Origin of the sequence: Novipirellula artificiosorum (assembly GCF_007860135.1) — a bacterium.
Classification (GTDB): Bacteria; Planctomycetota; Planctomycetia; order Pirellulales; family Pirellulaceae; genus Novipirellula_A; species Novipirellula_A artificiosorum.
The window spans coordinates 230,685-288,355 of the sequence record NZ_SJPV01000001.1; the positions used below are offsets into that span (position 1 = coordinate 230,685).

Here is a 57,671-nt window from a genome sequence, read left to right on the forward strand (position 1 = left end):
CAGTTGAATCCCAAAGACGTTGGCGCGTTTGAAAGATACTTGAGTGACAACCGAATCAAACTTGAGAAGTTTCGCCCCATTCTCGAGTCCCCCTTTAACACGATCTGGGATCTGTTGCGGCCATCCGTCCTGGCGGCCCTACCCAATCTCCACCCCACCCGTTCGCTGGGCCAAGAATTGCAGCGGTATTTTTCGGATCCGCGGCTGGTGATCGCTTTTGGGTTCCAAGCAAAGTATCTCGGCATGTCGCCGTTTAAGTGTCCAAGCCTGTTCAGCATCTTGTCCTTTTTGGAATACGAGTATGGTGTTTGGCACCCGATTGGCGGTTGTAGCCGTGTCAGTGAGAAGATGGCTGACTTGGCTCAGTCACTCGGCGTCCGACTTCGACTCGCTGAACCCGTTCACTCCGTTGACATTGTTGAGGGACGATTGGTCGCTGTCGAATCGGATCAACGACGCTACGAAGCGGACGCCTTCGTCGTCAACGCCGACTTTGCCGACTGGATCACGCGCACCGTGCCGGACCATCTTCGAACCCGATGGAAGAACGATCGGATCGAGAACAAAAAGTTCTCCTGCAGCACCTTCATGTTGTACCTTGGCATCGAGGGGCTCTATCAAGATCTGCCTCATCACAATATCCATATCAGTCGGGACTACGAGAAAAACCTTACGGAAATTGAAAAGACGCACGTGCTTGGTGACGCCCCTTCGTTTTATGTCCAAAACGCGGGTGTCACCGATCCCTCGCTTGCCCCGCCCGGATGCAGCACACTGTATGTCTTGGTGCCCGTCACCCACCAGCATGAAAATGTTGACTGGAAGATCGAATCGGACCGCTATCGCGAGTTGGTCCTCGATCGAATGTCACAAATCGGACTTAGCGACGTTCGTCAACGGATTCGTTTCGAACATCGGATTACGCCAGCCGATTGGCAACGCGACTACTGCATCTATCGTGGAGCGACGTTCAATTTGGCGCATCACTTGTCGCAAATGCTGCACCTGAGGCCCAAGAATCGCTTTGATGAACTCGACGGGTTGTACTTGGTCGGTGGCGGAACGCACCCCGGCAGCGGCTTGCCGGTGATCTATGAATCGAGCCGGATCACGACCCGACTGTTGCTAGAGGATTTAGGCATGCGTTCATGAAACATGGCCACGAACGGTTCCGTTCGTGGCCATGATGAAAGTTCGGTCGAAAAGATGTAGAGCGACGGCTACAACACGCCGCCACCCGTTGCGCCACCGCCGATGCCACCCGTTGCGCCACCGCCGATGCCACCCGTTGCGCCACCGCCACCTTCGTCACCGGTCACGAAGTTAAACGTCGTGACGTCGCCGATCTGCGAGAACAAGGGACTCGGAGTGATCCGCACGTAACGACGGTCGGCCGAAATGATCGCTAAGCCGAACAGCGATGCCCCTTCGGGAAGCGTCGTGATTTCGGGGCGGAAGCCGACAGCACCTCGACGGGCAAAACCGTTGGCACCAAGAATCGGGTTGAATCCACCGGTCGTTGAACCGCCGGTCAGCGATTGAACGTCGCGATACAAATCGCTCAAGACTTCGCCTGCTTCGCGGTCATCCCCCGCGCCAGCGACTTGTCCAAGCATTTCATGATTCATATCTCGCTGAGCGTTACGCAAGTTTTCTAACTGTGCCACAGCCACTTCTTCTTTCCGTTGTCCATCTTTGACCTCAAACTTCACCAACGCATCCTTTTCACCAACCGGAATCTCTTCACGGATGTAGCGTTGGCTCTTTCGTCCGACGTCGGTAACAATTTCGACCGTCGCGTGGCCAGTGGAAACGTTGCCCCAAACTCGTCGGATCAACAATCGGTACTGCCCCGTAAAGCCCTGAGGGCAGAGGTACGTTTCAGACACCATCCCAAGTTCATCGTCGCCGCGACCGGGGAACGAATCGCCCAACAAGGTCCCACCACCAGCCGAGGAGGGGCTGTCGAGCGAGCAGACGGTGCCTGACGGTTCTTCCACCGCAAGGTCAAGGTCCGCGTCGCCGGTCCACGAGACACGAACGAGGACGTCGTGCGATGCGGCCAAACGCAACGCATCACTGAATTTCTCCGCATCTTCGGTTCGGCCCGATGCAAGCAATTCTGCGTGTGTTGCGCGAGCGACCAAGCGAGCCTCTTCGACGATCGGTTGGAACTTTTCGGGCCAAGCTTGGCTGAGTACCCCGCTGCAAGCCCATGACAACGCATCGACATCGTTTAGTTTTTGAGCAATGCGAAGCCCCATCGTGTAAGGTTCACGTCGATACGGATCCATCATCGACACCTTCTTGCACAAATCGATCGCAGTGGCTTCTGCGCCGACCTCTTCGAGTCGTGCCGCGACATGCAAAACCTCTTCGTGGGTTTCCGCAAAATCGACTGCCGACAAGAGCGTTCGTTCGATGTCTTCGCGTGGCGCGCCGGTCGCTTGAAGCGTGATCGCGTACGCTTGGTACATCCAGGGCTGAACTTGTCCGGCCCGCATGGCTGCCGCCAAGCAATCACGCGAATCGGCAAAGAAAGCAACCGCTTGATCGGCATCGCCCGCGGCTTGAGCATTGGCCGCTTTGATCGAGAACTGTTGGAGGGTGGTACGAATTCGTTGGTCGAGCACCGTCAGATCCTCGGCCGATTCGATCTCCACCGAATCAAAGAACCGGTCCCAGGCTTCGTCTTTCGACTCGCTGCCCGTGACTTCGATTCGGATCGGTTGGATATCGAACCGCGAAAGGGTCTTCTTCGCAGCGGTTTTCCTCTGTTCCGGTGCCGCGGAAACGGATGCCTTATCTTGTAACGAGATTTGGTCGGGAACTTGCATCATGCCGCCCATGCCGCCGCCCATGCCGCCCATGCCGCCACCCATGCCGCCCATGCCGCCGCCCATGCCGCCGCCCATGCCGCCGCCCATGCCGCCGCCCATGCCGCCACCCATGCCGCCGCCCATGCCGCCCATGCCGCCGCCCATGTTCATGATCGGAATGACCAGGTCACCCACGGGGTAAACCTTCGAGACCAAATCGTCATTGGCCGCTTCTTCGGTTGTGATTTGCATGACCTCGTCCTTGATCACGTAAGTCAAGTCATCATTTTTCAACATCAACCGCAAAAAGGAACGCAACGAGACGTTGTCCAACGTGAGATTGATCGGGGTGTCTGCCGAAAGACCAATTTCTTCAAGCGCTCGGTTATCAATCACGATGGGAATATCGTGGTCCGTCGACAGTTTCTGCACTGCCTCGGTGAGCGGCATTTCGACAAACGTTTGGCTCGTCTCATCGCCGAGGGTCTTTTGAATCTTTCGCTCCGATTCATTGTCTCCGACCAACTCGATGGCACCATAACGCTCCAACCGGCGACGGCTTAGCCGTTGCCAAGTTTCTGCATCCGGCCATACGATCGGTGGTTCGTCTACGAACGGGACATGTGCTTTGAGAACCAACGACATTGCGTCGATAAAGTTACGTTCGCGAAGTTCAGTGTAACGTCGATCGCGTGCATAAGTTTGGAGCCACAACGGGAAGTCGGTAAAATGGCGTCCAGCGACCGAGTCACGGGTGACCGTATCCCCGGCCAAACGGGCAAAGGGAATGGACACTTCGCCGTCCGCTTCTTCATAGCGACCTTCAGCGATCAAAGCGTTCATCTGCAACGACAACGTTTTGAGCGTGTCTTCGCGGCGGAATGTCTCTTCGAGCAATCGCGATGCAGAATTCGCACCCTTTGCCAATTGCTCCAAGTTAATTTGCCGGTCCAAGTACTCCGCTTCACGACGACTCGCGATTTGAATCGCTGATCGGACTTCGGACATCAATTCTTGTCGAAGGCCTGGCTCCAAGTCTGCTTCGGCTTGCAACGATCCGAGTAAACTTTTTAGCTGCCCTGATACCGCGGTTGGATCCGATCGCAAGTTCAGACGAGCTTGACGCAGTTGCGCGTTCACTTCCGCTCGCCAACGCCCTGACAACGCCGATTGTTCGGCTTCGACTCGATCCAACAATCCACTGCCCGTTTCCAACAATTCATCGTCGCCTGGGGGCGGACCGAAGAAATCGTTTTGATAGCTCGGTGCGGCCGCGCGAGGTGCCGGTTGACGTTGCAGCGGCTGAGCTTGTGCGGGGGGCTTTGGTGCGGGCTGGGCCGCCGCCGGTGGCTCCGCGTCAAATGCCATCGCATCGGATTCGACGGTACCATCGCCAAGCGAAGGACCATCGTTGAATTGGGGTTCTGCGGCGAAGGGGTCTTCACCCATCGCGTCTTCGGTCGCTGCCGCGGGGGCTTCACCAAAAACGTCTTCCGCAGCCGTTGGATCCGATTCGCCTTCGAAAATCCCGTCAAACGGAGAATCCGATGGGTTTTGCAGGACCAAACGGTTTGCACCAAAGGTGACTTTTTCAATGGCCAACGCTTCGGGGTTGTTGGGGTCGACTTCCAAGGCCTTTTCGGCGATTGCTCTCGCTCCGCGGAGGTTGCCTTGCTTCAAAGCCAAGTTGCCCGCTCGAACCAATTCTTCGGCTTGCATCGCCAAAACGCGTGCAGCTTCGCGAAGCAGGGGGGATCCGGCTGACGGCAAGAGCAGCCCGCGATCGTTGGTCGCTTGGTTCACCATGGCCGGCAGGAACGCAAAGTCAGGATGGTTTGCTTCGATCGTTGCCTCGGTCGTGACTTCGACGACCGACGTGGTCGTTTCACCACGAAGTGTCAAGGTTCCGGCGGTGCTTTCCTGGCCCGATTCCATCCGACCGAGCAGAATCGTATCACGCTCGAGTCGCAGCGGCGGCAAGCGGTCCTGCTGGACCGTGCTCATGCCTTCGATCAATTGGGCGTCACGGAGCCAAATGGGTGAAGCGACCGACGAGGTACCGACAAATCGAGCGATCTCCGAGGGGCTGGCGTCCGCTGCGGTGCCGGCAACTCCCATCACGCCACCGGTTTGGTTTGCTAAAATCGCAGGCAATTCCACGTTCGGAGTCGGTCCAATCACGACGCTATGAACCGAAATACGATCGGCACGAAGCGCGTCGACCAACCCTTCGAACCGGCTTCGCTCGGCAACCGCTTCGATCGAGGCTCCGTCACCAATGTAGACGATCGATCGAGTACGATTTTCCGGTTCGCCGAGCAACGCGGCTCGGACCGAATCGAGAGCCGAAACCAGGTTCGTGTTCCCCAACGGCAGGCGTTTGGACAATTTGGCGATCGCATCGGCGGTCAACGATGAGTCGGCACGCTCGAAATCACCGCTCAAATCCGAGGCATGAACGTCGGCAGCATAGATTCGAACACGATCCCCTTCTCGCAACTGCTCCACCAAGGTATGAACCGCCGTGATCGAATCGCGGCGAAAATCGCCCACCTGACTGGCGGAGGTATCAATGATCACGACCACGTCCGCAGCCGCCTTGCGAGTCGCGTCAAGCAGCGTTTGGCTGGCCGACGGCTGGACCGACAAAGCAAAGTAATGATCGCCCGACGGGGTCGAATAACTGGCGACACGGACCTGGGCGTCGTCGGATTCGGCTGCCAGAGCCACCATCGGAGTCAAGCAAACGAGAACGGCGGCCACCACGAGTGATCGTGAGGCTGAAGCGTGTACGGGCTGGGCGATATGTCGCAATCCCATCTGATTTAATCTCCGCAGTGACGAAAAACGCAATTTGCGTGGCATCGGAATTTGAACCTGGGTTTCGGGGAACGGTTCGAAGGTGTCAGTCGTGATGAGCGGAAAAGCCGGCTAGGGTAGGACTCTCCGCATAAGAGTCTATTTCCGACGCATCCGTTTCGCCACGAAAAAACCGAGCTTTCCCGTCGCCTTTGGGCAGGAAGATTCCGATTGTAGGTGTTGCAATCTGCAACACCTGTTGCGATCTTGCACAGCACAACGAATCAAACTGCCGTTCTGGCGATTCCCTAGCCCTATTACGCTAGCGGCGTGCCAAACAAAAGAAGAAATCGCTCAGCTTAGTGAACGACGACCAAGACCCGACTGATCACGTCAGCCGATTCATCGCCGAACAGACTGCCCATGCCGGCCGCGAGTCCCGTCTCGGAGGCGTCCTTGGGGGTGCGAGCGAAGGGGCGGTCACTCAAATGACCCACCAAACCATCGATTCCCGCATTGCCAAGATCCAAACGCCACGAGGTTGCCGCATCACGAACCTGGGTCGGATCGACCGATTGAAACGATTCGACCATCGCCATCAGCGGCGTGTCATTGGCCATCCCCAAACCGACCGATTCGATGCCCTGTCGATCCGCGACCAAGTTCAAGAAGAACTGATCAAGTTTCTTTGCCGGAGCTTCTAAGTAAAGCACCGTGGCCGAGGAAGCATCGGACGCCGAAGTGCCCGCGGACTTTTGAGCAAACCGCACCACATCTTCGTCAATCTCTTTCCGACTCGCCAAACTAATCCCGCCTTCTTCGAGCGCCTTCTCAACCGCTCTCGAATCACGCCCCTCCATCGTCTGGCGAACATCTAAGATCAAAATCGCGGCAACCGACATCACCGGTTCCGGTTGGCGCCCGGGCAACACAAGCCGCGAATCCGCAGTCGCCGGTTGCTTCGAATCCGCCACGTTCACCGGAATCGAATCGGCCAAAAGATTGGCTGCGTCAGCATTCAAGGACGTATCGGAACGACTCGGGCTTGGATCGGTGACCGCAATCATCGGCGCTGGCGTGTCGTCTGCAACGGGATTTTCCATCTCTGGGACATCGACCCGCCTGTCTTGGCTCGGTGCGATCGCATCCACGGTCGGCGAGTTGCTGGGAACCCCATCAACACTGGCTAAATCACTGTCTGCTAAATCACGGGCACGGGGATCCGCCAATGCAACCGGGGCGGTTTGGGGGTCAGGACGCAGTGCCACAAATGCGATGGTGACCGAAGCGGCCACCGCGACAATCGATGCAGCCATTTTCCACCACGCCGGTCGAACCTGCAAAACGCTCGTCCCCGAACGAATCGGGCTGGGCTGTTCCGCCAACCGCATCACCGGGTGATCGTCCGCCAAACCTTCCGCGCGTCCCCGAGAGACCGTCGATTCGATGACCGCTTGCGCGAAATGCTTTGGCAGGCGAATGCTGCGGTCTTGGTCCCAAACATGGCGCAAGGAGGCGCGAATCTGCTGCATTTCCTTCAATTGGCGCGCAACCTCAGGCTCGCTTTCAAGCATTTGCTCGACACGCGTTGTTTCGTCGCTGCTTAGCGCGTCGTCCATATACGCGCTGAGCATGGTTTCGAGGAGGTCTTTGGGAACGGACATGTTCTTCACCAGTTTCGCCATTTCGGCAGGCGATCGTTGCGAGGCAACCCGATTTGGGCCACATTGGAGCGTTTGACAGCGAACACTTCGAACAATCGATTCGCTGCAATTTTAACGTTTCTGAAGACCCTCCTGGCCTTCCCTTTGCGGTCGGATGCTTTTGTACTCATTAAAGTTCCCTATTGCTCCCCAGAAAGACGATCAAAATGCCTTTAATGTGTACACATGAACCCATATGAGCCCTCGAAAGCCTTGCCCACCGAGACGGCACCGGTACCGTTTCCCGACCCGGGACCGATCGATGTTGCCTTCCGAGTCACCCGAAGAGACCTGCGATACGCTGAATCGCAATTTGTCCTCAAGCTTCATCTGCTGCGTCTTTCGCTCGGGTCCTTCGCGATCATCCTCGTCAGTTCGGGGATAGTGGCAGGGCTCGCCATGATGGGGCACTTCGTGGTCGGTTGGATCGCAGCCATGATCCTGTCCGCAACGGCGTACCTCGCGCTCGTGCATCGGTCCAAGATGGAAATCCGAGAGCAGTTGGTGGTTCATGGCTTGACCCCCAACGCAAGATGCAACCTGCGACTTCGTGGCGATCAGTTGGCATTGGCGACGCCAACCGGAATCTACCGATGGCCAAGAAAGGGCGTCACCGTCCACCGCACGTTCCGGGGATTGCTACTGTGCCCGGAGCCCCGGATCTATTTGTTCGTTTCGAAACGCAGCGATTTTCAAAACGAAACGTACCGGACATTTGCAACGCGCACCACCGGTACGCGAAGTAGCCCTACGTGAATCCTTCTCCCCGAGCGGTTTGCCACAGCTACGAATTGGGGTAGGACGGACCCCTAGCGACGCTGACTTTGTCGTGACGCCATCTGTTGCTTGGGTCGCAACAAGTAGACCTTTGGGTCATCCACGATAAACGTCGTGCTCCAGCGTCGACCGTCATCGGCGCTACAGATGTTGTAAAAGAAGGTGCGAAAACGTTCGGCCTTGTAACTGTAGGGGAATTGACTGGTGATGTAATCCGCCTCGGTCAACTCATCAACGCCCGGGGACGCGTAGTAGTGAACCATGCCGTCGGGCGTGACGCTCATCCCCAGCGTCCACCATCCGGTCGTCGTAATTTGTGGCCCACGGAAATCGCCGCCGCGGCGGTCTGCTCGCATCCGTAGGTAAGCGTAGTCGGCATCCCGTTTCGAGTCAGCCTTGCTCTCGAACTCGACGAACATTCCGGGCCAATAGATCTCGTTTCCCATTTCTTCCTTGGTCCGTTTAAAGATCCCGATCCCGACTTCTTTGTCTACCATCGCCGTGGTTTCCAGTGCCAAGCGGAAGCCAAAGTGCGGCCCGCTACGATGTTCCCATTCTGCCACGGGCGGTAAGAAAACACGTGTCGTGACACTGGGGCATTCGGAGATATCGATTCGCCGTTTCAAACGATATTGGACGTTACAGATGAAGTCGTCCTGATGCATCTTGCCTTCGGGGCGGCCGGGGATCCCCGTAAACTTCGATTGCATTAGCAACGCACCGCGACTACCCGCCAATCCACCGGCGGGCGTCAAAACACGCTTGACCACGTCCGGATGACCACGTTTGACCCCCTCATACCAGCGACCGTTGGTGCTCTTACCCATCGGGCTGCGTTGGTTCTCGTCGATATCCTCCGTGCTCTTCGGGTTATTTGGCACGTAGGACCAACCGGGATCCTCAAAATCGTCCGACACGCCAACGATTTCGGACCCCGATCCGGGGACAACCGCTCGCTGGGCCGCAGCCGTTTGCATGAGGGTCCCGCTCAGCAGCAGCACTGCGATCGCACTCGTAGCGCGAGAAATCGTGATACGCATGTTTCGATTCATCCTTTCATGATTGCGAGCCGTGGTTTCGATCACCGCTCGCGACCATCCGTCACTATCGGAAGGTTCTCTGCCGCACGTCAATCACGTGCGCGCCGCTCCTCCACCCGTTTAATGCGTACAATCGGCACATCCCTATCCCGTGCTGAAACAAATCCACGTTCCATTCGACGCATTCAACCTAGACACCCCCCTATTTTTCGTGGTAATTGTCCGTAGTTCCTCCTTGAAAACATGAGACTCGCCGGTTGCTAGCATGCACGATCCCACACCTCGCTTGTTATTGTTCGATGACAACATCCACTCCCTCGGCGGTCATTTTCTTGAGCTAGCCTCGCTGCTGATTCAAGGCGCGAAACAGCTCGGCTATACCACTTGTTTGGCGACACATCATTCGTTTAAGGCCTTCGATTCGGTCGATTTTGCAAACGAGGTGTTTCCGGTCTTTCGCGTCCGACGCATGGTCGAGTGGTCACTCGGAGTGGATGGAAGATCGAAGGTCCGCCGGAAGGTGGATGGATCGAGTGTGGGTGGCAGCTGGATGGAAAATCAACGACAAGCACTCCGTGGTCCGTTGTCGCGTCACGAACGCCGACCGCAAGTGATGCTTCATCGATGGTCGCAGGCCTTCTTCGATTTGCTATCGCACTGGCAAGTCGATTCACGTGACACGTTGGTGGTCAACACCGGTGACGATTTTGTCTTGTTGGCACTCGCCACGGCGCTGGCGAAGCGAGACGCAATCGATCCAGATGCGACGCCGCTGACGATCCATATCGTCTTTCATTTTGGTGTCTACGATCCAATCACGACGGAGCAGCGCAAACGGCAATTTGGTGCCCAAGTGAATGACACGCTCCGCCAAATGGCTTCTCATCATCTTCATCTGCATGCGACGACCCACTCGCTAACGAGCCAGTTGAAGCAGGTGGGTGTTTCGGTGACGCCCATTCCCTACCCGACGCGATACCGGCCACCGTCACTCGGTTCGTGTGATCCAAGTGGACGGCGCAAGATCGTGTTGGCGGGAACCCCCCGGCCAGAGAAGGGGCGTCATATGATTCCTGAATTGTTGTCGACAATTCACCATCCCTATTTGTCCAATGGGGAATATCAAATGTCGATGCAGATGCCAGCGAGACGATGGAAGCGGATGATTCCCGTGTCCATGCGACCGGAATACCGGCGGGCCAGCGCAGCGGATTCACAATCCGTCGCATCCCCCTCGAAGGGTCTCTTTGAAATCAAACCGTCCGACATGCCCGCGACCGACTACCACCGCTGGCTCGATACAGCCGACGTCGGGCTGTTTTTGTACGAACCCGAGCGTTACGTTGCCCGCTGCAGTGGGGTCTTGTTGGAAATGCTGATCCGTGGCGTCCCGGTGATCGTCCCGAACCGCTGCTGGTTGGCCGATCAAGTGCGTGAAGCGGGAGGGGAGGGTTCGGTAGGTTACATTTACAACTCATTGGATCAGATTCCTGAAATCCTTGATCGGCTTGGCAAAGACTATGAGTCGATACGACGTCAATCCATCCAATACGCATCCGAGATTGCCCGTCGCCACGCGTCGGTCAATACGCTTCGGCAGATGGGAATTGCAGACGCTCGACAAGTGCATTTGCACCGGGTGCCTCTGCGTCCGACAACGAACGAGTTTTCACGCGGCTTGCAAGGAACTCACGCATGCAACTGAAAAACGTCTTACGGTTTCCTTTTGACATTCATCGCGCCAATCGCATTTTGGCGAATCGAGCTGCGACGATAATCGATCTTGGACCGATCTATCCAAACCGACCGATCGTTCTGGATCTCTACACCTCGCAAATGTTGCTCGATTGTGGACGTCACTTCGCATCGTTGGCCCATTACAGCGGCAAAATCGGTTCGCGGTTCGCGGTCCGTTCGACGCGCCTGATGCTCGCCGGGATTGCCCACAAGCGTTACGGTGCCGAGATGCTTGCTCAGCCACACGCAACCTGGATTCCGGCTGATGGCGAAATCCCCGCTGCTGCGTTGGTGCTATCGGATGTGTCGTTGAGTCAGCAAACGCGGTCTCGTTCAACCGGTCCAACCTTTGAAATGTTGATCGGCCGAGACATTCCGCCCAACCGGCCCGTGATGCCGTACCCGATGCATCCCGCGACACTGAGTGGCTTCGAAAAACATCGATTGAATGATCTTCGCGAGCCGAGAAATCGCGAGGGAATCTTGTTCGCCGGCAGCCAAAAAGCGAGGTACAGCCGCAATCCAATGCAGCGAACCTTCGGCGTCCTCGGCCGGTTGCAATTGTTAGAGACCTTGCGTCAGATCCAAGATCCATCGATCGTGTTGCGAGATAGTGCCACGGAGCCTATTGAGGCAAACGATTGGCTTCCCTTCTTGGCCAAGCATCGTTTCTTTGTCTGTTGTCCTGGCGTTGCACAGCCGATGTGCCATAACTTGATTGAATCGATGAGTGTTGGGACAATTCCGCTGATCGAATATGGTGATCGATTGCGACCCGAACTCGTGGACGGATTCAATGCCGTTTGTTTTCGTGGCAGCAATGGGTTGCGAGAAGCGATCGCGAGAATTCGAGGCTTCTCGATCGACCAACTTGAGCAGATGTCACGAAACGTCAGCCAAACCTACGACGAATCCCTCTGCGGAAAACAATTCTTGCGTTCGCTGCGAGATGCAACCGTTGATACCGCGGCGGGGCAAGTCGTGATGCCGTTTCACAGCGAGAACTTGTTTGCCAGCGAGCGATCGGATGCCGCCTAATCGCTTGCTTCTAGGGCGAGGGTGGGATCGCAAGGCTTCGGACGCCAAGCTTGAATGGCTGACGATCCCATAGAAAAAACGGCCTAGGATTTTGCCCCCCGCACGATAAACACTCAAAACATTCATCGCTGAGTAAAAACCTAGACCGCTTTTGGGCTCGAGTCGGCCTGGCGTTCTTTGCCCCACACATTGCACGCCAAGTCTTACTCAAGCATTTCTTTTCATCGGCAGCAAAAAGGGGTAAAGTCCAATCCAATTGAGGAAAACCGATCGAGCAACCGTGGCTACTGGATCACGTGGGCCATCAACAGCTGCCATTCCGACCACTGCACCGATTCACATTCCGATTGTGATGGTTTTTCTGCATGGGGGGCCCGAGCGCAGGCGTCGACAAAGGAATCGGCATCGGGATAAAGATCACCATGCAACTCGGCGAGCGAGGTCCAAACGGGGTGCGCTCCGACACGTCGAAACCAATATTTGGCATTTCCAAAATCACCTTCGCGGCGATGCATGATTCCATGCCAGAAACTCCCCTCGGGTTCGCCGATGCCCTGGCTAAGGGTATGGCTCCGGTCCAAGTCGCCCGCCAATAGCCACAAACCGCTCAAGCAGAGCTGCTGGCCTCGTGGCTTGATCCCAACCTGAGCGAGTTTCGCCGGAAAATCCTTCGCCGAGATTAATTCCGCGACCCCAACGTTCCTCGGACCTTCGCCGAGGCTTGGCAGCATGGCATCTCGAACGGCCTCGATCAGATCGTTGGGAAAGACGGATAACGCGGATTCCAGAGCAGGGGCAAGTTGTGGCACGGCGGGTGACTCCGATCTGGGTTCACGAACAGGGGAATGGAATTCGGTAACGATCAATGATGTCCCAGAAGACAGCATGGTCAGAGCTTTTCAAGGCTACCGGGACGATCCGAGGACTGCTAGACTGGTGCGATGATTCGCGGATGATCGAAGGGTCCGCGAACGCCAACGTAACATTTTACCACTCTTCGCTTCCGCTTTTGCCAGAACGATCTGATGACTAACGGCGAACATCCTGCCACGGACGCATCCGCGCCAATCGCCCCCGCTTCGGCGACCGATCCTGCGGCTTCCCCCGACATTCAAGCCCCCCAAGACGTCAAGACGGATGACGGTCCCCCCACATCCGTAGCGGCGGAATCGGAGGCGACGGAATCGGGGACGCCAAACGATGCTGCCACGCCATCCGCCACCGATCAGCCCAGCGAAAAGTCCCCCGGTCCGCTGGCGGCAGTCGCTCGCGGTGCCGGCCCTTTAGCGGCTCGAGGACTTGGGATTGCCAAACCGGCCTCGCCCAGCGTTTCTCCCGAGTCCTTGTCCGCATCGAGTCAGCCCACGGAGAAAAAGAAGCCTGCAAAGAAGAAAAAGGGGCCGCCGCGGCCTCGGCTTCAAGGCGAAAAAGAGTCGTCGGACCAGCCCGTCGTGAAGGCTGCCCAACCGACCAAGGTGGCCGTCCCCAATCGCCGCGATTCCTTGTCCGATGATTTACAGGCGGAATTGGACGCTGAGCTGGGGGCTGCCGATGTGGACGCCATCCTAAGTGGATCGGCCGGGATGCCTGACCGCTCCGAACCGCTCGCCGAAGGGACCCGGGTACACGGTCGAGTCCTGAAAATCAATGAGGATTCAGTGTTTGTCGCCTTGGGCGGTCCCGACGAAGGGGCCGTTCCGTTTGAGCAATTCACGGGTGAAGAACCCAAACCGGGTGACGATGTCGAAGTGATTGTGCGTGGGTTCACCGGCGAAGATGGTTTGTACGTCTTGACCTTGCCCGGTTCGGCTGTCGAAGTCAGCGATTGGGATGACATTCAAGAGGGATCGGTCGTCGAAGCGGTCGTGACGGGACACAACGCAGGGGGATTGGAATGCAATGTCGGCAACATTCGCGGTTTCATGCCCATCAGCCAAGTGACGGAATACCGGGTCGAAGATCTGTCGGAGTTCGTCGACCAGCGTTTGATCTCGCTGGTCACCGAATCGAATGAGCGACGTGGCAACTTGGTGCTGAGTCGCCGAGCGATTCTCGAGCGCGAACGCGAAGAAAAACGTCGCGAGCAAATGGAGCAAATCGAAGTCGGCGACACGATGGAAGGTGTTGTTCGAAACGTAAAAGATTTTGGTGCCTTCGTGGATCTCGGTGGTGTCGAAGGGCTGATTCACATCAGCAAGCTGAGTTGGGATCGCGTCAAGCACCCCAGCGAAGTCATCGAAGAAGGCCAAAAGGTGAAGGTCAAGATCGACAAGATCGACAAGCAAAGTGGCAAGATCAGTTTGTCCTACCGCGACCTGCTCGAAAATCCTTGGGATGTTGCGGAGTCCAGTTTTGCCGTCGGGACGATCCAACAGGGGACCGTCACCCGCATTGCACCGTTCGGATGCTTCGTCCGACTCGGCGCTGGCGTCGAAGGACTCGTCCATATCAGCGAGTTGGCAAACCATCGTGTTTCCAAGGTCGATGCATTTGTGAGTGAAGGACAAGACGTTGAAGTGAAGGTGTTGAGCTTTGATCGTGATGCCCAGAAGATCGGTTTGTCGATGAAAGCCGCACAAGCGATCGCTGCCGGTGACAACGATAAACCGGAAATCGAAGAGGAGGAACCTGTTCGTGATGTCGCGGTGAAACCGATGCACCAAGGCCCGCTAAAAGGTGGGAACAACCAAGACACCGGCGGCGAACGATTTGGTTTGCGTTGGTAACGTCCTCGTTTCGCCCACAGGGTACATTCGGTGGGTGCGCTTCGGCGCCCCCCACTTGGAACGGTCAAGAACCCAACATGCTTGAAACGATTTCGATTCCTCGCTTGCCGCTGCGGGTCGACGCGCACACTCGGTTGATCGACGAAGCCAACGACCGCGTTGATCGTTTCACCAAGAACCGGCGGCCCCCCATCGATAACTTTGTGATTTCGGATTTCGCATTGGTCGGCTCCGCGATCCACTGGATCGTGAAGGAGCGATTGATGTGCGGCGATGCGTTTTGTGAATGGGGAAGCGGCTTTGGGGTGGTCGCGATGATCTCGTCGATCGAGGGATGCGATGCGTGCGGGATCGAAATCGAGCCCGATTTGATCGATCAAGCGAGGCGAATGGCGGACGACTTCAAGATCCAAGTCGAGTTTGCCGAAGGTAGCTTCCTGCCCGACGATCGATCGCAACTTCACGAGATCCTCCGAGAGGTGGACAACGTCGACTTGGATAGCGCCAGCGGCTATGAAGCGTTGGGCAAATCAATCGATCAGTTCGACCTGGTCTTCGCGTTTCCGTGGCCGGGCGAACAGGCGTTCTTTGCAAAAGTATTCGATGAATTTGCATCCAACGGCGCGTTATTGTTAACCTACAACGGCATCAATCAGCTGCAATTGCAACGTCACATTTGCTCCGCTACGGTGAATTAGCCGGTAGTTCGGTCGTTTCGATTGCCTCGTATCGGCGCCGATTTAGCAACCGTTGCCACCAATTCGCTCGCCTCAGCATCGGGTCATTTGAGCTGACTCGATGGCGCTTTCCGCGACGCGTGCACAACTGCACCTCGCCTGAATCGAGTAGCTTTTCCACAATCCAGTATTTGTCGACCGTGTAGTGATAAAGATCGCCCTTACTGGCCGGATGAACATTGGATGCTCGTTGCCCGGGTGAAGTGCTGCTTTTTTGCTTACGGTAAATCACCCAGTCACCGCAATTCCATTCCGTTTGACCCATTTTCGGTCCTCCTCTCTCTATTAAGGCAGAAGGTTGCTGGCAAAGCAATTGGCCACTGGTTGCTTCGAGACTCTGCCAAAGTAGAATCCTCGTCTGCTTCTCCAAAAAAACACTCAAATCACTCCACTATCTTCATAAAGTCGGTCCCTTGGAATTTCCTGTCCTTGTCGAGCTCATTTGTGGCCTGATCGGCGGTCTGGGTATCTTTCTACTCGGTATGAAGAACATGTCCGAGGGCATGCAAGCGGTCGCCGGCAGCAGTTTGCGCCGCATGATCGCGGCGGTCACCAAGAACCGCATTTTAGCCACCCTCGTCGGCGTCGTCGTCACCTGTCTGGTTCAATCCAGTTCGATCACGACCGTGATGGTGGTCGGGTTCGTCAACAGTGGTGTGATGGAATTGTCACAGGCGATCGGCGTGATCATGGGGGCAAACATCGGCACGACAATCACCGGTTGGATTTTGGCGTTGAAGATAGGGAAGTATGGCTTGCCACTGCTCGGCGGTTCTGCGTTTGTCTACCTGTTTTCACGTGGCGACCGATGGCGATACTGGGCAATGTCGATCATGGGGATCGGAATGGTTTTTTTCGGCCTCGAATTGATGAAAGACGCGTGCTCGATCATCAAACAGTTACCCGATTTTGAGGCCTGGTTCCACGCATTCAATGCGGACAGCTATGTGGGTGTCTTGAAGTGTGCGATGGTCGGTTGCATCATGACCACCTTGGTTCAATCGTCCTCCGCCACCCTGGGGATCACGATTTCGTTGGCCAGCCAGGGGGTGATTACATACGAAACGGCTGCGGCTCTCGTGCTGGGCGAGAATATTGGGACAACGATTACCGCGTTCTTGGCTTCATTGGGGGCGACCACCAATGCTCGCCGGGCTGCCTATTTCCACGTCATCTTCAACATGATGGGTGTCCTGTGGATCACCTCGATTTTTTGGTGGTACATCGATTTTATCCAACGTGTCGTTCCGATGGTCACCGGGGGAAGTGTGACCGAGACGGTGACCGTCGACGGCGTTGTCACCTACCCTAACATTACCGCTGGGATTGCCGCGACCCACTCGGTCTTCAATATCGCCAATACGGTTTTGTTCCTAGCCTTTGTGCCGTTGTTTGTCCGGTTCTTGAATTGGCTGGTCCCCTCGAAAGGCTACAAGGAAAAGCCGCGGTTGACCGACTTGGATATCCGAATGCTCGATACGCCCATGTTGGCAATTGAGCAATCGGGGCGTGAGGTCGAACGGATGGCCGACGGGTGTTCCAAAATGCTCGCTTGGCTCGCCGAATTGATTCAACAAGATTCGCCCGACCGAGTCATGGGCGACCGGCTCAAGAAACGCGAGCAAGTGCTTGATTCGATCCAGGACGAAATCGCGGTCTATGTCACGAATTTGTTGTCCGGGAATCTACCGCACTCGGCTGCGGATGAAGCGCGACGCCAATTGCGAATGGCTGACGAATACGAATCGATTAGCGATTACCTGACGAACCTTGACAAGTTCGATCGAAAGCTGCGCCGCGATGGATTGCGATTCACCGAATCGCAGCGATTGGACTTGGTGGAACTGAATCACCACGTTTCCGAATACATGCAGGCGGTCAATGAAGCGTTGCACAAAGGGGACGCCAACGTCGTCACCAAAACGGATCCTGCGTCCAAGCGAGTCAAGACGCAAATCAAACTGCTGCGTCGAAAGCACCTTGATGAGCTTTCGGGCGGTGAGATTGCCCCGCTGGTGAGCGTGGCCTACTTGGCCTCACTCAATGCGTTTGCCCGTGTTCGAGACCATCTGCAAAACATCGCCGAGTCGATTTCAGGCGAAAAATAAAAAAAATCTTGCTTCGAGGGCACCCTATTTGCCCTCGATCTCGCTTTGAGGTCGACTATTCGCCGGGCCCTACGGAGGTGACGAAATCGCGCTTTGCGGAGGGTTCCGCGAAACCTTAGGCTGTCGCTGTGGTTTCATCCGAATGTTTGGTGACGAAGCCAGCATCGGCCCCGACCCTTTGCGATACGAGACTGCCTTCGATGGTTTTCAATCGTTCTAGTGCTATTTTGCGTTTGGCTTGCCTGCCGCGGATAAGATTCAGTCTACCGCTGCGTCAATTCGCCTCGCTCATCCTCTGCGGCTTCCATTTCGCTGTACTTGCGAGCACAGCCCAAGCCGTGGTTCAGCCTCATCCCGATGACTCGGAGGTGGTCGATCGTGGATTCCTCTTTTTTGACGGCAAATACATCGAACGGCCGTATGTGTTTTATCAACAGGGTTCCGAGTGGTATGTCAACGAGTACTCCTTAGCGAGTCTCGATTACCAAGCTGGCAACAAAGGGCAACCGTTTCCCCCAGACAGAAACCAGCGGTTTGGTGGCCGAAACGAATTCGGCCGCAGAACGGCGAGATCGACAAATGTCGGACGGCGTCCCCCGAGCCCCGACGATCGGAGCCCCGTCGACCGGGGTGTCCGTGATGTACAGTCCATGCTCCACAGCGGCGGGTCAGCCGTTTGCTTCGCCGGTTTTCAACCGGTTACCTTTGATCGAACCAACGCCGGTGCGGAACTGATACAGCGACTAAAAGGGGGGGGCGACATCAAAGGGACTGAGATGGAAGAGAGCTACAAGATCGGCCCGGTATCGGAGCAGGCCCGCGATCACATTGAACAATGGATCGCGAGCTATGAACCTTCGCGGGCATTCCTCCAGAACGCCAACCCGGAACTCAAATACCTCTCCTGGGTCAACAACAATACCCAATCCGTCAGTGAATCGGTTTTGCGATTGCAACGCTGGAGCTATCCGCTGACCCTTTTTGCAATGGTCTTGGTGGTGCTCGGGTTTGGCCACTTGCTGTCTCACCGACCAAGCGAGAGTGATCAAGGGGATCAACGAGCAAAACGAGAATCCGATCGTCTGTTCCGTCGTTCTCTGCTGCTGATCGCCGGGTTATCGTTGCTCGATCTTGTTTGGACTATCTTGGCTTCACAATCCGGCACGATGAAGGAACTGAATCCAATTGGCAGTGGGATGATCGACGATCCGTTGCAACTGACCGCGTTCAAACTGTTCGTGACCACCATGGCAATTGGACTGTTCTATATACTGCGGCGGGCACCACTGGCTCAGCGAGCTTCGTGGTGGAGCTGCTTGGTGCTGACGCTCGTCGCGGCCCGATGGCTGGTCTTCAATTCGATGTTCTTGTCGTAACAAACAGTTCCGTCGGATGAACCAGAAAAACCGTCTGCCATCCCACAAAAAAACCCGCCTGCCGAGACCAAAAGGTGTCTCGACAGACGGGCGAGTTCTCGCGTTATCCAAATTTAGATGATCGCGAGTGGGGTGGCTGCGCCGAAGCATCAGCCCGCCGACTTTTACTACGGGTTACCACCCCGTTGGCAAGTACAGCAATATTCCACTTGATCACCTCCTTCCACTATTTGGTTAGACGACCGCCACCCAGGTGCCAACCAGAATGGGCAGCCAATCGTACGGAAAGTTGACGTCGCGACGCGTCATCGCGACCCGGCATCTCCATTATCCTCACCCGTCAACGCGCGGACAAGGGATTTTTTTGGAGATATTTAGGAAGAGGCAACGGGCAAGTCACAGGTTCGCCGGTTCGATCACCGTTTTCCTTAGATTTCCGCCAATTTCTCGGCTGCTGCGGCACACAACGATTTCGCCTCCTGCTCGGTTTCTGCCTCCGCGATCAGCCGGACAATCGGTTCGGTATTGCTGCCACGGACCAGCAACCATTTGTTTTTCCATGCTAAACGCAGCCCATCCCCCGTCGACGCTTCCGCGTCCCGATGGGAGTCGATCAGTTTGGCAAACAGTGCCGGCAGCATTTCGGCAGACACTTGGGCTTTGGTTTTATGAATGTGTAGTTTGGGCAATGCGTTGGCCAGCTCCGAGAGCGCTTTTTGAGTGGATGTCATCAAGTCAAGAACTTGAGCCATCCCGACGAAGCTGTCTCGCACGTAACCGACCCGTGGATCAATGGGCCCCCCGTTCCCTTCGCCACCGTAGGTTGCTTTCTTTGCGATCATCATGTCCGCCACGTTGGCTTCACCCACCGCGCTGCGATACGACTCGACTCCCGCCGCCGTCGCCAACCGCTCACTCATCCCACTGGTGGCGCCATTGATCACCACGGGACCGCATGTTTCCGGTTGTCCTAACGCTCGCTGAACACATAGCGCCAACGTGTACTCTTCGCCAATGTAGCGACCGTCCGCATCGACCAGCGCCAAACGATCCGCGTCGGGATCCTGGCAAAAACCGACATGACACTTGAGCCGGCAAACTTGGTCGGCAATGCCACGCAAATTCTCTGCCGTTGGCTCCGGAACGTGTTCAAATTGGCCGTCGGGAACTCCCCCCAACACCACCACGTCGCACCCGAGTTGCTTCAACAATCGCTCGCCCATCAACGCGCCTGCCCCGTGATTGCTGTCCAGCAGTACACGATGACCGGCAGCCGCGATGCTCTCAACATCAACGGTGTTCAAGACCGCTTGCAAATGCGCCGCATGAGGGTCCGCTTCGCAGCAGACCGAACCGATTCGATCAAAGCCACACCAATCGGCCTGGCCGTCAAAATAGGCATCTCGAATGGCCGCACCGCGATCCGCGTCGAGCACACGGCCCTCGGGCCCAAACAATTTGATGCCGTTGTAGGGCGGTGGATTGTGGCTTGCCGAAACCTGGATCCCGCCAGCCGCGTTCCGTTCGCGGACCAAAACACCGAGCGTCGGTGTGGCCACCACATCCGCATCAATGCAATCTCGCCCGCAGGCACGCAGTGCCGCAAGGATCGCCTGACAGAGCATCGGGCCGCTGCTACGACCGTCGCGGCCAACGATCACCGGCCCAGCAGGCAATTTCGAGGAGAATGCCGCAGCGAAACGGACCGCCACGGTCGGGGTTAGCGACTGGCCAACGATGCCACGCAAGCCACTGACGCTGATAATGAGGTCGCTCATAAGTCTTCTTGATTCGTTTGTTCTAACGCTGCCAATTCGATAGGGGGCCACGTTGCCAGTGACAGCCGCAAACCAATAGAATCGTCTCGCCTGACGTGATCAAGGTCGGGTAAGTCGAAACCTCGCTTGTCCTGAATCAGCCGTACCCAACCGACGAAGCCTCCGGAGCCCATCATGCAAGACCCCCTTTCCGCTGTCGAAACGGCCGTTCTCGATTCGAAGCTTAGCCAAAGTGCCTCGCTCAACCTTCGCTCCTGGTTGACCGAAGATCGCTACAGGGGATATCGCGACGCCGTCGTCGAGCATATCGAATCGGAACAGTGGCAGAAGTTGGACGACGTTTTTTGGACCATCATCCCGTTTGGAACCGGGGGGCGTCGGGGCCGAATGTATCCGATCGGATCCAATGCGATCAATGATCGAACGATCGGCGAAAGTGCCCAAGGTTTGGCGAACTATGTGCTCGAGTACGCCAAGGATCACCGTGATTTGTCTTGTGCGATCGCATACGACACTCGGCACAAGTCACGTCATTTTACCGAACTGTGTGCTGGCATCATGGTTGCCGCTGGTTTCAAGGTGTACTTGCTTGACGACTATCGAGCGACCCCGCAGTTGTCGTTCGCGGTGCGGTTGAAGCAATGTGATTGTGGAATCATGGTGACGGCAAGTCACAACCCGCCCAGCGACAATGCCGTGAAGGTCTACTGGTCCAGCGGAGCGCAGGTCTTGCCGCCGCATGACAAGGCGATCATTGACAAGGTCATGTCCTGTCAGGAAATCCACGGTACGCCCTTCGAGCAAGCCGTTGCCAGCGGACGGATTGAAGTGGTCACGGCCGAAGTCGACGCCGCTTACCTTGATGCAGCAGCCAAGCAAGCCTTTTCGGGGCCCCGTGACGCCAAAATCCTGTACACTCCGCTGCATGGTGTTGGCGCCGAGGCGGTGCTACCCCTGCTCAAGCGAGATGGCTTTGCAGAGGTGGAACTCTATGGTCCCCATGCCGAGAAGAGCGGTGATTTCCCGAATGTCCCAGGCCATGTTTCGAACCCCGAGAACGTCGCTGTCTTCGAGAAGCCAATTGAGCATGCCAAATCAGTTGGTGCCGATCTGGTTCTGGCCACGGATCCCGATTGCGACCGACTGGGGGTCGCCGCCCCAATCACACGGGATCCAAGTGGCGATTGGCGAACCTTCAACGGGAACCAAATCAGTTCGATGCTTGCCGAGTATGTGCTTAGCAGGCGTGCGGCGGCAGGAACCCTGTCTGCCAACCATTATGTTGTCAAAACGCTCGTCACCACGGAATTGATGAGGCGGATTGCCGAACACCACGCAGTGCGTTGTGTTGGTGATCTGCTGGTCGGCTTCAAATACATTGCCGAAGTGATCGATCGCGAAGGCCCCGACGAGTTTGTGTTTGGAGCGGAGGAATCTCACGGCTATTTGGTGGGCCAGTATTGCCGCGACAAAGATGGCGCAGTCGCTTGCATGTTGATGAGCGAGCTCGCCGCAGAACTGAAATCGAAAAACAAATCGATGCACCAGTATTTGAACGATCTGTATCGGAAACACGGCTACCACAAAGAAACCCTGATCAACTTGATGATGGAAGGCAGCGAAGGGATGGCGGCGATGCAGCGGCTGATGACCGCGTTTCGGCAATCGCCACCAAAAGCACTCGCCGGTATTTCGGTTGCCCAAATCCGTGACTACGGATCTCAAACACTGACGAAGGTAGCGACGGGGCAAAAGGATTCGATGGAAGGGCCCCAAGGCGATATGATCATTTTGGATTTGGCCGACGAAGGCAACTACGTCGCAGTACGCCCGAGTGGCACGGAACCCAAGATCAAACTCTATGTGTTCACGCGGCTCTCGCCGGCCCAGTCCAGCGACCTCGCGGAAGCCGAAGTTGCCTTGACCAGACGCCTTGAAAGCATCGAATCCGACATGCGATCGTTTGCCAAGCAGAACCGTTAAGGGGTGATCCCCTCCGTCGCCAGATCTGCAACCGGTTTGACCTGCGAAACCGAGTTGCCGTTTTCGGACAGGTACGTGTAGCTCTCAAGCGATCGCTCGTAAAAACGAATCATTTCGCCCGCTTGAGTGTTATCGATCAATCCACGCTGCACGGCGGACTCGATCGCCTCAAGCCAACGACGACTGAGCTCTCGATTGTCGTACTGGACATAGCCTAGCACTTCGTTGACCGTATCCCCTTTCACGACCGAATCGATCCTCACTGCCCCATCTTTCATGTCGACATGAACAGCATGTGTGTCCCCAAACAGGTTGTGCAGATCGCCAAGGATTTCCTGGTAGGCACCGACCATAAAAATCCCTATCTGGTAGGGCTGGTTCGCAATCCAGTGGTGCAAGAGCAACGTCCGCTGTGGCCCCTCGCCACCGACGAATCGGTCGATCTTGCCGTCGCTGTCACACGTGATATCGCCAATCACCGCATGCCGCACCGGCTGTTCTTCAAGTCGATGGATGGGCATCACGGGGAACAACTGGTCGATTGCCCATGAATCAGGAATGGATTGGAACAACGAGAAATTGGCAAAGTAGATGTCCGACAACAATCGGTTCAAATGCTTGACGTCGTCAGGCACATATTCCATCGCCCCAGCAAACTCTCGCACACGATGGCAAATAGCAAAGTACAAATTTTCGGCAACAACTCGTTGCTCAAGCGGCAGGTAACCACCACTAAACAAATTCATTGCCAAATCCAGTGACGTCTGCGAATCGTGAAACGATTCTAGCATGTTTTCTTCGGTCAAATCTTGATAGGTCAACCAAAGGTCGCGTACCGGTTGCTCGTATTCATCCGGCACATCCGCCGGCAAGTCCTGCACGCTCCCTTGGTGTGTCACTCCAAGCGTATTGACGATCAACACACTATGGTGAGCAGCAACGGCTCGCCCACTCTCACTGATCAGTTCTGGATGTGGCACATCGGCTTCGTCGCAAACCGTTTGCACCAAGTAGACCACGTCTTTGGCGTATTCCTGCATCGAGTAATTCATACTCGATTCGTTGTCGCTGTGCGTACCATCGTAGTCGACGCCTAGGCCGCCACCGACATCCAGTATTTCCAGTCCTGCCCCGCGGCGACGAAGGTTGACGTAGATTCGTGCGGCTTCCAGAATCGCCGCTTTCAATTGGCGAATGTGTGTGATTTGGCTGCCCACATGAAAGTGCAACAGCTTGAAGCAATCGGCCATGCCCCGGTCCTCGAGCATCTGCAATTGACGCAGCATCTCGGCGACCGTTAAACCGAATTTGCTGCGGTAGCCACCACTCGCCTGCCAGCGCCCCGAGCCTCGAGTCGCTAGCTTGACGCGCATCCCGATCGTTGGCCGCACCCCGATGACTTGAGCGTGCTTCAAGATGAGATCCAACTCGCTGACCTTTTCGACGACCGGAATCACGGTGCGTCCAATCTGCTGAGCGCGCATCGCCAAATGAATGAAGTCGTCGTCCTTGAAACCGTTGCAAATGATCGGCGTTTGCGAATCGGTCATCGCGACAACCGCCAACATTTCCGGCTTACTGCCGGCTTCAACGCCGAAGCCATAACTGCGGCCGTGTTGAACGAATTGCGCGACAACATCACGCTGCTGGTTCACCTTGATCGGGAACACGCAGCGGTAGGTATTGTTGTATCCAAACTCTTCGATCGCTTCACCAAAGCACTCGCTCAGCCGCTTCAACCGGTCTCGTAGGATGCCGTTGAATCGCAGCAGGATCGGCAAATCGAGACCGCGCTGCGTCAACCCATCCACCAGCTCCTTCAAGTCGATCTGCTCTTCCGGGTCACGGCCGGGGGTCACGACCAACCGCCCCGAATCCGAGACAGAGAAATAGCCGTCTCCCCAGCGATCGATTTCATAGAGAGATGCGGAATCCGACGCGGACCATTTTTTCGACTCAGCGATGCTCATTCGATCGGCCACCGTTAACGAAAACGTTGTTCAAAAAGGCCGACAATCGGCACAACAGCGGGCCGAATTCTACACGGCAACTCCGATGTGGATAGGCAGCAAGGATCAAATTCACCACAGAAAACGGACCGCTAAGCTTGGCACGCGAATCGGCATGCAGGGAAGGGCTGTATCGAGCCAAAAAAAACGCTCTCCGGCCGAAACCGGAAAGCGAGTGGGGTCGATCCAGGAACGGTGTGCCTACGCTTGAAACGAGCTTCCGCAACCACAACTTTTGACCGCATTCGGGTTTTCAAACGTAAAGCCTTGCTTCTCGAGGCTCTCGTACCAATCGACGGTGGTCCCATCGAGGTACAACGCACTTTTCTTATCCACAACCACCTCGACGCCATGCCAGTCATATTTGCTGTCGGCCTTGTCGTCGAACTTGTCATCGAAGTTCAGCGTGTAATTGAAACCGCTGCATCCGCCACCGGCAACGCCGATCCTTAGCAGCATGTTCTCGTCGAAGTTATGCTCTTTACGAAACCGCTTCACTTCGTCAGCGGCACGTTCGGTTAATTTGACTGCCATCGTCGATAAACCCCTCATCACGGGCGAGTCTTGAAATGTAAGTAACAGCTTCCCTATCGTATTCTCACTGGCAACCACTCGACAAGATGCAGACGAGGGCAATTTGTTGTGAATTTGCCGCCAAATCCCTTGTCTTGCGCGTTATGAATCCGCCAATCGGCTCACGCGCAGGGCCGGCATTTGTCCGCAGTGAGTCGGGTATCGTGCCGTTTCGCGATCTCCAACGGCAGAGCGGGCACCTTTCGCTGCCCCCAGTTCCCCAGTGGGTCTTGCCGTGATTCCACGGATTCTGCCACTCGCAAGTTGCCCTATTTGCCATCGATCTTTACAATGGAGGCGTGGTGAAAAGCAAATTTCTCCAATCCCTCCATTTCTCTTCTCCCGAATTTCGGGGGCGATTTGGATTCGACCGGATGATTTGAAGCACCGCTTGCGTGTCGTGGTTGATCAGTTGGCCACGTAAAAAGCTGATCACACTTTTAGTTGCAGACGAAAGTTTCGCAATGGCCGCCTAAGAACAGGTAGCCCGGACTGATGGGGACCGCCGGAGTCGCTTGAATGTCCGTCACAATTCCGGATCGCGCGGCGTCCTACTCGAGACGCGTCGCGCTAGAAACGATTCGAGTTAGTGGAGTGTGGAACCTGTCAAACAGTGCCACACAAAGCGAAAAGGCGCTTTCGAGGCGCTACAAATGGTTTGACTACACACGTAGACGGCGATGTGGATGCATCGCGGGACGCGGGTTCAATTCCCGCCGCCTCCATCAAGGCCACTTGAGTCAAATGACTTAAGTGGCCTTTTCTATTGACTTTGCGTCAACTATCTCGGGGTGCCAAAAGCCCGCACATCGCCGATGGGTGCCTTTTTGGACGTTTTCTGGGTGCCTTTCTGGGTCGATTTGGGTGCCATTCTGCGATATGATTACCGGAAAGGAACCCGTGTACCCATATTGCGTGCTGATAAAATGCCAAAGAAGACCGACGACGAATGGGAGCCAGATCCCCGTGGAGACTTTCCCCGCAAAGTCGGAAAGTGGCGTAACAGGGCAGGGAAAATTGAGCTGAGGAAGTTCAAGTTCGGTCGCAACAAGAACCAAGCGAAAGCTCGTCTGGCAAGAGTCCGAGAGCTTTGGACATTCGTCGAACAGGCTGTGGAGCTGCGGATTCAAGACCGATCACAACCGGTCAACCCGTACTCCTTTGATCCGCCGAATCACGTTGAGCCAATATGGAACGGCGATGCACTTTGGATTGCACTTCAGTTGGCGAGAGGCAAGGTTCAAATCGAAGTGACGCGAGCTGACGAGAGTGACAACAGCTTCGCCCTAAAAGTCAATCAGCTTGCGGCGGCGTACCCATGCGTTGTCTTTGTCCCAGAAGACAGTGCTTCATTTGATGAAGGTACGGATCAGCTTCGCCAAGCGGCAGAGTTCGATCTCCGTCGAATACATCGGGCAGCACCGAACATACTTCCTGAGCTTGCAGAGTCCTTGTTCGAGACGTTGGATGTGTACGTCGCAAACATACGAAAGAGGGACGTTGAGGCAACTCCAGACGGTGAAACCCTCACGGCGTTCGGTAGTCACAAAATCTCGAATGTGGATAACATCAAGGCCCACCAGAATGATCGTCCAATTGCAAGTCTTGATCTCGATGGGTGTCAAGATTTGATCGACTACTGGCGAATGCGGCCACTCACAATCGACAAGAGAATTGATCCGCCACGGCAGATGGGGAAAAGAACCTGCGAGAACAAGATTGCGGAACTTGGCAGGTTCTTCAAATGGCTCCACAAGAACAAAGCATTTTCTTGGCGGAAGCCAGAAGACTTCGATGACCTAAAAACGCGAGTCATGGATCTGCAAGAAGAACGCACGAGTATCGTGAGCATGACGAAACGAACGGGCTATCTTCCAAGTGAGTTGGCGGTCATCAACAAACACGCGACACCACTCGAACGTCTGCTTTTGCTGCTCGCACTGAATTGCGGATTCAAAGGTGCTGAACAGGGCACGCTCCTGTTGGATCACTTGTTCCTCAATGAACCGCATCCCAATCGTCAGTATCTGCGTGAGCTATGTGGGTATGAGGTCCAAGCGGCGGATCAGTTCATCCTTTACAAACGCAACAAAAGCATGGTCTATGGCGAGTTTCTGCTTTGGCCGCAAACCGTCAAGCTGCTGGAGTGGGCCTTAATGCAGAGAAAGGCCGTTGTTCAGAAGTATGACTTGAATCATCGCAACGTGCTCATCACGAAGGCGGGTACGCTCTACTATCGCCAGACTTTGGGAAGCAAAAATTCAAGTCAGATATTCACCAATAAGTGGCAAGCGTTGATTAAACGCGTACGAAAAAGCGAGCCCGACTTTCCCTACTTTTCATTTTCAACTCTCAGAGACACCGCGTCGGATGCAGTTCGCCAAAAAGCTGATGGCGAAGTGTCCTCTACCTTTCTTCTGCACGGACAGCCTGTAAAAAGCGATGACTTACTTGACCTCTACACCAAGCGACCATTTGCAAAGCTGTTTGAAACGCAAAGGCTGCTTCAGAGTGAGTTCCAGCCGATTTTTGATGCTGCCCCCGAAAAGATTGACGAGCAACCCATGCAGCAGTACACGACGTTGGACAAGCGTGAACAAATCGTTGAGTTGAAGAAGGAAGGCAAGACGGTCACCGAAATCATGGAGGCAACGGGGGTTTCGCGAATGACCGTGATTCGTACGCTGGACCGGCTCTATTTCAAAAGAAAGAAGTCTAACTCAAATTGACCGCTTCGCATTGACGGACACCAATTACGCCTCTGACAACCAACGGAGGCATCAATGGTTCAACCAAATTCGCAAGTTCACATCTCAACCCCAGCGTCTGTGAACACACAGCCTGCCAGACATTGGATTGGCCGTCTTTTCTTGATGTCCGCGATTCCATTGATGTGGCTGCAGGACAGCTTGTCACTAACAGCAATGGTTGTTGGTGGCGTGATCTTCTTTCTTATCTTGGCCTTCAACGACTCGGATCGCGGCATTCGAAGACGCCCGTCGTCGATCATGGCGAGATTCATGTTCGCCGTTTGGGCGTTCCTGTTTCTCGGGTTCTATTGGATGGGTAACCATGCGGCGGGGCGAACATACTTCAGTTTTGCTGACACAATCATTTGTGCATTTTGGATCACACTGATTATCACTGCAGTGTTCTGGAGTTGCCTTTGGTTTGCATCGCAATTGGTTTTGGATGATCCCGATTACCGGCAATGGACTATCGCCGGTGGGCACTATTTTTGGGACACGCTCCCGGCGATCCTGAATCCAGATAGCGAAATGATCCGTAACGGTGGATTTGTTGAACCGTCCTACACGGATTTCACGCCGCCACCGCATTGGCAACATCAGTGTCCGGTGTGTGGCGCCCGCGTTGAACATGCCGTGGACGTTTGCTGGAACTGCTGCTACGGCGCTGATGGTGATTCTTCAGCCTACTTTCGGCGATACGGTCGTTGATCAATTGAGAAAGCACTTACAAGGAGACATTTGCGTGGAACAAGATGGCACCGGAGAGAGTCACGAAACAACAGCACTCATGTGCGAAATACTTGCGTTAAACGCTGCAACCCATGCCGGTACGGATTTTGTATTGCTGACGGTTCGACTTAATCCCTTCTCGTTTCAAACCACTGAATTGCTGGTTCCACTCACACAGGCACGAGATCGACTTCAGGTCGATTTAGCGGATGTGCTGGAACGGTCGCCGGTTTTCAAAGATCTGGGATAGATACGTGTGGAAAAGGAGGATGAATGAAACAGAAAGAATACGAGCACGAAGCGGTACCAGAAGAATGGCTGACTGACCATGACCCCAATCGGCGGCTTCTCGCAGCCAAATCGGTCATCATGAACCATCCATCGAGTATGGAGGAAGCGGTTGGAGTGCTTGAAGAATTGCCAAATGACGACACTCTTCTTGGGGCTCGGGTCAGAAGGGCGCTTGCCAAGTTTCAATTGGACGTTGAGCAAGAGTTCGACACGTTGTTCAAATTGAGTGACAAAGATCGACGTGGTTTTGTGACCAACAAATTGCAGAAATCTGTTTCGTCGATACGAACACCAAACGCCGACAAAGACATGCTGGCCCTGTCAGCCGAAGTTCAGAAAAGTCATTGCGATTCAACGCTTCGAGAGTTTGCTTCTTTTTCCCCATACAAGAATAGAACATCAGACGCAGCCATAGTGCTCGTTCAGTTCGGTGACATTGGACTGGATGCAATCATGGACGGTGTGTACTCGTACGACGGAGAGGTCCGTTTGTTTTCCATCACGTGCGTTTCGGAATTGCTGCTGACGCACTTCCCAGAATGGATGGAAGAAATTGCAGGCATCCTTGACCACTGGGACTTATCGATAAAGTGTTATGTTCCCAGAATGCTTTGGCGGTCTCAGGCATCGTTCGCTCTTCCAATGCTAGAACAGTGCCTCAGTCATGATGACTTCGGTTTCGCGGCGCTTTGTGCAAAGGCGATTGCGATCATCGACCCCTCGAAAAGAGAGAACTCGCTGAAATTTGTCGAAGGTCTGGAGATCGACGAGTTTTTCAAGTCGAACCTGCTTGCTGAGCTTCGTGGCGAGAAACCCTATCTGGGCATGTGAATTCTGCGGCGGTGATTTTTCGATCCTCGAAACTGTTGTTCGTATCTGCCGTCCGCAAGTTTCAGACCATCGCCAAAACAAAAACTTTTGTAACGCCCCTTTCAAGCCGCCGAAATTCTGTCGGCGGGAATTTTCGGAATCCGATTTATTTGAATCGGTCAGCGCATTGGGCGATCAAAATAAGTTGCTCGATAACAAAGAGACCTCATGGCGTAGTGTCTGGGTAGGGTTCCGGGGGGACTTACTTTGCAACAAAACCGATAATAATTTCTGGGTTGTTGATTCGCCGACTCACCTTGCACATTTCCGCGTGAATCAGGAGCCAAACCGATTCAGCACGGCACGCACTTGAACATGATTCCAAGTGCGTCCACGTCGTGTCTCGTATCCTTCGTCGTCTAGGTGACTGGCAATCGCGCGTAGTGAAAGCCCTTGATCTCGAAGCTCTTGCATTATCGGGTAGAGATCAGTGTAGGCGGTGTCCGCCTCCTTCTTTGCGACGACGCCAGCGGCCTGTGCTCCGACTCGGCTGGCTTCAGCCGTTAGGTTCCGGCACTCGGGTCGTGACGCACCAAGCAATCCACCACGTGCTTTGTAGGCGGCGAGTGCAGCCTTCGTTCGGTCACTGATTCGCTTGGCTTCGTCCTGTGCAACAGCCGCAAGGATGTGAATTGTTAGATCGTTGGCGCTGGGTTGGTCGCAGGCGACGAATTTCACTCCAGCTTCCATCAGGCCGCTCAGGAAGTGAACGTTCCTTGCCAACCGATCAAGCTTCGCAATGATCAAAGTTGCTTTGGCACGTCGAGCATGAGCAACAGCTTTGGCAAGTTCAGGTCTGTCTGCCCGCTTGCCTGACTCCACTTCAACATACGGCTTCAGAACCTGTGCTCCGTGGGCTTTGGCGAACAATGAAACGGTTGCCTCTTGTCCTTCAAGCCCGAGACCAGACTTTGCCTGCTTTGAAGTTGAACAGCGGTAGTATGGCACCAATTTCACGTTCAATTCTCCGATTTGCTGTCGTGGTAAGAAGCCTTAGACGAACGGTGAGGGCTTCTTACCAATATCTAAATTGCGATTTACCGTTCTGCTTCAGTAGTTGGTGTCCCTTCGCCAGTGACATTGACGGCGCTAATCGAACGGATGGATGGAATAAAATGCTCGTCAACTGGGACTCCGAGCTTGCTGATTTTCTCAGCCAATTCATCGTATTCATCCAGCGGCAGTCCGATGTCGTCGGCAACTTCGATGAACTCCATTGAGTCGTCGATTTGATCGGCCTCACCGTCTAACACCTGAGCGATTGCATCGGCTGGGCTGTCGGCGATCACTCGGTACTTCGTCGAGTGGATCTCGTACTGTTCGACTTCATAGAGTGGCATTCGGTTTCCCGTGTTGTTGGAACGCTGATGTAGTTGGTGTCCGTCTGCGAAAAGAAAAGGGCGTCATCCGTGACGCCCGAGCCAACAACACTTCTCACTCAGGCTTGAAACCGAAGTAGAACCTCGGTGAATGTTGGAACATCATCGAGCCCCGCACGCCATCGCTCTTCCGCTGAACCACAACGTATGGAGCGAGGAAACTGAGAACGCTGAATGTGGCCTGCACTTCGGACGTGTCGAAAACGTCGCCATGCTTGGCTTCCAGATACTCGCGTGAACCCGGCTCGGCGTTGATGGCGGCGACTTGTTGGCGGCGAATGGTTTCGGTCGGATCGGACATGTGCTGGCTCTCTTGAAGGGACGTTGTTTGGACAACCATGTAGCTGGTGTCCGTTACCTCGCTTTTGCCGTCCGTTTTGCTCGTCGCTTCGCAAGTGAGTTTCGGTGATGCTGACGAACATGTTCACGCCATTCCGCGTTACCGCCGTGAGTCTCAACCGGAACCATGTCGAGATAGGATTTGGGACAGGAGTAGTAATAGGGATGCATGGACTCATCCATGTCCTTGTATCCCCAACCGTCGTCAGATCGGCTGTATTGCAACAGGTCGCATTGAATCCAACGCTGTTGCGACTCCGTGTGCTCACCGTCTTGAATGAACGTCCGTTCAAAGACCGACCATAGAACGCCCGAAAAACAGTTGCCTCGGAAACAATGGGCAAGGCACGTTGTCTTGATGGTCGTGCCATCGTCGTTCGTGCGTTCCCAAGCACTGGTGCGATCTTTGATCATGCTTCGCCGAACGCTGCCCGGAATGAATAACCAACCCATGTTCTGTCTCCCGTGTGAGTGTTGTTATCTGACACGGAAGTAGGCGGTGTCCGTCAGTATTCGTCTGGCAGAAGTAGGCAGGTCGAGGATCGGTCGGCCTCGGTGATGACGTAGAGTTTTTCGCCCTTCGCGGTGTGATACACGCTCAGGATTCTCTCGCCGTCTCCCAAAGCCTGCTCATTGGCTGCTGCGTCATCTTCGCAAACGTCTCCCCAATCGCCGGTGTGGTGCCTGCAGATTAACGAGTCTGCTGATTCACCAGACTCTTCAAGTGTTTCAAGGGCTCCCGGTGTGGCAACAATTCGGCCCAAATTGAACTTTGGCCTTTTCGGTTTCAGCGGTGCGATCATCTGTTGGTTCCTGTTGGACTGGTTTGCTGTCGGCATTCTCGGCGTGCTTCTTTTCGCCGCCGCTTCTTGCTGACTCGTTTGTATGTTTCCGTTTTTTCTGAGCGGCCCCGACCATTTCGGGAGCCGCCCATGCCACGTTTAAGTTTCATGCTGTCTCCTCTGACGGTGTAGCCGGTGTCCGCTACCAATCTTCACCGTAGTGGCCGAAGTATTCATCAGCCTGCTCGAAGTCTTCCAGTTCCTGCTGAGCCAGCGTCTCATCCCACGGTTCATCGTCCGGGAAGTCGTCTGCGAACTCTTCCGCAGCGAGTTCGTCGAGGATGTCGCCGTAGCCACCGTTGATGTGGTCTTCCATGAATTGGTCAAGCAGATCGTCCATCGTTCTCTCCAGTGTGAAAGTGTTGTTTACACCGATGTAGTTGGTGTCCGTCAGTCACATTCGCACTCGAATTCGGTCGGTGCCACGTTTTCATCAGTGATGCAACCGCCTGAGTAGCGGCAAGGGAATGGTGTCGCCGATCCCTCTTCGCCGTAGATCATCAGATGATCGAGATCCAGCACTTGGGAACTACTTCCTTATTTCACCTGCCTCGTTGACCTGCCAGACTTTGCCTGATTCAACATCAAGTGCCGTCAACCATCCACCATCGCAGACACCAGTATCGAGGCAGATCAGAAATCCCAAGTCGAGGATCTCTGGCTGTGGTGTATGTCCAGCGACGACCGTTTTGCCTGAGCAATGCCGCGTTCGCGGCACGTAGTCTCGAAGTGAAAGCCAGCGGATTGTCTTGTCGTCCTGCTTTTCAAGTGGCACATCGGGCTTGTAGTTAGCGTGCAAAAAGATGTGCGTTTCGGTCTCGAAATACGAATGACAACTTTTTAGAAACCGAAAATGGGAAGACGGAATCAGATCAAGCTGACTGCTTGAGCCGTAGGAATCGAGCGCTGCGTCACCTCCACAGTTGAGCCAGAACTGAAAGTCGGAACGTCCATTTTTCGCGTGGAGCATCATCTGGTCATGATTGCCGAGTATTGGGACCAAATGACAGCGGTCGCCAAGTTTTATCAACTGGTCCAGTACGCCCTTGGAGTCGATCCCTCTGTCAACGTAGTCTCCCAACGGGATGATCGTGTCTTTGGGTTGCGGATCAATGGCGTTGATCAATGATTCAAGAGCGATGGAACACCCATGAATGTCGCCGATTGCGATGGTCCTGATCATTGGGTCTGCTCTCCGCTTTCTAGTTTTCTTCCCGAACGTTGTAACGTCAGTTTAGCCGGTGTCCGTCAGTCACCGACCTCATCTTTGTAGCGCGAAAGCGTCCGATAAAAGCTGGCTCGACTCTTGCCTAGTGACCGGCACCAAGCGACCTGCTGATCCTTAACGGAATCAGGGTGGTTCGTGATGACGTTTTGAAGCATTTTGATGTCTTTGCTTTTGCTGTCGAGACGCTTGGTTGCTTCGTTCTTTCGTCCCAACGTCTGCAACTGGCTCTTTAGCAATGAACGCCAATCGAGGCGTTCAGATCGAGCGTATTGAAACTTGCGAATAGATGGTCCCAGCAGTCTCATCGAAAGCTGGCGGTCATCGGAGTTCTCCGCGATGTAGTCGATGATCTCTTGGCATTCATCCGGCGTGATTCCATTGAATCCGTTGGCGGCAACTGAACGCATCAAATCAATAACCTGCTCGTTCGTCGCCGAGAGTTCAAATTGATCGCAGCGCGAAAGGACCGCGCGGAAGGCATCGTTCTTCTTCGGAATCACGTTACAAGCAAAGATACATCGACTCGTAAACTCGAACGAACTCGGCAGATCGGTCAGCTGGGTGGAATTGTAAGTGACGATTCTTGGAGTTCCCCACAATGCACTTCGCAATAAACCCAGATGTGCCATCGACGAAAACATGCTGTCTACGTCGTCAAAGAATATTGCCTCATCGTCACGGTGTTGATACAGAATCCCGTAGAGCGCTAACGGCGTCACATGACTGTTGATCAGAATAGGCGACACGCCTTCATCCTCAAGCGTTGCCAATATTGTGCGGCTTTTCCCAAGCCCACCCTGACTGCCGAAAACAAATAGGGCGTGGCTGTGTCGTCGAGCGACAAGCCTGACGTGGTGAGCGAGTAACGCCTGTCGCTGTTCCAGAGCGGTCATTTCCGAGGTTTCAATGCCATCCATTATTGGATCTCGCTTGTCGTTTCAAAAGTTGTAGTTTGTTTCTCTGAACATTTAGCTGGTGTCCGTTACTCCAATCCCATTGCTTCGCGGCCCACGTACTGACCACAGTCATCGATGCCCAACACGATGAAGATCGAGGACTGAAGCGAAATCGCCGCGTCCCACAGGTCTTCTGCCGAATGCTCGTTCGTCCCTCTGAAATCGGAATCGCCGAGCCGCCTCAAAAGGACACACAATGACATCGGTGAAATCGAACAGTGTCCGTTTTCGTAAACATCCCTTTCCTTGACACTGCAAGCGTCGATGCCTTGATTAACGCACTGAGCAATTGCGGCCCACTCGAACTGGCATCGAATCGTCATGTTAAACGGATCACTGCGTGTGGCTTTGATGGCCTGCAGGACGGTTGAGTACGGAACGCTGATCAGTTGGCAGTTAAGGATCGAGTTGTCGATTTGCGTCTCAGGCATTTTGATCTCCATCAGATTTGGGGCTGTCTGAGGATGTAGTTGGTGTCCGCAGTGAAGTCAGAAAGCCGATCCGAACGCAGCACTGATCGTTTGATGGCTTGAGACTTCGCAGGGGCAGGGATTCCCGACGATTGCTGCGCAGTCCAAGGCGTCAGGTTTCGCTCTGCGTGGTGGCGTCAAAGCCAAGCATCAAAATCGATCAGTGATTGCGTTCTTATCGGGTGCTCCGATCGAAGCAATTGTGTAGCCGGTGTCCGGTACGAGAACAAAAAGCGGTGACTCCGTTCACCGCATTGGGCCGCATCTTTCAGGCGATGGCTGGTTCTTCTGTTTCTGCTGGTTGCTTGCTGAACGACAGCAGGTAATCAACGGCTTTGTTGGATTGAGCCGATACGAAGAAGATGAAATTCGGGTCTTCTCTCAACTGCCGCAACCAATGCTGCAAATACGACGCGTGATTATCGAGATTCTGAGCGACAGGCAGGCCGAGTTCCGCCATCAGCAGGCACGCGCCGATTTCCGCTCGCAATTCGCCTTTTGCGTATCCCTCTTTTTCACAGTCCCAATCGAGCCGCGACTCCGAGTGGTGCATATGCTCATGCAGACTCGTTTCGTAATACGCTTCGGGTGACTCAAATCGGCTTCGGTGTGGAAGCTGAATGTAGTCGCCTTTGATGTGATAGAAGGCTTCACTGCCACCGTGTCGCAGATCAGCACCTATTGCATCGATAACTTCATCAGCATGTTCGTAACGTTCAAACGGAACACCATCGGACACGGCTTCGCTGACATGGAATTTTCCCAGCGTCGTCTGGTCCGCATTGAAAACGCGAAATGATCGCATCATGAAGAACGAGTCATCGACTTCGCTGCCGGTCTCATCGATCTTCGTTCGTTCAACAGGCCGGTACAGCACAACAACCGTTGACTTCGCACCCTTCAAGACACGACCGCCCTGCTGTTTGATTTGATTGAATGTTCCCCACCATTTCGATCGAAAATCATTCTTCATCGCCGAGCACATCAACAGCAATTGATTGATGCCTTTGTACGCACTTCCAGATGACAAGCTGGTGTGCAGTCCCGGAGCATTTGGATCGACGCTCCATGGCTTTCTCCAAGGCAACAAATTGCCACCAGCGAGGGCTTCAACGATCGTGCTAGTGATTTCGGTTCGAAGGGCGTTTGACATGTGCGGCGTCTCCAAGTGGGTTGGTGATGTTGACGCCGATGTAGTTGGTGTCCGTTATCTCGCACGGCACACAAACGCAAAGTCACTTGGGAACTGAGACCACTTCAAACGAGTGGCTGATTCTCAAAACGGTTTCACGGATCGATGAGACCGAGCGACCTGAAGCGAAGCAGTATTCCAGCACGCAAATCCAGCACATTGATTAGCCGAGCTGCCGCAAGTCTCAGGTCTTATGGGTCTCACTCAAAGCCATGGCCTCGCGGCACTGGCTGGTCGCAAATTGGTGACGGACACCAGCTAAATTCTTAGTTAATGGCACTTTGAGACTCGGGTGGTTGCCAAGCACTATTCAGCGTGGTACAAATCCATTTGTTGTTTTCACAAACAGGATGGTGCCATGCCGCGAAAGAAGATTCTCGTTCAATGGATCGGTCATTCCGACCTGCGATCGCTGGCTGCGAATAGCTCGCAGGCCCGTAGCGAGAAGCTTATGGCCGGACTCCGAGGGGAGCTTCCGAAGAAAGAGGACTTGGGGCCAACGAAGACGCTGTTGACTACCCAGAAGTTCGACGAGGTCCGGTTGTTGACCAATTACTCGTCGGAATTCAATGGCTGGTTTGCCAAGTGGCTTGGTGGTAAGCCGGTTGTGCGAGAGGTCAAGCTGGACAAGCCCACCGACTACGCCGCGATCTTTGAGATAGCCAATCAAGAACTCGAATCTCTCAAGTCATCCAAGGCTTGGTCTGAAACCGATCTCTACCTGCATCTAAGCCCCGGTACTCCGGCAATGACTGCAGTTTGGTTGCTGCTTGGAAAAACTCGCTTTCCTTGCACTTTCTACGAGACGTTCAGAGGTAAGTCGTGGGTCACGGATGTGCCGTTTGATCTGATCGATGTTATTCCAGAAGTGCTTCGTGACCCCGATGCTCATTTGCAGCACTTGGCATCACAGGCACCGTCTGAGATCGAAGGCTTCGAAGACATCGCAGGTGATAGCCGTTCAATCCGTGACGCTGTCGGTCGCGCTAAACGTGCAGCCATTCGCAACGTCACTGTCTTGCTCGTCGGCGAAAGTGGAACCGGCAAAGAGATGTTTGCCCAAGCGATTCACAAGTCGAGCAATCGCCGAGATAAACCGCTGAGGTCCGTTAATTGCGCCGCGCTGGCGAAGTCATTGTTGGAGTCCGAGTTGTTCGGGCACAACAAGGGAGCCTTTACGGGAGCGGACGCTGATCGAAAAGGACTTTTCGAAGTCGCCGACGGTGGCACAGTCTTCTTGGACGAGATCGGCGAATGTGATCTGGAAACACAAGCCAAGTTGCTGCGTGTGCTTCAACCCGTCACCGGTGAAGGTCCGTCTGTTCGATACATCCAACGACTAGGTGATGACAAAGATCGCCGAGTTGATGTGCGAATCATCGCGGCGACGAACAAGGATCTTTTTACTGCGATCAAGAATGGTGAGTTCCGAGAAGACCTGTATTACCGGTTGGCCGGGATCTCAATCAGACTCCCACCACTTCGAGATCGTAAGACAGACATCCCCAAGATCGCAGAGCGCTTCATGGGCTTGCTGAACACGCAATTCGAGGCCGATCAGCCCGGCTACGAGCACAAATCCCTTTCTGCTTCCGCAATTTCATTTGTGAAATCACAGCCTTGGAACGGCAATGTACGGCAGCTCTACAACGCTTTAATGCAGGCGGCAGTATTAACTGACGGAAAAACAATTGGGCGTAAAGAAGTGGCTGCTTCGATCGCAGAAATGCCTGATTCGGCCAGTCGATCCCGTGGACTTGTGGACCGTCCGCTTGGCGAGGAATTCGATCTCGAAGATCACCTTAACGATATACGGGGGCAGTATTTGCGCCGGGCGATGGAAGAGTCTGATGGAGTCAAAGCCAAGGCGGCTCGGCTGCTTGGGATGAAGAATTACCAGACCTTGGACGCGCAGCTGAAACGGCTCGACGTTTCGGGCGATTGGAGCACCGAAACATGATCGAAACAAACGACCGCCGACCATTTGGCACACCCCGTGCTTTAGTGGTCCGGTATGAACACGGGACGTAACCTACTTATGAAATCACTCAACTTCGAGTTCTTGCGACCGAAGTGGCCGGAGCTGTCAGGGCTCGGTGGCTTTGCGGAGGCGTACGCACATCCCGATCCTGTTGGCGCAATTTCAAAGTTGCGAGTCTTCTGCGAGCAGGTCGTCGAATGGATACATCATGATCAGCGACTACCAAAGCCGCCCCGTGCGAATCTGAATGACCTGCTGCATAACCAGCCGTTTAAGGATGTTGTGCCAGAGGTTGTTTTGTCCAAGCTTCATGCTCTTCGCATGGAAGGGAACAACGCGGCTCATGGAAACAAAGGGGATACAACCACTGCGCTACGATTGACACGTGAAGCGTTCAACGTGGCTCGATGGCTGCACGTCAGTTACGCCAGCGGCAATGTTACTGACTGTCCCGAATACTGCGAACCACCAACAGGTGGTGTCGAAGGTTCTAATCAACGACGTGAGAAACGTGCGATCCTTGAACGGGTTGCCGCGCAAGAAGCTCAGATGCAGAAGCTTCTGGCCGACCTCGACAATGAACGATCACGCGCTGAGCAAGCAGAGTCCACGGCGGAAGAACGTCAGGCTGCATTAGAGGCCGCTCTGCAGGCGACCAGTGCATTGCAGTCCGTGGACCCGATGGCGTTTAGCGAGGAAGAAACTCGCAAGTATTTGATTGACCAGATGCTGGCCGACGAAGGCTGGGATGTTGGCAAAGGTAACACCAACACTGCCGAAGTCGTCAAGGAAGCACCGGTCAAATATCAGGTTGGCGCATCCGGCGCTGGCAAAGCCGACTACCTATTGGACGATGACAACGGAAAGCCGCTGGGCGTCGTTGAAGCCAAGAAAACGGCAGTTGATCCACAATTGGGACGAAAGCAGGCCGAGCAATACGCTGACGGACTCGAAAAAGAGCACGGGCAACGTCCAGTCATTTTCTACACCAACGGCTATGACCAGTGGATATGGAATGATGCTGCCGGTGAACCACCGCGCAAGATCTACGGCTTCTATTCAAAGGACAGCCTGCAACACCTGCACTTCCAGCGAACGGCCAAAAAGCCGGTCGGTGAAGTTTCAGCCAATCCCGATATAGCAGGCCGCATGTATCAGATCGAAGCGGTTCGCCGAGTCGTCGAACAATTCGCCGAAAAGAAACGCAAGGCATTGCTCGTGCAGGCGACCGGGACCGGTAAAACCCGTGTCGCGATCTCCCTGTGTGATGCGATGATCAAGGCGAATTGGGCCAAACGAATTCTGTTCTTGTGTGACCGTCGTGAACTACGTCGTCAGGCCAACAACGCCTTCAACGAATTTCTGCCGTCACTGCCACGGACGTATGTCAGCGGAGCATCCGCAGGCAACACGAAGGACCGTATCTTCCTTTCAACTTATCCGGCGATGATGAAGGTCTATCAGTCCTTTGATGTCGGTTTCTTTGATCTGATCATCGCCGATGAGTCCCACCGCAGTCTCTACAACCGATACCGCACCATTTTTGAATACTTCGACAGTTATCAACTCGGCCTGACTGCCACACCCGTTGATTTCGTATCGCGGAACACATTCAAAATCTTCGAATGCGATGAAGGTGATCCCACATCCAACTACGACTATCCGACTGCGGTCGCTCAAAAGCACCTTGTGCCGTTTGAGGTCGATACTCACACGACGCCATTCCTGCGATCCGGCATCAAGTATTCCAAAATGACGCCGGAACAGAGGCAGCAGCTGGAAGAAGACGAAGTTCTGCCACAAGCCATTGAGTTCGAGCAGGGTGCAGTAGACAAGGTTGTTTACAACAAAGACACCAACCGCCACATCCTGCGGAACCTGATGGATCACGGTATCCGTGTCGGCAGTCGCATTGGCAAGACGATCGTCTTCGCTCGCAGCATCAAGCACGCTCGGCTGATGGAAGAGCTGTTCAATGAGATGTATCCGCAATACGGTGGTAAGTTCTGTCAGACTGTCGTCAGCGACGATCCCCGCGCCGAATCTATGATCGACGACTTCAAGGGTGACGGAAGCAACCCTGATCTGACCATCGCCATATCGGTGGACATGCTCGATACAGGTGTGGACGTTCCTGAGTGCGTCAACCTCGTGTTTGCCAAGCCGGTTTATTCCTACGTTAAGTTCTGGCAGATGATCGGACGTGGAACTCGGTTGTGTCTCGATCTGTTCGGCCCCGACCTCGACAAGTCCCACTTTCAGATCTTTGATCATTGGGGCAACTTCGAGCGTTTTGAACAGGACTACAAGGCTGCCGAACCGGTTCGTCAGAAGTCCCTGTGTGAACGTGTCTTTGAAGCTCGCATGAAGTTGGCCGAAGCCGCTTTGGAAAAACAGCACAATGCTGGTTTCCAGATTGCGACGGGGCTGATCAGTAAGCAGGTCGCCGACCTTCCTACCGGCAGCATTCCCATCAAGGAAAAATGGAAGCAGGTGCAGTCTGTTTCTTCCGACGAGACAGTCCGTCAGTTCGATGCCGCGACCAAGGCAACGTTGCAGCAGGACGTTGCTCCGCTGATGCAGTGGGTGGACATTGCCAAGCATGAAGAAGCCTACAAATTCGACCGACTCATTGCACAACTGCAAGCCGAACTGATTCGCGGCGGCGGCAAGTTCTCCGACATGCGAGACGAAGTGGTCAATCTGGTCAGCAGCCTGCGGATCAATCTATCTCAGGTGAAGCTGAAGTTGTCGGTCATCGAACGAGTCAAGAGCGATGAGTTCTGGGATGAAGTCACCGTTGCTGGCCTCGAAGAGATCCGTGATCAGCTGCGCGGCATTGTTCAGTTCCGTCGCAAGGACGAAACACCGAGGTTTGATCCGGTCGTCATCGATGTAAGAGAAGACGAAGCCGACGTTGAACGCAAAAAGCATAAGGTCCGTTTAGATCGGCTCGATGATCTGGATATGGTGGCGTACCGCAACCGCGTCAATAACGTGTTGCAAGCGATCATCGACCAGAACGAAACACTGCGGAAGATTCGCCTCGGCCAGCCCGTGACTGAACACGATCTGGAAGACCTTTGTTCGCTCGTGTTGACGCAGGAGCCGGGTCTCGATCTGCACAACCTGCTGGACTACTTCACGCAGGCTGAATCGCTCGATCAGGCCATCCGAGCCATCATCGGGATGGACGCCGATGTCGTTCAGCAGCGATTCACCGAATTTGTGCAGGCTCATCCGAATCTGGCATCGCACCAGATCAAGTTTCTGGACTTGTTGCAAAACCACATTGCCAAGTTTGGCTCCATCAAGACAGACGATCTCTACGCAGCACCATTCACTACGCTGCACAGCGACAGCTTGGACGGACTCTTCGATGAGTCATTAGCTGACGAACTTTTCGACATCATCGGCTCATTTCAGCCGCAGGGACGTGAGGACAACGCATAACCATGATTACAGGACAACTGCGGAGCAAGATCAATGAGCTATGGGAAGAGTTTTGGACGGGAGGCATCACCAATCCGCTGACCGTCATCGAACAGATTTCGTTCCTGATGTTTGCGCGGCTGCTCGACATGCGAGAGAGCACCGAGGAGAAGAAGTGGTCTCGCAAGCACAAAGACAAACCGTTCCCCGGTGTTTACTTTCCGCGTGACAAGCAGCACCTGCGATGGAGTCAGCTGAAGCAAGAAGGAAATGCCGAGAAGGTCTTGGAGATAATTCGTGACGAAGTCTTTCCCCACTTCCGCAAGTTGGGGCAGCTGGAAAACGCTGCGGCCAGCAAGGGGCCGATGAATACCTTCGACCAATACATGAAAGACGCCACGCTGATGATCAACAAACCGTCGTTGTTGATCTCGGCCATCAACATGATCGACGCCTTGCCTCTGACACAGGGTGACACGAAGGGCGACTTGTATGAGTACCTGCTCAGCAAGCTGACGACAGCTGGCATCAACGGCCAGTTTCGTACGCCGCGACACATCATTGACTTAATGGTCGATCTGGTTCTCGAAGGGAACGAAGACGAAGCGTTGTCATGGACTGTCGGAGACCCAGCGTGTGGCACAGGTGGGTTTTTGGTGCAGTTTATGGAGGCATTGCGGGAGCACTTCACATCGCCCGATGGAATCCATGTCGATGAAGAAACGGGCGGCAAGACCTACACCGGCGACATGATCGAGCCGTCGCATTGGAAGCACATCAAGAGCGAGATGTTCCACGGCTTCGATTTCGACGTGACTATGCTTCGCATCGCAGCGATGAACATGATGTTGCACGAGATCGACACGCCCGACATCAACTATCAGGACACGCTCAGCACCAACTTCACCGACCGCAAGGAAACAAAGCGTTGGGCGGAAGATGCGTTTGACCTGATCCTCGCCAATCCACCGTTCAAAGGTTCGCTGGACGAAGAAGATGTTCACAAGACGCTGACCGGCAAAGTTAAGACGAAGAAGACCGAGCTGTTGTTTATCGTGTTGATGCTGCGAATGCTCAAGCTTGGTGGTCGCTGTGCCGTCATCGTTCCCGATGGTGTCACCTTCGGCTCGTCCAAAGCTCACAAGGAACTGCGGAAGATGCTGGTCGAGGAGAACCAACTCGAAGCGGTCATCAAGTTACCTCAAGGGGCATTCCGTCCCTACGCTGGTGTCAGTACAGCGATCCTTCTCTTCACCAAAGGAGGTCAGACCGACAACGTCTTTTTCTTCGACGTGCAGGCGGACGGCAAGACACTCGACGATAAACGCGAGAAGATTGGAGCCGATGACGATTGGCAGGACTTGGATGTCCTGAGGAAAGCATGGCCCAAATGGAATGGCGGTGCCGGGAAGAAGCACTTCAAGGATCGCACTGTCAACGCCTTTTTCGTGCCTAAGTCAGAGATCGAAGAGAACGCGTTCGATCTTTCCATCAACCGGTACAAAGAGATCGTTCACAAGGAAGAACAGTACGATTCGCCAAAGGTTATTCTCGGTCGGCTGAAGAAGCTGGAAGCTGAGATCGCGTCAGACTTGGAAAAATTGGAGGCGATGCTCGGATGAATGTGATTAAAAGACCAATCTCTGAAGTTGTGGATGTCAACCCACGCATTCCAACGGAAATCGCCAGCGATATAAAACGCAAGGTTGATTTCGTACCAATGGCACAATTATCCGAGCAGGGGGACGTGACGCCGAACGGGAGTCGTCACCTCGGCGACGTGATGAAGGGTTATACATATTTCGAGAACGGAGATGTAATTGTTGCCAAGATCACGCCATGTATGGAGAACGGGAAGGCAGCATTCGTTGACAATCTGCCTCATCAGATAGGCTTCGGCTCAACTGAATTTCATGTGCTTCGACCCAGTGATTCCGTTGACGGACGGTATCTCTTCTACATGGTTTGGAATTCCAAATTCCGAAACGAAGCCGAAGGAAACATGACGGGATCAGCGGGACAAAAGCGTGTTCCAAAGGCATTCTTCGATCGTTTTGTGATCCCGCTACCGCCGCTGTCGGAACAGAAGCGGATCGCCGACATCCTCGACAAAGCCGACGCCATCCGCCGCAAACGGCGTGATGCAATTTCGCAGGCAGAAACGATCCTCCGGTCTGCCTATTCGCAGATCTTCGGTGATCCAGTTGCCAATCCGCAAAACTGGCCGGTGGAAGATCTGGGCAGTATCGCTGACATCGTTACTGGTTACGCCTTCAAGAGTGCTGAATATGTAGACAAGGGCGTAAGGCTTTGTCGCGGTGCCAACGTAATGCCCGACACGATAAGCTGGGCAGACGTTCGGTACTGGCGACCGGAAGACAAGTCTGTTGATACAAAACTGCATTTAGCTGAAGGGGATGTCGTACTGGCTATGGATCGTCCTTGGATATCAAGTGGAATCAAGGTTGCACAAGTTACACAGGCAGACCTTCCTACGTATCTGGTGCAGCGTGTGACACGGTTGCGCGGCGACGACTCAGTGTCAAATGCCTTCCTCTACCAAACTATCCGCCACCCAGCATTCACCGCCCATTGTGGCGGTCTCAAAACCGAAACTACCATCCCACATATTTCATCGGCAGATATAAAGTCATTTCAAGTGCCGGTTGCCCCGAAAGAGCTTCACGGGCGATTCGAGACTCTCGCTCAGAAAACGCAAGCCGATGTTAAGAAACTGACAGTTGCTGCAGAAGAAGCAGACGACCTGTTCCATTCCCTTGTTCAATGTGCCTTCAAGGGGCAACTTTAAGAGAAAACACCTTAGGACTTCCAGCGAACTACTATCATGCCAAACGCAATCATCTTGGATGACGAACAGCAAGAACGCTTGTCGCATTTTCTCAAACGACGACAGCTCAACGAGAACATGGTCAGCCTGCTTAAGCAGATCAAGGACGATCATGACTTGAAGAGAGGTCAAGTCACGACTGCCCAGAATGCGACATACGACTCCATCATTGAGTCGCTGACAACGTCGCTCAATGAAGGATGGGTGACTACTCAGCAGGTTGTTGACATTCTTGATGGTGCCGAAATCGCCGGACGGCAGCATGTTTGCGTGTTTTCGATCCCCGATGACCTCATTGATGAGGTCGTTAGGAGTATCCAGCAACCAACGACACTGAATACACAGGGACTGACGCTAAGCGAATTTTGGGAGATACCTCGGGAACCATACACAAGATTGATTCAGAACGATCAGCGTCTATTGATTATGAAAGTTATCGCTCCACGCTACTACTGGATCTCAAATGAAACGCAGGAGTCGGAGGATCTGATTGAGATCATGAAGCGACGTGAGAAGGAACGTACAGCTGTCATCCTGAGGTTGGACCGCGTCAACAAGACGTTACAAGCGAGAGTTCCCATTCGGGAAAAGGCGTCGAATCTTGACACAACCAAAAGTGTGTATTCCTTCTTGGTCGAGATCATCGAATCTCAATATGGGGATGATGGCATGACTTGGTTCAATAAGCTGGCTCGGTTTCCACTCTCGGATGCTTTTCAAAAGATCATCGAGAACAGAGAAGACTTTTCGTTGCTCACCGATACGCCAGAGAATCAACACTTCAAAAGCAGCATGTCACACAAAGGAGCCGGAGACGATGCGTCGGACATTCGTGATTTTGAGCAATGGGGATTCGCAGAGGGATTTGCTCGAACGAGCCTTCGTGGCAAATGGAAGATTGACGACGCTGACATCCACGTGAGGATGCACGCAGATAAAGTAAAGATGGGGCAACAGATATCACGTGAAGTCTGTCGGCTCTTTTTCCCTCGGCCCTGTACCGACGCGCAAGTGGAGCATGTCATTGAACGAATTAAGGCCCATCTACCGTAACGCTGCCAGCATAATACGAGCAAAGTATTCTGCACTGCCCGGTGTCGATAAGGTTCTTAACAGTCTTGAAAAAAGACTGCCAAAAGAGCCTGCGGACCCTCGTGTTCATCGCGACCTGTTTTTTGAGCCGAGAATTGATTCCCAACAGTTGTCAGTTCCGCTCACTACAGCCGAGACGGTCGCTCAGCAACTTCACAAGTTTGGACTGTTGCGGCTTTGGGTACGTGTAACCTGTCCGAACACGGAGGACGGCGAAGCCGGAACGGTGCTGGAAACAGACGATTCCGACTCGTTCAAGCAGCTCGTTGCCAGTAGTTGTGATCATTGCGGGGCGCATCATGAATTCTCATGGGAGGACTGCGAGACCGTCTTTGCGGTGAACAGTTCACTCGATGAATCCGAACAGCATTTTAACTATGCAAGCTTGAGATCCACATTACCGCAAGTCAGCCAAAATGGATCAGTGCCACAACGTTTTGATCTATCGCGGTGCGAATCCGTATTAAATGGTGGACAGCGCGATGCCAGAACGACGCGAGAGCCAGCGTTGATTGCTTTGGCACTTCAGGCGAACCATTCAACGCTTGACATTCCACCGGCTCTGTCAGCTTGGTGGAACGCTTGGGTGGGGCCTTTGCTTTTGATTTCAGCCTATCTGCTGCTCATTGTTCCGATTGTGCGGTACTGCGGTCAGTGGATCGGAGTGCTCGTAAGTGTTGTCGTGTTGGTGGGACTGTTTCTAGCAATACGTGGACAGGTTCAGGCTAAGCTCGCTCCGACCGTCATTCAACGAACAGCCTTGTGGGGTGGTCTGTCGTTGGCAACCTATTGCGTTGCTGTGGGGTCTACTGGCTTGCACATCAATGCAGAAGCGGGACAGAACGAACCTTGGTGGAGCAAAGTCGCTTTCGGTGAACTGTCTGAACCGTTGCTGTATTCCGGCATTGCTGTTTATGCAATTACGCTTCTCTTCGTATTTTCGTTCGACTTTCAGCGAGGCTGGTTCGCTCGTGCGAAAGATTATGGTGCCGAAACTAACAAATCCGAGGGGATGACAACGACATGATTGCTGGAATATCAATTGAGAATTTCAATAGCGAGTGCGGTATCACCACAACCCTGCTTACATCATCACAAACGCAGTTGTGGAATAAAGCTGCGACCAGAATCGAAAAGCGTGGAAACTGCAGCGTTTTACAACGCAATCACGTTTGGCACAGCGATTGCCTAAGGAACGGTTGAGACTCGAATCGGTCGCGTTGCAAATCGTAACATCGCAGGAATAAAGAAACATGGCAAAGAAGAACTCGAAAGTTACAAGCAAGCCAGTCGCAAAGAAGGCATCGACAACGCTGTCGTCCGGTTCGACTGGCAAAACATCCAAGTCCGCCGCAGGAAGCGCGTTGTCACAGACCGGAGCACCAAAGAAACAGACGAGCAAAACGGCGGCAACTGCAGCATCCAAAACGCTGACAGACGGTCGCACAAGCAAGGCATCGAAGTCAGCCGCAGCAAGTGCGTTGGCTCAGACACCGTCAAAGAAAAAGGGTAAGAAGTAGGCTCACGAAATCAGCCACTGGTTGACTGAACCCGACCCGAAAACCTTGTTAGCAAGAGTGATAGCTTCAATCGGCCACGATGTGGTCGAGCACACTGGAAACTGAAATGTCGTTGGACGAACAAAACCACCTCCGCAATCAAATCGAACAAGCACTGGCGAATGCCGGATGGGAGTTCGAGCGTGAGGCTATGGTTGTGCCGGGACGATTTAGGATTACCGGTGACGATCTGCGTGAGCGAGTGCCTGTCGCTGATTACTTATTGCGATTCCAAGGAGTCATGCTTGCCGTCGTTGAAGCAAAACGCGGAGCGGTGGATCTGCAGGCCGCTACGGAACAAGCAACTATTTATGCTCGGCGTGCCGGAGTGTCATTTGCGATTGCAACCAATGGTGAGCAATGGTCAGTTAGTAACCTCGCATCCGGTGAGGCTCACCTCCTTGATGCACCGCCTTCGCCCGAAGAACTGATCAGCCAGTCAAACATTCCGCTACATTCGGTGGGATGGGGAGAGGCGATCGCAGCGGCACCCTTCGGAGAAGATGGTCAGCCAGCGCGGCTCAGGCCGTATCAGGAACAGGCCATCTTGGCGACGTTGTCTCACTTCGCCGAAGGAAATCGACGAGCCAGCTTGTTGATGTCGCCCAAGACAGGGGCCACTTACACGATCTTCCAATTGGTCTGGAAGCTTCTGAACAGCAATGCGTTTAAGAGTAAACGCGTCCTGTTCTTGACGGATCGTCGCCATCGAGTCGAGGAATCCTATCAGTGTTTTGCTGCGTTCGGTGACACAAGGTCGATGATTCAACGGCACGCAAAGCCTGAAGATCACCAACGAGTGTTCTTCGCAACGTCCCAGATGATGTCTCACGATCGTGGGGCAGAAGTCCTCTACGAAGAGTTCCCGTCCGACTTTTTTGATTTGGTCATCTTGGATCAATGTCAATCAGTCCTTGGAAGCCGAGCTGGAATCCTCGCACACTTTCAGCAGGCACTCCAGATCGGCTTGATGGATTCACCGCATCTTGGGGCGTTGGAATACTTCGGAAATCCAATCTACGCTTACAGCTTGCAGCACGCAATCAACGACGGCTACCTGCTTCCGTTCCTTATCGAGTCACGAACGCCTGCATGGGGTACGTTTCACAGCGACCTGTTGGTTGAAGAACAGTTTGAGAAAGCCATCGTCACGGCGGAAAACACTCGCCATATAGCCTCGGATCTGTGGAAGGCTCTGAGTCGATTCGACGAGAAGCAGAGAAAAACAATGGTCTTCTGCGTGAATAGCACTCACGCCGAAATGATGACCTCCGAACTGCAGCGAGTGTCACGTGACCCATCCTTTGCGGTACATATTTCTTCCGCTCACCCAGAGAGCCAGCTACTGATCGATCGGTTTCGACAGAATGACGAGAGTGGTCTGCGCGTTGCGGTGTCGGTGGATATGCTTTCCAAAGTGAGCATTCCCGATGTTTCGAACATTGTATTGGCACGTCCGATCGCCAATTCAGCCGTTTTCAGCAATTTGATTTCACAGGGTGCTCTGCCGTGTGACGCAATCGGTAAACGATATTTCACGGTCTTCGACTACTGTGAATCGCTTGGTGCGTTGGACACGGACTGGATGGGCTTTCCAGAAAATGACCGAGAGCTTCTGCAGCAACCGGATCCGTGTATTTCAACGCCTCATTCGGACCAAGGAGCGGATGTAGTTGAATCTGATGATCTGCGTGTAATTGGCAAAAGCATTCGTGCTCTTTGCAACGACAGTTTCGACCAACTCATTCAGATCTGGGCATCTCATGACGAACGCCGGAGTTTTCGAAACCGCTTAGGTGGCGTAGATCTGATCCAGAAGTTGCGTCATCAACTTGATATGCATGGCGTTGACGACGTTGATGTCTTGGCGAAAGTGGGGTTCGACTTAGGTGATGTTCCAACTCGCAAGGATCGCGTCCGACACTTTTGGGGCTTTGACGGACCGTGGCTTCGAAAGAGATTGGGATTGAAGGAAAACTCCTTTGAACGCGATGAAAACACAGACTCTTGGAAGCTCGCATTCTGGAGAGTCACTCTCGACCACTATTCGCTCTACGGCGTCGATCAGTTGGAGCGTGGGCAGACGTATCAACTTCCGCAATTCGTTGGTCAGTTTGGGAGCTTCCAGACACTGACATCAAAGTATGGCGGTCCAAAGAAACTTCGCGCCGACCTTGAGGCTGTTAAGGAGAAGATTTACGTGCCAGTTGTCTCCGATGGAGGCAATGTTGAATGAACGGAGAGCACCGACTTTTTTCAAACATGGAGATTTCGCGTTTGCTGCGTGAACCTCTGGGTAAGATGCCTGCAAGTGAGGTCAATGCGGCGTTTGCTGCGCTAGTCTTTCTGCGTTGGGCCGACTTCGAGGAAGCAGAGCATGAAGCGATCTCGGCGTTTGAAGACCCCGGTTATCAGGCTCGGTCAACTTCAAGAATTGGATGGCGGGAGCTATCTGATAAGTCACGGTACGGATTTGAGAAAACAATTCGGCATTTACCGGACATTGTTGAGGACTTTGCACATTCCCGGAACTGGATGATTGCCAACACTGCTCACCACGCAGCGAGTGCGATCCTTACGCTTTCACAGCATTCAGTCGAAGCTGTTGGCAGGATCATTGAATGGTTGGCTTATCAGCCTTTTGAAACGCCAGCCGATCGTCTTGCTGTTCGCGACATGCTGGACGAGGTTCTGAAGAATAATACCGACAGGTTTGCCGGTGAATTTTTTACACCAACTACAATCGCGAACCTGATGGTTCAAATAGCGAATCCGCAACGTGGTGAAGCGGTTTATGACCCATGTTTCGGCTCCGCTGGTTTGCTGACTACCGCACTGGAAAGTGTCAAGAAACGCAAGACGCTTCCGGTCGGCAGTGCAAATCAAGGCCCGAACCAGCAGCAGTTGGGCATCGCGGGCATGGAGATTAACTCCAGTGCGTTCATGATCGGTGTAACACGACTCGGCTTGTCAGGTGTCAGCCATACGCACCTTGCAAACGGCAACAGCTTGCTGGAGCCAGAACGTGTTCAATCGGATGAAGGATTTGACGTTGTTTTGGCGAATCCTCCATGGGGCATGAAGATCGATTCGTACGAAGTGGAGCAACTCTACCCAATTCCGACCAAGGATTCGTCGTCGTTATTCCTTCAACATGCGCTTACAAAACTGCACGCCGGTGGACGATGTGTGATGGTCGTCCCACCCAGCCTGCTATTCCGTGGAGGACGTGAGCAGCATCTGCGTGAATGGCTTCTCCGTGAGCATCGCGTCGAAGCCATTGTTGCGATGCCGAAGGGAGCGTTTAGTCCGCACACCTCAATCGAAACGTGCATCTTGTTGATCCGCAAAGGCGGCTCAACCGAGAGAGTTCGGATGGTTAAGCCAAGCCTCGACAAGCATGAGATCACCGAACAAACGACAGGCTCTTTCATGGAGTATTCGGAGATCGCAGACGCTGTTCAGTCACCAAAAACTGACAGCATTCACTCTTGGGATGTGACCATTTCACAAATCGCGGAGCACGAGTACGACCTGACACCGAAACGACGTGACCGTAGCGCTCTCGAAAGCATCCTCGATTCGATTCCAAAGGAAGCTGAACTTCGACTGCTGAGCGATTGCTGCGACATCATGACCGGACGGAATATTCGGGCCAATGACCTGATGCAGTCACCTCCGAAGTCGAATTTCGAGCCATCGGGCCAAACGCTGTTCCCGGATGTAGAGCGTGAGGAAATCAACCCTCAGCGTCCATTTAGTTTTGCCGATGAACCGATCACGTATGTCCGCATCAAGGATGTAGAGAAGGGACAGGCGACACGTGGATCTTCATGGCTAATGCCAGCAGTCGCTTCGACCATCGACGACAAATGGAGGCTTCGAGCTGGAGACATCCTTCTTTCCAAGTCAGGAACCATCGGCAAAGCCGGAATCGTGCGTGATGGAGCAGTCGGGGGGATTGCGGCCAGTGGCTTCTTTGTTCTGCGAGTCAATGAAGGAACGATTGATCCGCACTATTTGTTGGCTTACCTGCAAGGCACCGAAGCCAATGCATGGATGGAAGATCGTTCCCGTGGATCAGCCGCAAAGAATCTGTCCGTTCGTGCAATCAAAGATCTTCCGGTGGCTTTGCCTCCACTGCAGATCCAGCAGCGAATCGCCGATCAGCATCGAAAGTTCGGTATTGACGCGCTGACATATCTTGCTGAATTACTTAGCGAGGATGATTCACAATCGTTGGCGTCGGAACTGAACGACTGGGTGTCTCACCACTTGAAAAGTGTTGAAGGTTACGAAGGTGATCTGTCCAGCCGCAAGGTTCTTGAGTTACTTGAGGGAGTTGCGGCATCAGAGTGCCCTGTCAAAATCTGCAAGGAGTGCAAACACCCTTACCATTTGGATCGCACAACAAACTACCTGAACTCGCCAGAGAATTATGCTGCTGGCATCGCCACTCATTGCCTCGCGTGCTGGCTCGATGTTGGTCCCGGTAGTGATACGGTCGAAAGTCTGAGTGAACAAAGTCCATTGGTTCCGTGGGCGTTGGCATTCAGTGAAGCTTCAGAACCTTTGAAGGGCGTTTCAAGAATCCCCGACCCTGCAGCGTTAATAAGCGTTCTGCAGTCGATCGAAGTCAAGCTGCACCAATCAACACATTCCATTGAAGGGCACCTGCCGAATCAGGACCGCGCAAAGCAACTCACACTGCGTGTTCTGAATATGATCGATTCTTACACAAAGCACTTGGTTGCTGACTTTCAGATTGTTACCGACGTAACGAAATCAACCGAAGACGAACAGGGGCAAATGCGACTGCGGCTGACGGTTCAGAACAAGGGGCGAGTTCCGCTGCGAGATGTTTCGTTTAGTCTCAATCCACCCATGACTGCTGTGCTTCCAGCAGACGTTTCATTCTTTTCACCCGGAAACGTCGTTGAATTGGAGTTTGAGGGGAGTGATCAATCGCACTCGGATAATTCTATCACAGCGTTGCGATGGAGCGATCCAGAGTGGTCTCTAAAATGGACCGCGCGAAACCTTGCTGGAAAACTGGTTGAGGATAAGCTTGAGCTTGGGGTCGAATTCGGCAGGGCCGAAGTTGACCAAGACGCCGTTGATGAACTAGCGGCAGAGTCGTTAGGCCACAGTCCGTACGTTACTGGCAACGCGGTCAAGACGGACCGCAATGAAGTATTTGTCGGTCGTGACGAGTTACTCGCCGACATACGGAACGTGATCGGCCACAGCGGCAATGTTGTTCTTCTGGAAGGCAACCGACGAGCTGGGAAATCATCAATCTTGTGGCACCTCGTAGGTTGCGATTCGATACCGGGTTGGATCGGAGTCTATCACAGTTTGCACGCCAACGAGGGTGATAACCATGAGCGAGCAAAGGGAGTCCCTACCGTTGAAGTGTTCCGTGGCATCGCTATTGAAACTGCGAAGTCCATTCAACGGAACGTCGGTGAAGTTCTGTTGCCGGACGGCTCCGTACTACAGCAAGGCAAGCCGGGAGTCGTGGACATTGTTCGGGGAGCCATCAAGGAAGACGCACCGTTCACGTATTTTCGTGAATACATCGAGGTGCTTCTGGACTGGTTGGAATCTCGTAAACTACGGCTGCTTTTCCTACTGGATGAATTCGACAAACTGCAGGAAGGTATCGAGGATGGTGTTACCTCTTCTGGGGTTCCCGAGAATTTGCGATTTCTGCTTCAGTCAGACACTCGACTGACCGCAATCCTGACGTCGATGAAACGCTTCCGTCGAATTCGAGAAGAATACTTCAGCGCGTTGTACGGTCTGGGCACTCCCTTCAATGTCACGTCGTTGACAAAAGAAGACGCCGAGACTCTTGTTACGAAACCCATTAAGGGGAGGCTGATCTACGCTCCGAATGCTATTGGGCGTGTCGTGTTTTTGGCTGCTCGACAGCCATACTTCCTGCAGTGCCTTTGCGAAAGTGTCTTCCTTGCAGCAAAGTCTTCCGGCGTTCGTTCTATCACGGTTGATCACGTAAACGACGCTGCGACCGAAGTTCTGAAGAGACGTCACTTCAATGACCTCTTCAAGTACGCAGGTACGGATCGAAAGCGGTTCATCCTCGCGTTATGCCATCGCGAGGCGGACGGCCCAGATCCGCTCAGACTTCCGGTGATTCGTGAGAAGCTCAGTGCTCATGGCATTGATGTTACAGAGGAAGACCTCACAGCCGACTTGGAATGGTTGACTGATTTGGAGCTGCTGGACTTTTCAGGGGCAAACGACGGCGAAAGCTATTCGCTAACAGTTCCATTGATGGGCCTGTGGATCGACACATTGGATTACACAGGGTTAATGAGCAAGGCACGTGCGGAGAGCGCGGAAACGGAGAATGCAGAGAATGAGTGATCCAGTTTTTCCAACAAATGGACCGATGCTGGCCCGCGCGGCACTGATGGACAAAGTCTGGGGTGCTCTGTCCAAAACAACGCCGAGCAATCTATCGGTGATTGGCCCCCGATGGATCGGCAAGACCGTACTTTTGAAGGCAGTCGCTGACCGTGCAGTCGCTGACGGCGAGTCTCCATACTCGTTGGTCATGTATTGGCACCTTGGTCATGTGTGCCCGACGACGGATGCCGAGTTTATCTCCGGGCTGTGCGGCCAACTTCATCAGGTAATGCAGGATGCCCCCAAAGACTATTCCGATTACCAGACATATCTGAAGGAAGAATCCTATTCCCACTTCAAAGAGATCACCGACCTGCTGGATGAAGGCGATGAGCCGGTCTTGATGTTGTGGGATGGGCTCGACAAGCCACTTGGGCAGGACAATCTCTCCGTCCATCTTTGGGACCAGATGCGGAGCATCATTGATGGGAAAATGCACAAGATTGTCACTGCCACTCGTGCTCCCTTGGATTTGCTTATTCGCAACGAAGAGGCCAGCACAAGCGAGTTTTGGAACATTTTTGACGAGGAATACGTCAAGCCGTTCGACGAGCATGATATTGAGACGTTACTTGAAATCGCTCGACTCGAACTCAGCAGTGGGGGGAGGACAGAGGCATCTAACTGGACGGGTGGGCATCCGAAACTATTACTCGAACTGTTGAATCGTTTGGCCTCGGGTGGCTTTTCGTCACCGATCTCCAACGAAAACGTGGTCGAAGTAGCGAGAAGTGGAGTTCAGGATGCTAGACGATCCCTTCGGTCGATTTGGAGTGAATGTCCACAGGAAGCTCAGGAAGCCTATCAGACGCTTATTCAAAATGGTGAAACGGCAGTCCAAGTTCTGGGCACAAACAATGTAAACGCACTGGAGGCTCGTGGCTTCGCAAATGTTAATCGCAACAAAGCTAAGCCAACGTGTCATCTATTGAAAGAGCATCTCAGCAGTACTTCAGGTGACTCTGGCAGTCTTGTTCGACTATTCAACGATCCTGATGACTTCCGGTCCAACATTGGCGACGTGCTTCGGATTCGACTCGAACAGATTCCCGTCTTCGACAACGACCTCCTTCGTTGGGTAGGTCAGTCAATTCTTGGAATACCGGATCACCCCGGTGATTGCCTCACCAACCTCACCGACATTCGTGACCGTGCTCTCGATCTCGTCATGAAACACGAGTTTGGTGACAGTCGCGAAGTTCCGGCAGAGCTCGTCGAGTATTGGAAGGACAAGAATCAACACCAGAACAAGGTCGTTGGGACGCTGTGTGGGCAAGCCTCATTGGCAGTCCCGAATGAACGTGCCATTCAGGTTGGACTTCTGCAGCTGCTCACCGGTGGTGCTCAAGGCTTGGAAAACAAGGCCGACTCTGTATCCAAAGACACCTATGAGATGATTAGTGCCATTCACGGTCTCCGAAATCGAAAACAACACGCAGATGGTCAGCCGATATGTGAGAGCGTTGCGGTAGCAACCATCATGATGTGTCTGGCGTTGCTGGAACGACTAGCCGAGGAGCTGTCGTAGCAAAGTGGACCGAAAATACGTCAATGCGAAGCAAAGTGAAACATGACTAACAAACCAGAATTCGAACGCGGACAACTTGTTCGCTTGCAGTCACAGCCGGAGCAGTGCGGTGCCGTGATCGATGTGAGCGAGTCTGGTCCCGAAGTGCAATACACCGTTCTCCTTGGTGGTAAGACACGGAAGTTCTTTGCTTCTCAGTTGATCGCTGATGAACAGGGTGTTGATTCGGGCGAAGCGCTGTCTGCCGATGGGTGCCGCGCACTGCTGACCGCTCGGTACATCAACCATCCCGGAACATCGACGCTGTACTCGCTGAATGCAGCCCGGATTGACTTTATTGCCTATCAATTCCGTCCTGTGCTTCGCTTTATCCGAGCTGATCGCCCTCGCTTGCTGATTGCAGACGGCGTCGGTGTCGGCAAGACCATCGAAGCGGGGCTTATTCTGCGTGAGCTACAGGCACGCCAAGAAATTAACTCGGTTCTGATCATCTGTCCTCGTCCGTTGATCACGGAGAAGAAGTGGCAGACGGAGATGAAGCGGTTCGATCAGAACTTCGAACACTTCGACGGCGCTTTGTTGCGCCACTGTGTCTCGGAATGTGATCTTGATGGTGAATGGCCGGAGAACCATCGGTTTGGGATTGTTCCGTACTCAATCCTAAATGAGCAGATCATTAGTGGGACATCGAAGGGCAAGAAGACCGGTAAGCCATGTTTGATTGACCTCGATCCTGCGCCGCGATTCGATCTGGTCATCGTTGATGAAGCACACCGAGTATCCAACTCAGAAACCAACGCCCATGAAGCCGTCAGATTCTTCTGCGACAACGCAGAAGCTGCCATCTTCCTGACAGCGACACCGCTGCAACTTGGCAACAACGATCTTTACAGCCTGCTTAATCTGCTACGGCCAGATGTCGTGATCGATCGAGACAGTTTCCAGCATATGTCAGAACCGAATCCGATGATCAACGCGGCAGCGAATCTGGCTCGCGGTGGGGCCGATGACTGGAAAGCGGCTGCGATTGGAAAGCTGGAGGAGGCAGAAGCGACATCGTGGGGCCGGACCATGTTGGATGGTAACCCGGAAGTCGAAGCAATCAAACTCCAATTGTCGTCGCCCAAGCTGTCCGACCACGACCGTGTGCGGCTGATCAACGATCTTGAGAGCCTGCATACGTTCTCAGGGATCATCAATCGAACACGCCGTCGTGACATTGGCGACTTTACAACACGAAACTCTCAAACGGTTGAGATCGAATTCACTGACTCACAGCGAATGCTGCATGACGCCTTGTTGAAGGTTCAGGCAGAAATCCTTGCTGACTTGCACGGGTCCATGCACGTCAAGTTCATGATGACCACAATACGGCGGCAGGCGGCAAGTTGCCTATTCGGTCTCGCTCCATTTATCGAGGACATTCTCTCGCGGTATGTGAGCGAAGAGGAGTTGTCTGAGGTTGATGTCGATGAACTCAATGCCGACCCAGACGAACTTGAGACCATTGCAGAAAAGGTGAAAGCCGTTGTTGCAATGGCAAAGAACCTCGACCCGACTGACCCCAAATTGGAAAAGGTTGTCGAGCTTGTCGAGCAGAAGCAGGATGCCAAGACGTATCCAAATCATCGTGTGATGATCTTCAGTTCGTTCCGCCACACACTCCGATACCTGCACGATGGACTACGGAAAGCCGGAATTCGTGTGGGGCTTGTTCACGGTGGCATTCCCGATGACGAACGAACCGACGTGCGGAAACGATTCGAGAAGCCCAAAGATGACCCCGACGCGTTTGATGCGGTGCTGTTCTCCGAAGTGGGTTGTGAGGGTCTAGATTACCAGTTCTGCGACTGCATGATCAATTACGACCTGCCTTGGAATCCAATGCGTGTGGAGCAACGTATTGGGCGTATCGACCGTAACGGACAAAAGAGCAAGTTCGTAAGTATCTACAACATGATCACTCCAGACACGGTTGATGCAGATATTTACGAACGATGTCTGATGCGAATCGGAATCTTTGAACAAGCATTGGGGGCCAGCGAAGACATCCTCGGCAAGATCACCAGCAAGTTGCAGGACATCGCAGTCAAGTCCGAACTGTCGGATGAGGAAGTGCGGGAGCGGTTGCAGCAACTTGAAGACAACGAAATTCGTCAGCTACAGGAAGAAGAAAAGCTCGAAGAACGGCAGTTGGAACTGTTCGGAATAGAGATGCCAACCAAGCAGCGAATCAAAGAGGAAGTTGAAGATGCATCCAGTTACTGGCTGGAGCCGGGTGCAATGAACAACTTGCTTGTCACGTACCTCGCATCATTGGATGGCTCTGCGGCCATACTTGGCGAGAGTCCACTCAAAACGCTGAGAGCCAACGAAAACGTCCGCAAGCAACTTCTTCATGATGCCCGTCAGCTATCGACTAAAAGCAGCACCGGGCAGCGTGAATGGGAAAAGTGGTTGAAGGGGAGTGACCCGCATCTCGCGATGACGTTCGATGGTCAATGCGCCAACGAAAACCGATCCGCTCAGTTAGTGACACCTGTCCAT

42 protein-coding genes and 1 other RNA gene (2 of these 43 cut by a window edge) are annotated in these 57,671 nt (G+C 53.8%); 24 read left to right on the top strand and 19 right to left on the bottom strand.

All coding sequences use genetic code 11. The features are described from left to right. Positions 1 to 1,152, top strand: partial view of a phytoene desaturase family protein gene (crtI, locus tag Poly41_RS00655; protein WP_146524006.1) — the 3' portion only. 339 nt of this gene lie to the left of the window's left edge; 1,152 of the gene's 1,491 nt are visible here — the last part of the coding sequence; its start codon lies beyond the left edge, outside the window; the stop codon is at positions 1,150 to 1,152. Between the two features lie 68 nt (positions 1,153 to 1,220). Here crtI and Poly41_RS00660 read toward each other — a convergent pair whose 3' ends face one another. Together Poly41_RS00660 and Poly41_RS00665 are read right to left on the bottom strand one after the other, a co-directional pair. Continuing rightward, a complete protein-coding gene (locus tag Poly41_RS00660; RefSeq protein ID WP_146524007.1) occupies positions 1,221 to 5,684 on the bottom strand; it encodes a hypothetical protein in 4,464 nt (1,487 codons plus the stop codon). A gap of 293 nt (positions 5,685 to 5,977) precedes the next feature. After that, the gene (locus Poly41_RS00665) at positions 5,978 to 7,291 is read right to left on the bottom strand and encodes an anti-sigma factor family protein (protein WP_231615303.1); all 1,314 of its coding nucleotides are present in this window, start codon (positions 7,289 to 7,291) and stop codon (positions 5,978 to 5,980) included. Between the two features lie 216 nt (positions 7,292 to 7,507). Here Poly41_RS00665 and Poly41_RS00670 point away from each other — a divergent pair, with 216 nt between their 5' ends. Beyond that, positions 7,508 to 8,077: a hypothetical protein gene (locus Poly41_RS00670; RefSeq protein WP_146524009.1), complete on the top strand. Its 570-nt coding sequence runs from the start codon at positions 7,508 to 7,510 to the stop codon at positions 8,075 to 8,077. A 53-nt stretch (positions 8,078 to 8,130) separates the two neighbouring features. On the opposite strand, the gene Poly41_RS00675 is transcribed toward Poly41_RS00670, so the two are convergent. Continuing rightward, positions 8,131 to 9,138: a hypothetical protein gene (locus Poly41_RS00675; protein WP_231615304.1), complete on the bottom strand. Its 1,008-nt coding sequence runs from the start codon at positions 9,136 to 9,138 to the stop codon at positions 8,131 to 8,133. Positions 9,139 to 9,403: 265 nt separating this feature from the next. Here Poly41_RS00675 and Poly41_RS00680 point away from each other — a divergent pair, with 265 nt between their 5' ends. Next, positions 9,404 to 10,843, top strand: coding sequence for a glycosyltransferase (locus Poly41_RS00680; RefSeq protein ID WP_146524010.1), 1,440 nt, complete (start codon positions 9,404 to 9,406; stop codon positions 10,841 to 10,843). Next, positions 10,834 to 11,913: a hypothetical protein gene (locus Poly41_RS00685; protein WP_146524011.1), complete on the top strand. Its 1,080-nt coding sequence runs from the start codon at positions 10,834 to 10,836 to the stop codon at positions 11,911 to 11,913. The genes Poly41_RS00680 and Poly41_RS00685 overlap by 10 nt, the downstream gene beginning before the upstream one ends. A 284-nt stretch (positions 11,914 to 12,197) precedes the next feature. Here Poly41_RS00685 and Poly41_RS00690 read toward each other — a convergent pair whose 3' ends face one another. Next, positions 12,198 to 12,722 (bottom strand): hypothetical protein, encoded by a 525-nt coding sequence (locus Poly41_RS00690; RefSeq protein WP_146524012.1) that lies wholly within the window; start codon positions 12,720 to 12,722, stop codon positions 12,198 to 12,200. A 216-nt stretch (positions 12,723 to 12,938) separates the two neighbouring features. On the opposite strand from Poly41_RS00690, the gene Poly41_RS00695 reads away from it, so the two are divergent. Together Poly41_RS00695 and Poly41_RS00700 are read left to right on the top strand one after the other, a co-directional pair. After that, a complete protein-coding gene (locus Poly41_RS00695) occupies positions 12,939 to 14,639 on the top strand; it encodes a 30S ribosomal protein S1 (protein WP_146524013.1) in 1,701 nt (566 codons plus the stop codon). A gap of 77 nt (positions 14,640 to 14,716) precedes the next feature. Next, positions 14,717 to 15,337 (top strand): class I SAM-dependent methyltransferase, encoded by a 621-nt coding sequence (locus tag Poly41_RS00700; protein ID WP_146524014.1) that lies wholly within the window; start codon positions 14,717 to 14,719, stop codon positions 15,335 to 15,337. Here the strand turns inward: Poly41_RS00700 and Poly41_RS00705 are convergent. After that, positions 15,324 to 15,641, bottom strand: a complete 318-nt coding sequence (locus Poly41_RS00705) for a hypothetical protein (RefSeq protein WP_146524015.1) — start codon at positions 15,639 to 15,641, stop codon at positions 15,324 to 15,326. The genes Poly41_RS00700 and Poly41_RS00705 overlap by 14 nt on opposite strands. A 148-nt stretch (positions 15,642 to 15,789) precedes the next feature. Here Poly41_RS00705 and Poly41_RS00710 point away from each other — a divergent pair, with 148 nt between their 5' ends. Together Poly41_RS00710 and Poly41_RS00715 are read left to right on the top strand one after the other, a co-directional pair. Next, positions 15,790 to 17,484, top strand: coding sequence for a Na/Pi cotransporter family protein (locus Poly41_RS00710; RefSeq protein ID WP_146524016.1), 1,695 nt, complete (start codon positions 15,790 to 15,792; stop codon positions 17,482 to 17,484). A gap of 338 nt (positions 17,485 to 17,822) precedes the next feature. Next, complete coding sequence (locus tag Poly41_RS00715; protein WP_146524017.1) at positions 17,823 to 18,860, top strand: DUF5658 family protein; 1,038 nt, start codon at positions 17,823 to 17,825, stop codon at positions 18,858 to 18,860. 428 nt (positions 18,861 to 19,288) lie between these two features. On the opposite strand, the gene glmM is transcribed toward Poly41_RS00715, so the two are convergent. After that, positions 19,289 to 20,638 (bottom strand): phosphoglucosamine mutase, encoded by a 1,350-nt coding sequence (gene glmM, locus Poly41_RS00720; protein WP_146524018.1) that lies wholly within the window; start codon positions 20,636 to 20,638, stop codon positions 19,289 to 19,291. A 174-nt stretch (positions 20,639 to 20,812) separates the two neighbouring features. On the opposite strand from glmM, the gene Poly41_RS00730 reads away from it, so the two are divergent. Next, on the top strand, positions 20,813 to 22,621 hold the full coding sequence (locus tag Poly41_RS00730; protein ID WP_146524020.1) for a phospho-sugar mutase: 1,809 nt from the start codon (positions 20,813 to 20,815) through the stop codon (positions 22,619 to 22,621). Here Poly41_RS00730 and speA read toward each other — a convergent pair. Both speA and Poly41_RS00740 read right to left on the bottom strand, forming a co-directional pair. Next, positions 22,618 to 24,591, bottom strand: coding sequence for a biosynthetic arginine decarboxylase (speA, locus tag Poly41_RS00735; protein ID WP_146524021.1), 1,974 nt, complete (start codon positions 24,589 to 24,591; stop codon positions 22,618 to 22,620). The two genes, Poly41_RS00730 and speA, sit on opposite strands and share 4 nt — an antisense overlap. A gap of 240 nt (positions 24,592 to 24,831) precedes the next feature. Further along, positions 24,832 to 25,164, bottom strand: coding sequence for a HesB/IscA family protein (locus tag Poly41_RS00740; RefSeq protein ID WP_146524022.1), 333 nt, complete (start codon positions 25,162 to 25,164; stop codon positions 24,832 to 24,834). A 390-nt stretch (positions 25,165 to 25,554) separates the two neighbouring features. On the opposite strand from Poly41_RS00740, the gene ssrA reads away from it, so the two are divergent. From ssrA to Poly41_RS00765, 5 genes are all read left to right on the top strand, one after another. Next, positions 25,555 to 25,931: a transfer-messenger RNA gene (ssrA, locus tag Poly41_RS00745) on the top strand. 198 nt (positions 25,932 to 26,129) lie between these two features. Further along, positions 26,130 to 27,932 (top strand): helix-turn-helix domain-containing protein, encoded by a 1,803-nt coding sequence (locus Poly41_RS00750; protein ID WP_231615305.1) that lies wholly within the window; start codon positions 26,130 to 26,132, stop codon positions 27,930 to 27,932. Between the two features lie 54 nt (positions 27,933 to 27,986). Beyond that, complete coding sequence (locus tag Poly41_RS00755; RefSeq protein WP_146524024.1) at positions 27,987 to 28,661, top strand: hypothetical protein; 675 nt, start codon at positions 27,987 to 27,989, stop codon at positions 28,659 to 28,661. 34 nt (positions 28,662 to 28,695) lie between these two features. After that, on the top strand, positions 28,696 to 28,932 hold the full coding sequence (locus tag Poly41_RS00760; RefSeq protein WP_146524025.1) for a hypothetical protein: 237 nt from the start codon (positions 28,696 to 28,698) through the stop codon (positions 28,930 to 28,932). A gap of 23 nt (positions 28,933 to 28,955) precedes the next feature. Beyond that, a complete protein-coding gene (locus tag Poly41_RS00765; protein ID WP_146524026.1) occupies positions 28,956 to 29,804 on the top strand; it encodes a hypothetical protein in 849 nt (282 codons plus the stop codon). Between the two features lie 315 nt (positions 29,805 to 30,119). Here Poly41_RS00765 and Poly41_RS00770 read toward each other — a convergent pair whose 3' ends face one another. From Poly41_RS00770 to Poly41_RS00815, 10 genes are all read right to left on the bottom strand, one after another. Continuing rightward, positions 30,120 to 30,800 (bottom strand): recombinase family protein, encoded by a 681-nt coding sequence (locus tag Poly41_RS00770; RefSeq protein WP_146524027.1) that lies wholly within the window; start codon positions 30,798 to 30,800, stop codon positions 30,120 to 30,122. Between the two features lie 80 nt (positions 30,801 to 30,880). Continuing rightward, positions 30,881 to 31,183: a hypothetical protein gene (locus Poly41_RS00775; RefSeq protein ID WP_146524028.1), complete on the bottom strand. Its 303-nt coding sequence runs from the start codon at positions 31,181 to 31,183 to the stop codon at positions 30,881 to 30,883. Positions 31,184 to 31,277: 94 nt separating this feature from the next. Beyond that, positions 31,278 to 31,523, bottom strand: a complete 246-nt coding sequence (locus tag Poly41_RS00780) for a hypothetical protein (RefSeq protein ID WP_146524029.1) — start codon at positions 31,521 to 31,523, stop codon at positions 31,278 to 31,280. Positions 31,524 to 31,576: 53 nt separating this feature from the next. Continuing rightward, complete coding sequence (locus tag Poly41_RS00785; RefSeq protein WP_146524030.1) at positions 31,577 to 32,014, bottom strand: hypothetical protein; 438 nt, start codon at positions 32,012 to 32,014, stop codon at positions 31,577 to 31,579. 53 nt (positions 32,015 to 32,067) lie between these two features. Beyond that, the gene (locus Poly41_RS00790) at positions 32,068 to 32,364 is read right to left on the bottom strand and encodes a hypothetical protein (protein WP_146524031.1); all 297 of its coding nucleotides are present in this window, start codon (positions 32,362 to 32,364) and stop codon (positions 32,068 to 32,070) included. 181 nt (positions 32,365 to 32,545) lie between these two features. After that, complete coding sequence (locus Poly41_RS00795; RefSeq protein WP_146524032.1) at positions 32,546 to 32,743, bottom strand: hypothetical protein; 198 nt, start codon at positions 32,741 to 32,743, stop codon at positions 32,546 to 32,548. 189 nt (positions 32,744 to 32,932) lie between these two features. Next, positions 32,933 to 33,586, bottom strand: a complete 654-nt coding sequence (locus Poly41_RS00800; protein ID WP_146524033.1) for a metallophosphoesterase family protein — start codon at positions 33,584 to 33,586, stop codon at positions 32,933 to 32,935. Between the two features lie 65 nt (positions 33,587 to 33,651). Beyond that, entirely contained in the window at positions 33,652 to 34,548 is an 897-nt protein-coding gene (locus Poly41_RS00805) for a hypothetical protein (protein ID WP_146524034.1), read from the bottom strand. 65 nt (positions 34,549 to 34,613) lie between these two features. Next, positions 34,614 to 35,018, bottom strand: coding sequence for a hypothetical protein (locus Poly41_RS00810; RefSeq protein WP_146524035.1), 405 nt, complete (start codon positions 35,016 to 35,018; stop codon positions 34,614 to 34,616). A gap of 307 nt (positions 35,019 to 35,325) precedes the next feature. After that, a complete protein-coding gene (locus Poly41_RS00815) occupies positions 35,326 to 36,210 on the bottom strand; it encodes an ArdC family protein (RefSeq protein ID WP_146524036.1) in 885 nt (294 codons plus the stop codon). Between the two features lie 397 nt (positions 36,211 to 36,607). Between Poly41_RS00815 and Poly41_RS00820 the strand changes: the two genes are divergently transcribed. The 6 genes from Poly41_RS00820 to Poly41_RS00845 all read left to right on the top strand — a co-directional run bounded on the left by Poly41_RS00820 (position 36,608) and on the right by Poly41_RS00845 (position 46,629). Beyond that, the gene (locus tag Poly41_RS00820) at positions 36,608 to 38,209 is read left to right on the top strand and encodes a sigma-54 interaction domain-containing protein (protein ID WP_146524037.1); all 1,602 of its coding nucleotides are present in this window, start codon (positions 36,608 to 36,610) and stop codon (positions 38,207 to 38,209) included. 78 nt (positions 38,210 to 38,287) lie between these two features. After that, positions 38,288 to 41,683 carry a DEAD/DEAH box helicase family protein gene (locus Poly41_RS00825; RefSeq protein ID WP_146524038.1) on the top strand — a complete coding sequence of 1,132 codons (3,396 nt, stop codon included), beginning with the start codon at positions 38,288 to 38,290 and terminating at the stop codon, positions 41,681 to 41,683. 2 nt (positions 41,684 to 41,685) lie between these two features. Continuing rightward, positions 41,686 to 43,284 (top strand): class I SAM-dependent DNA methyltransferase, encoded by a 1,599-nt coding sequence (locus tag Poly41_RS00830; RefSeq protein ID WP_146524039.1) that lies wholly within the window; start codon positions 41,686 to 41,688, stop codon positions 43,282 to 43,284. After that, complete coding sequence (locus Poly41_RS00835; RefSeq protein WP_146524040.1) at positions 43,281 to 44,471, top strand: restriction endonuclease subunit S; 1,191 nt, start codon at positions 43,281 to 43,283, stop codon at positions 44,469 to 44,471. The genes Poly41_RS00830 and Poly41_RS00835 overlap by 4 nt, the downstream gene beginning before the upstream one ends. A 36-nt stretch (positions 44,472 to 44,507) precedes the next feature. Further along, positions 44,508 to 45,563: a hypothetical protein gene (locus Poly41_RS00840; RefSeq protein ID WP_146524041.1), complete on the top strand. Its 1,056-nt coding sequence runs from the start codon at positions 44,508 to 44,510 to the stop codon at positions 45,561 to 45,563. After that, the gene (locus Poly41_RS00845; RefSeq protein ID WP_146524042.1) at positions 45,529 to 46,629 is read left to right on the top strand and encodes a hypothetical protein; all 1,101 of its coding nucleotides are present in this window, start codon (positions 45,529 to 45,531) and stop codon (positions 46,627 to 46,629) included. Before Poly41_RS00840 ends, Poly41_RS00845 begins: the two co-directional genes overlap by 35 nt. A 57-nt stretch (positions 46,630 to 46,686) precedes the next feature. Here Poly41_RS00845 and Poly41_RS33780 read toward each other — a convergent pair whose 3' ends face one another. Next, entirely contained in the window at positions 46,687 to 47,049 is a 363-nt protein-coding gene (locus Poly41_RS33780; protein WP_197230976.1) for a hypothetical protein, read from the bottom strand. 179 nt (positions 47,050 to 47,228) lie between these two features. Between Poly41_RS33780 and Poly41_RS00855 the strand changes: the two genes are divergently transcribed. The 4 genes in view from Poly41_RS00855 to Poly41_RS00870 are tightly spaced (at most 42 nt apart) and all read left to right on the top strand, a layout consistent with a single transcriptional unit that may run on beyond the window. Continuing rightward, positions 47,229 to 49,397 (top strand): DEAD/DEAH box helicase family protein, encoded by a 2,169-nt coding sequence (locus Poly41_RS00855; protein WP_197230977.1) that lies wholly within the window; start codon positions 47,229 to 47,231, stop codon positions 49,395 to 49,397. Beyond that, complete coding sequence (locus Poly41_RS00860; RefSeq protein ID WP_146524045.1) at positions 49,394 to 53,554, top strand: N-6 DNA methylase; 4,161 nt, start codon at positions 49,394 to 49,396, stop codon at positions 53,552 to 53,554. Before Poly41_RS00855 ends, Poly41_RS00860 begins: the two co-directional genes overlap by 4 nt. Then, positions 53,547 to 55,124: an AAA-like domain-containing protein gene (locus tag Poly41_RS00865; protein WP_197230978.1), complete on the top strand. Its 1,578-nt coding sequence runs from the start codon at positions 53,547 to 53,549 to the stop codon at positions 55,122 to 55,124. Before Poly41_RS00860 ends, Poly41_RS00865 begins: the two co-directional genes overlap by 8 nt. 42 nt (positions 55,125 to 55,166) lie before the next feature. Continuing rightward, positions 55,167 to 57,671: the 5' portion of a DEAD/DEAH box helicase gene (locus Poly41_RS00870; RefSeq protein WP_146524047.1), read on the top strand. The gene runs 567 nt beyond the window's last position; only the first 2,505 of its 3,072 coding nucleotides appear in the window; it begins with the start codon at positions 55,167 to 55,169; its stop codon lies beyond the right edge, outside the window.

What these genes read in the sequence shown, in the direction of transcription:
- Poly41_RS00755 (WP_146524024.1), top strand. Translation starts at nt 27,987, where the DNA reads ATGGTTCAACCAAATTCGCAAGTTCACATCTCAACCCCAGCGTCTGTG.
- Poly41_RS00675 (WP_231615304.1), bottom strand. Translation starts at nt 9,138, where the DNA reads ATGCGTATCACGATTTCTCGCGCTACGAGTGCGATCGCAGTGCTGCTG.
- Poly41_RS00660 (WP_146524007.1), bottom strand. Translation starts at nt 5,684, where the DNA reads ATGCCACGCAAATTGCGTTTTTCGTCACTGCGGAGATTAAATCAGATG.
- Poly41_RS00780 (WP_146524029.1), bottom strand. Translation starts at nt 31,523, where the DNA reads ATGTCCGATCCGACCGAAACCATTCGCCGCCAACAAGTCGCCGCCATC.
- Poly41_RS00860 (WP_146524045.1), top strand. Translation starts at nt 49,394, where the DNA reads ATGAACGGAGAGCACCGACTTTTTTCAAACATGGAGATTTCGCGTTTG.
- Poly41_RS00765 (WP_146524026.1), top strand. Translation starts at nt 28,956, where the DNA reads ATGAAACAGAAAGAATACGAGCACGAAGCGGTACCAGAAGAATGGCTG.
- glmM (WP_146524018.1), bottom strand. Translation starts at nt 20,638, where the DNA reads ATGAGCGACCTCATTATCAGCGTCAGTGGCTTGCGTGGCATCGTTGGC.
- Poly41_RS00685 (WP_146524011.1), top strand. Translation starts at nt 10,834, where the DNA reads ATGCAACTGAAAAACGTCTTACGGTTTCCTTTTGACATTCATCGCGCC.
- Poly41_RS00795 (WP_146524032.1), bottom strand. Translation starts at nt 32,743, where the DNA reads ATGGACGATCTGCTTGACCAATTCATGGAAGACCACATCAACGGTGGC.
- Poly41_RS00680 (WP_146524010.1), top strand. Translation starts at nt 9,404, where the DNA reads ATGCACGATCCCACACCTCGCTTGTTATTGTTCGATGACAACATCCAC.
- Poly41_RS00815 (WP_146524036.1), bottom strand. Translation starts at nt 36,210, where the DNA reads ATGTCAAACGCCCTTCGAACCGAAATCACTAGCACGATCGTTGAAGCC.
- Poly41_RS00775 (WP_146524028.1), bottom strand. Translation starts at nt 31,183, where the DNA reads ATGCCACTCTATGAAGTCGAACAGTACGAGATCCACTCGACGAAGTAC.
- Poly41_RS00820 (WP_146524037.1), top strand. Translation starts at nt 36,608, where the DNA reads ATGCCGCGAAAGAAGATTCTCGTTCAATGGATCGGTCATTCCGACCTG.
- Poly41_RS00730 (WP_146524020.1), top strand. Translation starts at nt 20,813, where the DNA reads ATGCAAGACCCCCTTTCCGCTGTCGAAACGGCCGTTCTCGATTCGAAG.
- Poly41_RS00845 (WP_146524042.1), top strand. Translation starts at nt 45,529, where the DNA reads ATGTCATTGAACGAATTAAGGCCCATCTACCGTAACGCTGCCAGCATA.
- Poly41_RS00750 (WP_231615305.1), top strand. Translation starts at nt 26,130, where the DNA reads ATGCCAAAGAAGACCGACGACGAATGGGAGCCAGATCCCCGTGGAGAC.
- Poly41_RS00840 (WP_146524041.1), top strand. Translation starts at nt 44,508, where the DNA reads ATGCCAAACGCAATCATCTTGGATGACGAACAGCAAGAACGCTTGTCG.
- Poly41_RS00785 (WP_146524030.1), bottom strand. Translation starts at nt 32,014, where the DNA reads ATGGGTTGGTTATTCATTCCGGGCAGCGTTCGGCGAAGCATGATCAAA.
- Poly41_RS00835 (WP_146524040.1), top strand. Translation starts at nt 43,281, where the DNA reads ATGAATGTGATTAAAAGACCAATCTCTGAAGTTGTGGATGTCAACCCA.
- Poly41_RS00855 (WP_197230977.1), top strand. Translation starts at nt 47,229, where the DNA reads ATGTCGTTGGACGAACAAAACCACCTCCGCAATCAAATCGAACAAGCA.
- Poly41_RS00830 (WP_146524039.1), top strand. Translation starts at nt 41,686, where the DNA reads ATGATTACAGGACAACTGCGGAGCAAGATCAATGAGCTATGGGAAGAG.
- Poly41_RS00800 (WP_146524033.1), bottom strand. Translation starts at nt 33,586, where the DNA reads ATGATCAGGACCATCGCAATCGGCGACATTCATGGGTGTTCCATCGCT.
- Poly41_RS00700 (WP_146524014.1), top strand. Translation starts at nt 14,717, where the DNA reads ATGCTTGAAACGATTTCGATTCCTCGCTTGCCGCTGCGGGTCGACGCG.
- Poly41_RS00670 (WP_146524009.1), top strand. Translation starts at nt 7,508, where the DNA reads ATGAACCCATATGAGCCCTCGAAAGCCTTGCCCACCGAGACGGCACCG.
- Poly41_RS00695 (WP_146524013.1), top strand. Translation starts at nt 12,939, where the DNA reads ATGACTAACGGCGAACATCCTGCCACGGACGCATCCGCGCCAATCGCC.
- Poly41_RS00740 (WP_146524022.1), bottom strand. Translation starts at nt 25,164, where the DNA reads ATGGCAGTCAAATTAACCGAACGTGCCGCTGACGAAGTGAAGCGGTTT.
- Poly41_RS00705 (WP_146524015.1), bottom strand. Translation starts at nt 15,641, where the DNA reads ATGGGTCAAACGGAATGGAATTGCGGTGACTGGGTGATTTACCGTAAG.
- Poly41_RS00825 (WP_146524038.1), top strand. Translation starts at nt 38,288, where the DNA reads ATGAAATCACTCAACTTCGAGTTCTTGCGACCGAAGTGGCCGGAGCTG.
- speA (WP_146524021.1), bottom strand. Translation starts at nt 24,591, where the DNA reads ATGAGCATCGCTGAGTCGAAAAAATGGTCCGCGTCGGATTCCGCATCT.
- Poly41_RS00865 (WP_197230978.1), top strand. Translation starts at nt 53,547, where the DNA reads ATGAGTGATCCAGTTTTTCCAACAAATGGACCGATGCTGGCCCGCGCG.
- Poly41_RS00805 (WP_146524034.1), bottom strand. Translation starts at nt 34,548, where the DNA reads ATGGATGGCATTGAAACCTCGGAAATGACCGCTCTGGAACAGCGACAG.
- Poly41_RS00790 (WP_146524031.1), bottom strand. Translation starts at nt 32,364, where the DNA reads ATGATCGCACCGCTGAAACCGAAAAGGCCAAAGTTCAATTTGGGCCGA.
- Poly41_RS00810 (WP_146524035.1), bottom strand. Translation starts at nt 35,018, where the DNA reads ATGCCTGAGACGCAAATCGACAACTCGATCCTTAACTGCCAACTGATC.